This window comes from Rhizobium aureum (assembly GCF_030182495.1).
Classification (GTDB): domain Bacteria; phylum Pseudomonadota; class Alphaproteobacteria; order Rhizobiales; family Rhizobiaceae; genus Rhizobium; species Rhizobium tropici_C.
In genome coordinates, this window is the sequence record NZ_JAQJCI010000018.1 from 57672 (window position 1) to 113627 (window position 55956).

A 55956-nucleotide genomic window follows, 5' to 3' on the forward strand; every position below is an offset into this window, starting at 1 on the left:
CGAAAGCCGCCTGAAGCGAGACACCGCGTCCTCGTCCGGGCGGGAGCTTCTCGCCCCAGCCCGCCTTTTCCGCAGCAAGATTCAGCACCGCCAGCGCACGCGAGTTTCTGGTCAGCATCCTGCGTCTGAATTCGACTGGATCCTGCTTTGTGGTCGCCGCCATTTCATCCACAAAGCTCTCTACGACGAAGACATTGTGTGTCGGACCAACCCCACGCCACCAACTCGTATTGACGCCATCAGGCTCGCTGCGGACGTAATCCGCGAAAACAGCGTCCTCGTCGTAGGGTGTCTCCGAGGCGCAGTCGATGGCGTCGGGATCGACGCCGTTTATGAAGCCTGCAGGTGCGTATCGTGCAAAGATCGATGACCCGGTCACACGGTGCGTCCGACCGACCAGGCGGCCATCCTTGTCCAGTCCCGCCGCGACCCGGTCGTAATAATAGGGACGATAGTAATCGTGCGTCATGTCCTGTTCGCGGGTCCACACGAGCTTCACCGGATACCGGATGTCTTTGAGAAGTCGGGCTGCGAGTTCGATGGAGTCCACCTCGAGACGGCGTCCGAACGCGCCACCGATCAGCTGGTTGTTCACGAAAACCTTTTCTTGCGGCAACCCGGTTGCGTCGGCTACGGCCTTCTGTGCTCGGACAGGAACCTGCGTGCCTACCCATATCTCCGCTCTGTCGTCCTGGATGTGGAGAGTGCAGTTGAGGGGCTCTAGCGGCGAATGAGAGAGGAATGGCGACTCGTACACCGCTGAAAGTTTCACGGCCGAATTTGATATCACCGACGTGGCATCCTTCTCATTGCGGATGATCACGCCCTGCTGCTGTGACGCCTGCTCCAGCTTCTTGACGATCGAATCGAGGCTCATCGATCCATTGGGTCCGGCCTCCCACTCGATCTCGAGCGCATCGATACCTGACTTGGTGGCCCACATATGGTCGCCGATCACAGCAACGGCATCGGGCAGCTTCACGATATCGTGGACGCCTTTCACTGCGCGGGCCGCGTCTTCATTCATCTTCGAAATATGCCCACCCACTACCGGACTGATGGCCAGGGTCGCAAACTTCATACCAGGAACGATGATGTCTATGCCGTAGATGGCGCTGCCGTTCACCTTATGCGGCGTGTCGAGGCGCTTGGCGCGGGTGCCAATGACTTTGAATGCCGATGGTTCCTTCAACACCACATTTTCCGGGACTGGCAGTAGAGCGGCCGTTGGCGCGGCCTCGATGTAACTCATGGAGCGCTGGGATGTATCGTGATGGATGACCCCGAATTGGACACGGCATTCGGATACCGGGACCGACCATTCGGAAGCCGCGGCCTGAACCAACATCGTCCGTGCGGCCGCCCCAGCTTGTCGCAAGCGTACCCAGTCGGCCCTCGTCGAGGTCGACCCCCCTGTCGACTGGTCGTAAAGAAGCGGATCAAGATATTTCGAGAGGTCCGGAGGCGCGGGTTGGAGCTTAACCTGATCAAGCCCGACCTCGAGTTCTTCGGCCATCAACATAGCGCTGGACGTGAATATCCCCTGACCGACCTCATGATGGGCCATGATCAGAGTGATACCGCTATCGTCGATTTTGATGAAGGCGTTCGGGAAGAACGATTTCTGGTTCTCCTGGCCAGCGGCGACGGCAGCCCTACCAAGCCTTGGCAATTGGACCGATAGCACCAATCCCCCCGTCGCCAAGACCGTGCCTTTCAAGAAATTTCGACGCGAATGCAGATTATTGATCATCGTTCTCTTCTCCGGTCCGGTACCAGGCATCTGACACAGAAGCTCGGAGCCCGGACGACAACATCTTCGAACTTCAATTCGAGAACTTGCGTCGGTGTCAGATTGGTTTCTTGGACGATCCGGCAGCGGCACGAACTCCAGGGTGTTGTCGGGTAGCCACGAGTGCGACGAATGCGGTGGGCGGCTGTTGGGCGTGGAGGCCAAGATGGGCGTACCTGGTATCGCTGCGAGCACGTCCAGCATTGCAGCAACTTGCTTCCGGCCTGCAATTCCTGCGGAGCGTCCCTACCCGAGTATCGCCGCCGTAGTGGCCGATGACATCGTCTACGAGGCTCTCAGGAATTTCGGTCACGGCAATAGGCTCTTCGGCCGCCGTTGCTGCGGGCTGCGCGGATATAACTCACCTCATAAGGGCTAGGATTTTGTAATTCCGTCAACGGAATATGTTCCTATTTTGTTCTCCTCACTTCACAGAGTCAAGGCCACATGCGAGATGTATTCCGGATCATTATCATTGATTTGGGGATGAAGCGTGAAGCCGGACGAAATCATCGCATCCTATCCTGCTGACTGGCGGTACAGCGAGATCCGACCTGATGGACAGGAATCGTCGGATTTCAGACCGTTTGATCCGCCTGATTTCTCCAGATTTCCGACGAGCAAGCTTTCGGATCGTACGTTCTTTCGGAGGCTCCTATTGTCCCTTCGTGATCTGAGTCATGCTGCGAGCGCCGCCACCTTCATCCACGAGGATATCGACTTCAGCAAGACGTATGGCCGAGCGGACTTACGACGCTTCATGTGCTACGAGACGACACTCGTCGTTTCCTATGCGCGTCCATTCTCAGAAGCTCGGCGTGGCCTGCCGCCGCTCAGCTACAAGCGCATGGGCATCAGCCTGCCAGGAAGTACCCAAAGGCTCCATGACGATCTCATGTCAAAGCGCAACAAGATCTTCGCGCATGCCGATCCTGATGGTGTCCCGCATAGCAGGCCGTCTGCCATGAAGGGGCGACGGTCAATCACGGGTGAAGAATTTTCCGTGTTGACGCCTCCACAGTTCCTTGAAGGAACCCTTCTGGACGCCCTCGAATTCGCCCAAGTCGACCTCCTGATAAGGTATCTGTCCGATGTCGTGTACAGACTGGCGAACGAGATGCATACCTATTTCCCGGGCGAGTACCAGGAGTTCGATTTGGAAGGAAGCGACTAACTATTTTGCTCAAAAAAGCTCTGGTTCCGGATTCGGATCGATCTCGTCTAGGATATCACTGGCCTCGTAGCGCGCATTGCTCATGCGCTTGTCGACGGGCCACATCTTCATCTCCTCGGAAGGATACGGCGCGAGCAGGTCGGCCGGGTCTGGTTCGTCGGAAAGCCATCGATCGTAGTCTTCCCGCCGGAGGATGACGGGCATGCGGTCATGGATCTTGCTCATCATGGAATTGGCATCGCAGGTCACGATAGCGAACGTCCGCATCTGTTCCTGCGTCTCCGGATCCCGCCAGAATTCCCAGATCCCTGCCAATGCGAAGGGTTTGTCATCGGCTAGACAGATAGCATGCGGCTGCTTGTTTTTGTTGTTCCCGAAGATGTCCTGCCACTCGAAATAGCCGTCCACGGGCACCAGACAGCGGCGCTGGCGATAGGCCGACCGGAACATAGGTTTGGTGGCGATGGTATCGGAACGGGCATTGATCTGCAGCTTGAGAGGCGGCTTCATCCAAGATGGAACGAAGCCCCACTTCGCGCTCTGGAAAACTGGGCCGACTTTCCCGCTCCTGTCCTCGTCCTTGATGATGATCGGGTAGTCGAGTGACGGAGCGCCATTCAGCTTCGGGAACTGATTGCTCAGGTTCAATGCGCCCGTCTGCTCTGCGAACGCGAAATTCTGCATCAGCGTCTGATAGTCGGATCGGATGAATACGCGTCCACACATGCACGCCTCCGTGGGTTTGGTCCCTATCTGTTCACGGTAGGCAGCAGAGTTAAGCGGCCCCTTCAGATACCATGGCGACGACGCGTTTGCCTTTGAGGATTAGGTCGGCGAGGTCCGCATCACCGCTGAGGACCGCAAGGAGTTGGTCTAGCTCCGGGCGATAGAGGTCATATGCGTAGACTTCAGACGTCGGAAGTTCGTATCCGTCTTCGAGCGCGATTTCGGCACGCACCTTATGCAGCTCCTTGGTGACGTCCTCGATGGAGTTGCCGAATCCGGTGACTGTGCTTGCGGTGGGATCGACCGCACACGCGTAGACTGTTATGCCCATGGGAACCTCCTGGTCGATGACGAACGCAAGGTATCCCGGACGTGAAGCGATCAGTCTACTGTAGAATCCTACAGGCCTTCGCGACCTTCTCCGGCGTGATGATGTTGGAACCGGCTTCGGTTATCCACAACTCCGTTGACGGCAGAACGAAAATAGAACTGAAAAACAGTTAGTTACCTCGCGTGATCTAATGGTGATCTAGCGGGGTGTTTGTGTTCCGGTTGCTGACAGAACAAATCAGCGCAACACTTTGATATCGTTGGATAAAAATGGTGGGTGATGTAGGGCTCGAACCTACGACCCGCTGATTAAGAGTCAGCTGCTCTACCAACTGAGCTAATCACCCGTACCGCTTGCTGGCGGCGTGACCGGGCATATAAATAGGATCGGTTTGATTGTCCAGCGGCCAGACGAATTTTCTTTGATTATTTGTCAAAAAAATTTCAGAAGCCGCGAAAAACCCCGTAAAATCAAAGCTCAAGGATTCCGGATGCAATGCGCACAGCCTGGCCGCCGATGCGGGCATTGGTGATCAGGCCGCCGTCGACATCGACATGGAGGTGAATCAGAGACGGCCGCCCCATCTCGATGCCCTGCTCGACGATGAAGGGATGATGCCCATCCGGCAGCGCATCGAACTGATTGATGGCGCCGGACATCGCCGCGACCGCCGAACCCGTTGCCGGGTCCTCCACGATCCCCATGCCGACCGGAAAGACGCGCGCGTGAAACTTCGCCGCATGGTTGACCCCGCCACGGCAATAGATGAAGGCCGAGGCCAGCGCGCCATCGACGAAGGGGACCGTCTTCTCCCAGAGCTGCGAATCGAATTCCATCCGCTCGGCCGCACCGACATCGTGCACCGGCACCAGAAGAAACGGCACTCCGGCGCTCCAGATGGAAGGAACATGGTTCTCGAAACCAATCTCGGTGATGTTCAGGCTGAGCGCGTTGGCGATGTCGGCCTTGTCGAGCGGCAACAGGATCTGCTGCGATTTCTTCGGCAGGTCGAACTCGGCAAAGCTCGCCTTGTTCTGCCGCAGCTTGATGGCGCAGCGCACCGGCCCAAGGCGTTCATCGAGAACGGAAACAAGATCGAGATCTCCGCCATGGCTGGCATGGGCTTTCTCCGCCAGAGCGATCGCCGTGCCGACGGTCGGGTGCCCGGCAAAAGGCAGCTCGCGGGCAGGCGTGAATATGCGCAAGCTTGCCGTATGGGCCGGATTTTGCGGCGGCAGCACGAATACCGTCTCGGAGAGGTTCAGCTCCCTGGCGATCGACTGCATCGCCTCGTCGCTCAGGCCCTCGGCTTCGAAGATGATTCCGAGCGGATTGCCCGCCAGCTTGCTGTCGGTGAACACATCATAGACACTATAGCTGCGCGTCAATCCGGCCTCCATCCGTATTTCCAGATTCGCTTATTCATACCGGCAAGCGACCCTAGCGCAAGCCCAAGCTATTTGTCGCTGCCGAAGAACCAGGCGAGAATAGGACGCATTGCAATATTATAGGGATGCGCCGTTGGGTCGGCCGATCGAATAGCAACCACGCCATCGACCTCGTCCTCTTCGGAAACGAGCATATGCGCCTCGATCCGCCGAAGTATCTCCTCGGCTGTCCACGGAAAACGGAAAACGCGGAGAAGCGTGATCGAACGCCTTATATGCATTGCGTAATATCCGGATACCGCAGCGGCATCACGTAGATCGAGGCCGGTCTCCTCCAACAGCTCACGCCGCATATTGCCTTCGACATCGGCGTGCCCGTCGACGATATCGTTCTCATCCATCGATCCGGAGGCGCAATAGACCTGACCGGGATTTGCGGTATGGGCGGCCATGCGTATCGCGATGATCGCTCCGTCCGACGATACGATAACGGGAAAGGCAAAAAGGTGAAAAGCTCCCGGCTGCCGCTGCTTTCGCCACAAGAGAAATGTCGAGAAGGACGTTACATAGGCCTCCCCCTTCACTGCACCGCCTTCAAGCGACAGCCTGTGCTGAAAGATCATGCGACCGTCATAAAGTGATGGGTTGGCGGCAATTTCCCTTGCCCAATTTTCCCGCGCCGCCTCCTGCTCGCGCAGGTGAAACGGATGTTCGCCGGGAAACACGGCAAGGTCGATGCTGGAGATGGGAAACACGGTGCTTTCCGGCGGCCAGCCGGCCATGTCGTTCTGTTCTGAGAAGGTCATATCAAATCCAATGTCATGACGATGGGGCAATGATCGGATGCTTTCGGCCTGTCCCAGCCGACGCGGGGATAGCGTTCCACCTCCTGCCCCGGTGGAAATATGGTGCGGAAAGGCTGGCCTGAACGAACGACATCCGGGACCCGAGTTGCATTGGCGCGCGCCAGAGCGGGCGACAGCCAGATGTAGTCGAGCTGGCACAGCCGCTGCTCCTGCGGCCCGCGCGCGTGATAGAGCGTCCAGCGATCGAGTTCGTCGCGCCGCTGCATGATATTTTCGGCAAAGCCGTCATGGCTGAAGACATCGAGCGCGCTGCCCTTCTCTTCGTTCCGCGCCTCGAAACGATAGCCCGTGCGGCGCGTGCCGATGACATCGATCCATTCCTGATAGTCGTTCATGTCGCCGCAGATGGCGAAATTCTTCGTTGCCGTATGACCGGCGCCGAACCGGTTCTCGATGATGCGGCGAACCGCCAAGGTCTCGGCGCGGCGGATCGGCATGGTCGCATGACGCCCATCCACGCCTTCACGCGCCGGCCCCATCGATTTGAGATGCACGACATAGAGCGAAAACGGCACCCCGCCGATATGGAGATGCAGCTCCAGGCAGTCACGCTTGAAGATCTTGTCTTCCGGATGAATCTCGAGTTCCGCCAGTTCGTCGTTGAAAAGACCGAAATCGCCATATGTCACCATGGCGTGACTCTTGATGTCGTTGAGCACGATCGGCTGGCCGTCGCGCGTTTCCTCACGCATCATGACGGCGACATCGATGCCGCGGCTGTCATTGCCTTCGATCAGGAATTTCTGGCGATAGCCGTTGCCGACCATGCGGTAGAGGTACCCGTATTCGAAGGCCTGCAGCGCGGCCATGTTGTCGACCTCCTGCAGGCAGATGATGTCGGCATCGGCGTCTGCGATCGCCAGCGCCGTCATCTGCCTGGTGTCGTCGGTCGCAGCGATCACACGCGCCGCTTCCAGCTGCTGATAGATCTCTTCATTGCGGACATCGAAGAGCTGCAGCACGCGATCCTGGCGCAACTGGTTGCGAAAACCGGTGTAATCAAAACGGGTCAGAAGGTTTTCGACATTGAATGTCGCAAGGCGCAGGGACATGAAGCATTCCAATTTATGAAGAAGCAGGCGAGCCGGTTCACTAAACCGATATCACCCGGCCTTCGCGGTCACGGTCGATTTGAATTTGCCCATCAGATACGGGCCGGAGAGAACAGACGCATATTTCGGCTCCTCGCCTTCCTTCAGGCACGACGGCAGGCAGGCGATCTCGGCAAACCAGTTCGGCTGATGGAAGAAGGCCAGGGATTGCCGCCGCTGCATGCCGCCCTCCTCCGGCGGCGGATTGACGACGCGATGCACGGTCGAGACCCAGCGATCGTTGGTCCAGAGCGCCATCAGGTCGCCGATGTTGATAACGAAAGCCCCCTCCACCGGGGGCACCGGCGTCCAGTTGCCATCAGGAGCGATGATCTCGAGCCCTTTCGAGCCGGATTGCGGCAGAAGGATCGTCAGGCTGCCGTAATCGGTATGCGCACCGGCGCGAAGCTGGCCCGGCTGCGGCGGTACATGCTGCTCGGGATAATTCAGCGCCCTCAGCGCACTGATCGGTGCATCGACGTGAGGATCGAAGAAGTGTTCGTCGAGGCCGAGCGCCGTTGCGAACACGCGCATGATGCGCGCCGCCAAATCTTCCATAGCTCCGTAGTAAGCCTTCCATGCCTCCACAAATCCATCAGGTTCTTCCGGCCAAATGGTGGCGGCATAGCAGAAGCCGAGCGCCTCCGGATCGCTCATATCAGCGGGAACGGAAAGCGGGCCGCCATTGAAGCTTTCCTTCAAATCCGGCGGCGTGTCGACATTGCGCGATTTTGCCAGCGCTTCGGTGCCCGGCCCGAGATAGCCGTAGGGATAACCGGGATAGAGCGTTTTCGCCCGCTGCTTCACCTCGGGTGGCAGATCGAAGAATGCTTGCGTTTTCTTCCAGACCTCGGCGATGACGGCGTCTGCAACGCCATGGTTGGAAATTGCCAGAAAGCCGGTCGAGCGGCATATCCGATCCACCTCCGCACCGAGCCGCTTTTTCTCCTCATGACCAGCCGCCTCGAAGGCGCCGAGATCGAAAATAGGAAAGCTATGATCGGACATGCGCGACTCCCATCCGTAACCTCGAGCAAATCAAGCATAGGAGAAGGCGGGGAACAACCATCTTGTCCCCTGCCCGATCAAAGCCGCCAGGCCGAGCGGACCGCGACCCGATAATCATCGCCCACGGCAACAGCCTCGCGGCTATAGGCGCGCAACACCTGTCCATCCGACATAGACAGCCTCAGCGCATAGCGCTCGCCCTCATAGAGAACGGAATCGACACGGCATGAAATGCCCTCGCCGTCGACAACCACGTCCTCCGGCCGCACGAGAACATCCGCGCCCGCCGAGCCGCCTGCCCGATTCTCCCATAAGCCCCGGAAGAACGGCCAATCGATACGGCGCGGACCGCCGTCGGGAAAAGCCATCGACAGGATGGCGCCCTGCCCGACCAGACTGCCGACCATTTTCCCTTCAGGGCGTGCATAGATCTCCGCCGGCTGCGCCACCTGCAGGAGCCGCCCTTTGGACATGACGGCAACATCGGTCGCAAGCGCCATCGCTTCGCTCTGGTCGTGCGTGACATAGACCATGGTGGCACCGGAGCGCTGATGAAACTCGCGAAAAGTCTCCTCCATCTCCTTCTTCAGGTGACGGTCGAGATTGGCGAGCGGTTCGTCGAGCAGCACGACATCGGGCGATGTCACCAAGCAGCGAGCAAGCGCCACGCGCTGGCGCTGGCCGCCGGAGAGTTCGGCTGGCCGGCGCTCGGCATAATCGTCAAGCCGCACCGTCGCCAAGGCCTCGCGCACCTTCTCGCGATAACGCTCGCCGGAGATGCCGCGCACCTTGAGTGGATAACCGACATTGTCTGATACGTTCATATGCGGCCAGAGCGCATAGGATTGAAACACCATCGCCATGTTGCGCCGCTCGGGCGGCAACATGTTTACGGCATCCGCCAGTAGCCGTTCGCCGAGATGGATGGAGCCATCCGTCGGCTGCTCGAAGCCGGCGATCATTCGAAGCACGGTCGTCTTGCCGCAACCGGAGGGGCCGAGCAGCGCCAGGAAACCGCCCTCGCGAACATCGAGCGACAAGGCATTGACGGCAGCCCGGCCACCGGTACCAAAATCCTTGCTGATATGGTTGAGGATCAGCTTCGCCAAGGCACCACTCCCTTCGGCAGGCGCTTGGCCATGATTTCCAGAAGCACCATCATGATGACGACCATGGCGATGACGATGACCGACATGGCCGAGGCAAGATCGGCGCTGCCGCCGTCGTCGAGATTGTAAATGACGACGCCGAGCGTCTGCGTGCCGGCCGACCAGAGCAGAGCCGAAACGGTCAGCTCGTTGCAGGCAATGAGGAAGACGAGGATCACCGAGGCACCCGCCGCCGGCGCGATCAGCGGCACGATGATATCGATCAACCGGCGGAAGAAGCCGGCTCCGGAAAGCCGCGCCGCCTCTTCCAGCGCCGGATCGAGCTGCAGGAAAGCGCTCATGACCGGCTTCAGGCTGACGGCGAAATAGGCGGAGAAATAGGCAAGCAGGATGATCCAGATCGTTCCGTAAAGCGTGACGTTGAGGATCGGCAAGGGTGCGGCAAACACCAGAATGAAGCAGACGGCAATGATGATGCCCGGAAGCGCATAGGGGATCTCGATCATGCCGCCAACGATGCGGCTGAGCGCGTCCTTGCGCCGCGTCAGCGCATAGGCCGTGAGCACTGTCACGAAGAGGAGACCCAATGCTGTCATTCCCGCCAGAAACAACGAATTGGAAAAGGCGGTCCGCGTTATGCTCTGCCGAAACAGGATTTCCGTGAAGGCATTGAGCGATGCCGTCTTGAAGGTGAGCGGCACGCCATAGGCCGGCACCAGCGCGCCTGCGACCAGCGCCAGGAAGGGTGCGACGAGCATGACGAACAAAATGGCGCAGAGCACGGGCAAGGCCAGATAGCGCCAGCGGCCAAGCGAAAAGGCAGCCGTCGCACCGGAAATACCGATGACACGGTAATCACGCCCCTTCAGAGCCCTGCCCTGCACGGCAAGACCGGCAACGGCGATGACGGCGATCATCGTCGAGAGTACGGCGATATCGCCGAATGTCCTCGGCCCGAAATTGGAGAACTTGGTGAAGATCAGGGTCGATAACGTGTAGATCGAGGCAGGAATGCCGAGGATCGCAGGAATACCGAAATTGCCGATCGAGGAGACGAAAGCAATCGCGGCTCCGGCAATGACACCGGGCAGAGACAAGGGCAGAATAGTATCGCGGAAGACGCGCAGGCCTGAGGCTCCGGAAAGCCTTGCCGCTTCCACACCATCGCGTGGCAGCGCCATCAGGCCGGCGCGCAAAGCGAGATAGACCAGCGGCGCATGCTGAACGCCATAGAGCAGCGCGATGCCGCTGACGGAATAGAGCGGCTGCGGCGAGCCGAGCGGCGGCGCGATATGCAGCGCTTTCAGCAAAGGGCTCGACGGCCCGGACATCTGCACCCAGGCAAGCGCCGTGACCTGCGGCGGGATCATCATCGGTAGCACGAAGAGGAAACCGATGAGCCCCCTGCCCGAAAGATCTGTCAATGTCAGCAGGAATGCGAAGAGGCTGCCAAGGACGACGGAAATGATGGTGCCGAGCACGGCCGTTTCGATCGTGTACCAGACCGAGCGCCAGAGCGCGGGATCGGTGACGAGCTCATAGGTCCCGCCCTTGAGAAGTGCCTCGATGCCGGTAAGCGCCAGCCGCGCCAGCGGCAGGACGCTGAGCAACAGCACGACGGCAACAACAAAAGGAAACAGCCAGGCCGGCTGGCTGTTTCCCCTACGCATATATGAGTACATTCCAGATCCGGGTCGGATTACTTCGACTTGAAGTAGGTGGAGAAGGTCTTCAGGTCCTGATCCGTGTTCTTGAGAGCATCGGCGGCATTCAACGGCAAAACCTTGATGCTGTCACGTGCCGGGAAGCCTTGCGGCAGCGGCGTACCATTGCGGGCCGGGATGTAGCCGAGCTTCAGGAAGCCTTCCTGGCCCTTTTCCGAGAGGACGTAATCGACGAACTTCTTGGCGGCATCGGCATGCTGCGTGCTCGCCAGAATGCCCACCGGTTCGGTGACGGCTGAAACACCTTCCTTCGGGAAGACGAATTCCAGCGGAGCGCCCTTGGCCTTCTCGCGGATCGGCATGTAATCGACGATCATGCCATAGGCCTTCTCGCCGGAAGCAACCGACTTGAGCACCGCGCCATTGCCGCCCGAGGCGATCGCGCCATTGTCGGCGAGGTTCTTGTAGTAATCCCAGCCGAGGCTACCGACGCCGGCGAGCGTCTGCGCGTGAATGAGAGCGGCGCCCGAGGCAAGCGGGCTCGGCATGGCGACGAGGCCCTTGGCTTCCGGCTTCACCAGATCCTGCCAGCTTGCCGGCTTCATCGCGGCCGCGGTGTTGTAGACGATGCCGGTCGTGATCAGCTTGGTGGAATAGTAATAGCCGTCGGTGTCATAGAGCGAGGCATCGTAGTTCTTGGCTTCTGGCGACTTGTAGGCAAGCAGCTTGCCGGCTTCCTTCAGGCGCTCCAGCGTCACCGTATCGGCGATCAACAGGACATCGGCGACCGGAGCGCCAGCCTGCATTTCGGCCTGCAGCTTGGCGATGATCTGCGGCGTGCCGTCACGAACCCAATCGACCTTGATGCCGGGATTGGCGGCCATGAAGCCATCGACAGTCGCCTGTGCATCGGCATTCGGCTGACTGGTATAGAGGACGAGATCGGCGGCATTGGCGCTGCCGGAGAAAAGGGCAATGGCCAACAGGCCGGCAAAGGCGGAAACAAAGGTCTTCATGAAAACGTCCTCGACTAGGTTGTAGGAGGTTGTCTAGACGCAGGGCTTAACATGATTGTGACAGTTGAATTTGAATAGATTGCCGTTCGTATGATGATTGAATCTTGACGATCGGCATCCGGCGCTATTTCTTGACGTACGTATTTCAGACGGGATCGAGGAGGACAGATCTATGGAATATCGCCTGCTTGGCCGCTCCGGCCTCAAAGTTTCCACCATCACAATGGGCACCATGACTTTCGGCGGCGTCGGCTGGGCAAAAACCGTCGGCGATCTCGGCATCAAGGATGCCAAGAAGCTTGTCGACATGTGTATCGACGCCGGCGTCAACCTGCTCGATACGGCCGACGTCTACTCGCAAGGCGCATCGGAGGAGATTCTCGGTGAGATCATCGGCGGCCCGCGCAAGAACGGCGTGCTCATCGCCACCAAGGCACGCTTCCCGATGGGGCCGGGCGTCAACGATGCCGGCTCGTCCCGCCAGCACCTCATTCAGGCCTGCGAGGCGAGCCTGAAGCGCATGAAGACCGATGTGATCGATCTCTACCAGCTGCATGAGTGGGACGGACAGACACCGCTGGAAGAGACGATGGAAGCGCTCGACACCTTGGTTCGCCAGGGCAAGGTCCGCTATATCGGCTGCTCGAACTTTTCCGGCTGGCACATCATGAAGGCGCTCGGCGTCAGCGAGCGCGACAAGCGCGAACGCTTCGTCAGCCAGCAGATCCATTACACGCTCGAAGCACGCGACGCGGAAAACGAGCTGGTGCCTGTTAGTATCGACCAGGGCCTCGGCATTCTCGTCTGGAGCCCGATCGCCGGCGGCCTGCTCTCGGGCAAGCATCGCCGCAATCAGGCGACACCGGAGGGTACGCGCCAGTTCGCCGGCTGGACGGAACCGCCGATCCGCAATGAGAACCGTCTGTGGAATATCGTCGACAGGTTGGTGGAGATCGCAGATGGTCGCGGCGTTTCCGCCGCTCAGGTGGCGCTTGCCTGGCTCATCGGCCGAAAGGGCGTGACCTCGGTCATCATCGGCGGCCGCACCGAGGCGCAGTTCAAGGACAATCTTGCCAGCGCCGAATTGAAGCTGACCGACGAAGAACGCAAGCGGCTGGACGACGTCAGCCTACCGCCGCTGATGTATCCCTATTGGCACCAGCGCAATACCGCCAGCGACAGGCTGAGCGAGGCCGATCTGGCGCTGATCGGCCCGCATCTGGCGAAGTAAAAAACGGTGGTGGCGGCTTAGGCCGCCATTGCTCCGATCTCGCCCGCGATCAGCTTGCCGAGCCGCGAAATGCCCTCTTCGATCATCTCGTCATTGGCGCAGGAGAAGCTGACGCGGAAGGTGTTCGCGCCCGAACCGTCGGCGAAGAAGGCCTGCCCGGGCACGAAGGCGACTTTCGCCGTTTCTAGCGACCGCGCGAGCAGCTTGGCGCCATCCATGCCCTTCGGCAGGGTGATCCAGACGAACATGCCGCCCTGCGGCCTCGTCCAGCTCGTACCGTCGGGCATGTATTTCGCAAGCGCCGCCAGCATGCAGTCGCGGCGGTGGCTGTAGGTCTTGCGGATCTTGGCAACCTGCGCATCGAAACCACGCTCTGCGACCTGATGAATGGCGATCTGGTTGATGGTCGAGGAATGCAGGTCGGCCGCCTGTTTCATCAGGACGAGTTTGCGGATGACAGGCGCATTGGCAACGACGAAGCCGACGCGAAGGCCAGGCGCCAGCGTCTTCGAAAAGCTGCCGCAATAGATCGTGCGCGTGTCGTTGATGCTGCCCTTGCGCGCGATTTCCAGCGCCAAGATCGGCGCGACCGGATCGCCGTCATAACGCAGCGACTGATAGGCGGCGTCTTCGATGACGGCGATATCGAGCTCTTCGGCAAGGTCGAGCACCTTCTTGCGGCCGGCCATATCGACGGTCTCGCCCGTCGGATTGGCAAAATCGGCCGAGAGATAGGCGAACTTCACCCTGCCGCCCGCCTGCGAAGCCGCGGCGCGATAGGAATCCGGCGTGCGGTTGCCGTTCGGCGTCAGCTGGTCATAGGCCGGCTCATAGGCGTTGAAAGCCTGCAACGCGCCAAGATAGGTCGGCGCTGTCACAAGCGCCGTATCCTTCGGCGACAGGAAAAGCTTGCCGAGATAATCGAGCCCCTGCTGCGAACCGGAAACGATGAAGACATTTTCGAGTTCGCAGGGAATGCCGAGCGCGCCCATCTGGCCGACAAGCCATTCGCGCAGCGGCTTGTAGCCCTCGCTGACCGAATATTGCAGCGCTGCATTCACCGTCGGACCGGAAAAGATATCGGCATAGGCCTGCTTGAATTCGGCATCGGGAAACAGAGCGGGATCGGGAATACCACCTGCAAAAGAGATGATATCCGGCCGCTCCAAGAGTTTCAGCAGCTCGCGGATTTCGGAGGCGCGCATGCGGCTTGAGCGCGTCGCAAAGATATTTTCCCAATTCAACATGGGGCTTCCTCGTAATTTTTGGTCTTTCCGTCACAAGATCACGCAATAAAAGATAAGTCAATAATGCTGACCTATTTTGTTTGTGACAGTGACAAACAACTCTCGAAACTCAACGATGCTTTGCCGATCACCGATGCTCGGACCGCTTCCGAATGACCTACACATTTCTCTCTTCGGGTGCTATTCTTACGTTCTATCCATCGATCGGAAAAAGTAAGAATGGCGACCGCAACTCTCTCCTCGAAATTTCAGATATCGATCCCGAAAGAAGTTCGTGACCAGCAGCATTGGAGCGCGGGCCAGGAATTTGTTTTCATTCCGAAGGGCAAGGGTGTGCTGCTTATCCCCGTACCCGAACTTGCTGACCTCAAGGGCATGGCGAAGGGCGCCAACCCTGGTAATTACCGTGACCGGAAAGACCGGTTCTAATGCGCGTCGTTGATAGCTCAGCCTGGATCGAGTGGCTGACCCAAGGTCCGGCTGCAGATCGGCTTCAAGGCGAGATGCCTGCGCGAACCGAATGTATCGTCCCCACTATCGTCCAGCTCGAACTTTCCAAATGGCTGGAGCGCGAGCGCGATGAGGACGCAGTCGATTCCTTCTTCGCCTACACCGCCACCTGCATCGTCGCTCCCCTCGATACCGCTCTCGCCCGCCGCGCCGCCGAAGTCTCTGCGAAATACAAACTCGCACTCGCCGATGCGATCATCTACGCCACCGCCGAACAGCACGACGCCGACGTTCTGACGCTGGATGCGCATTTCAAGGACCTGGAACGCGTGGTCTATTTTGGCAAAGCATAATAGATATTTGCCCTTTTCCGCTTAAACGCGATACATCTCGAAAAGGCGCCAACCAGCATGAGCACCGATCCGACATCGTCCTTCTATACCGACAACGCCGTCGTCTACGCGGCGCGTGAACGCAGGCTGCCGCGCCAAAGGCTGGATGCCTTTCTGACCGCCCTGCCCGCAGGCGCAGCCATCCTCGAACTCGGTTGCGGCGGCGGTCAGGATGCCGCCTACATGCTGTCCCGCGGCTTCGACGTTACGCCCACGGATGGCTCCGCCGAACTTGCGAGAGAAGCGGAAAAGCGTCTCGGCAGGCCCGTTCGAGTGATGCGCTTCGAAGCCTTGGATGCCACCGAAATCTTCGACGGCATATGGGCGGAAGCCAGCCTTCTGCATGTTCCGCGATCTGTTCTGCCGGATATCTTCGATCGCATTTTGCGCGCCCTAAAGACGGGCGGCATCTTCCACGCCAGCTTCAAGGCGGGTGAAGCAGAGGGGCACGACAAGTTCGGACGCTATTACAACTATCCGTCGGCCTCATGGCTTCGGGATATGCTAAGCATTCGCGGATGGAAGAACATCACCATGACCGAAGCCGACGGTGGCGGTTTCGATGGCGTGCCCACAAGATGGCTCTACGTCGCCGCTCATAAATAGAAAGGCCGGAGCTTTCGCCCCGGCCCTCCAATCCAGCTCTCGCCGAAAGCTTAGTTGACCGACTTGTCGACCAGCTTGTTCTTGCCGATCCAGGGCATCATGCCGCGCAGCTTGGCGCCGACTTCTTCGATCTGGTGGCTGTCGTTGTTGCGGCGGATACCCTTGAAGCGGGCAGCACCCGAACGGTATTCCTGCATCCACTCGGAGGTGAACTTGCCGGTCTGGATGTCCTTGAGGACACGCTTCATCTCAGCCTTGGTTTCTTCGGTGATGATGCGCGGACCGGTGACGTATTCGCCCCACTCGGCCGTGTTCGAGATCGAGTAGTTCATGTTGGCGATGCCGCCTTCATAGATCAGGTCGACGATCAGCTTCACTTCGTGCAGGCATTCGAAATAGGCCATTTCCGGAGCGTAGCCGGCTTCAACCAGCGTTTCGAAGCCGGCGCGGATGAGCTCGACGAGACCGCCGCAGAGAACGACCTGTTCGCCGAAGAGGTCGGTTTCGCACTCTTCGCGGAAGTTGGTTTCGATGATGCCCGAACGGCCGCCGCCGACGCCGCAGGCGTAGGAGAGAGCGAGTTCAAGGGCGTTGCCGGAAGCGTTCTGATGGACGGCAACGAGGCAGGGAACGCCGCCGCCCTTCTGGTATTCGCCGCGAACCGTGTGGCCCGGGCCCTTCGGCGCGATCATGACGACATCGACCGAAGCCTTCGGCTCGATGAGGCCGAAGTGAACGTTGAGGCCGTGTGCGAAAGCGATCGCAGCGCCGTCACGAATGTTCGGAGCAATATCGGCCTTATAGATATCGGCCTGCAGTTCGTCCGGGGTCGCCATCATCATCAGGTCGGCCCAGGCGGCAGCTTCGGCAACGGTCATGACCTTGAAGCCATCGGCCTCGGCCTTCTTGATCGTGGGCGAACCGGCCTTCAGCGCGATCACAAGGTTCTGTGCGCCGCTGTCCTTCAGGTTCAGCGCGTGAGCGCGGCCCTGGGAACCGTAGCCGATGACGGCGACCTTTTTCGACTTGATGAGGTTGAGATCGGCATCACGATCGTAATAGACGCGCATTGTTTGTCCTTCCCTTTGCTTGTCTGGTGTAAACTTGGATCTGCTCAGACGGTCGCTGCTGCTTCCGCCAATACCTTTTCCGTGCCGTAAAGCTTGAGGAAGGCGCTGACCGCCTTCTCAGCCTGACGGCTCGTATCCTTCAAACCGGGCTCACCGAGCAGCATGCGCACATGCAGGTCGGAGACGATGAGCCCATAAAGCGTGTGATATGCCTCGTCCGCATCGGCAAAGCGCAGCAACCCCACCCGCTTGCCGGCATCGATGAGACCGATGGCACGGCGGTCGATCTGCCGGCGCCCGCGCTCCAGAAGCAGCTTGCCGAGCTTCGAGCCATCGCGGTTCGACTGGCCGATCGCCAGGCGGTTCAAAGCGAGAGAAACGTCGCCCGCCAGAACCTCCAGCAGGTCGCGGGCGAATATGACGAGGTGGTCATGCAGGCTTGCCGGATTCAGCCGCTCGCCATTGCGCTCGAAGGTGCGAACCTTGCTGGCCTGATAGGTGATCATCGCCGACAAAAGACCGTCACGGTCGCCGAACCACTTGTAGAGACTTTCCTTCGAGCAATTGGCGGCGCGCGCGACGCCCGAGGTCGTCAGCGCCTTCTCGCCGCCGTCGACGAGCAGACGCAGCGCCTGCTCCAGAACGGCGTTCTGGCGCGGCGAAAACTCGCTCGACTGTCCTACTTCGCTCAGCACGATGGCCACTCCCAAATGCGTACCGTACGGTACGGTTCGTGGCGCTTTATGCAGGACGACAAGACAGCCGTCAAGCGGAATTCGTTGCTGCACTGCGTTAAAAAGAGAGTGCTTTTCATGCTACTAAACGGTAGCAGCTGCCGCGAGTCGGTCAGTTGATCGATAGGGCTTGACGCAAATGATTGGTCGGAAACATCGCCTACTCGGCCGCGACCACGCTATTGCGCATGGCCTCGACATCCTTCAGCGGCGGCAGGCCGTAAAGCCGACTATATTCGCGGCTGAACTGTGAAGGACTCTGATAGCCGACACGATGACCGGCCGATCCGACGTCGAGCTGCTCGACGATCATCAGCCGACGGGCCTCATGCAGCCGAAGCTGCTTTTGATACTGCATCGGCGATAGGGCCGTAACAGTCTTAAAATGATGATGCAGCGAGGAAACGCTCATGCCGACGCGCTCGGCGAGTTCTTCGATGCGCAGCGGCTGCGTATAGTTGCCGCGGAGCCAGGCGACGGCACGCGCCACCCGGTTGCTCTGGCTCTCCGCCATGGCGATCTGCAGCAGCCGAGGGCCGTTCGGACCAGTTAGCAGGCGGTAGAGGATTTCCTGCTCGATCAAAGGCGCCATGGCCGGAATATCTTGGGGCCGATCAAGCAATCGGAGCAGCCGCAGCGAGGCATCGAGCAGTTCCGGCGAGGCGGCATTGACCGCAATTCCGCGCACAGGCTCGGCAGTCAGTGCCTGACGCGGAACGCTGACGCGCGACAGCAGCTCCTTCAACCGTTCGCTGTCGAGCGCCATGCCGAAGCAAAGATAGGGCGCATCGCTGCCGACATTGGTGACCTGCGTCGACACCGGCAAGTCGAGCGCAGTCAAAATATACTCGCCGACCCCGTAATTGTAGGTCTCGGCGCCGATTGTCAGGTTCTTGCGTCCCTGGACCACGATGGCAAAACAGGGCCGGTAAGCCCCATGCTGCCACACGGTCGCGGCCGACTGCCGATAGAGATTAAGATTGTCTATCGGCGTGCGGTGTTCGCCGTCCCCCGGAGCGAAACGTGCAACGATCGATGCGAGTTCCTGATTGGGATTGAAAGGCAGTGTCATGCGCAACCAACTGTTTTCGTGCAGATATCGATGCTTATCTAGATAACACCATTCGATCGCGAAAGACCTGCCGCACATTTAGATTCGCAGGATCGTACATAAAGCTTGCAGGATCGCTCTAACGCTGTGACCCGGTCCTGATGCATGGTGGGCCATCCAAATTCTACTCCCAACCCATCCGAAAAAATAAGGAAATCTCCCATGCCTATCGCAAAGGGTTATGCAGCAACCGACGCGTCCAAGCCGCTCACGCCTTTCACTTTCGAGCGGCGCGAGCCGAACGCGGACGACGTTGTCATCTCCGTCAAATATTGCGGCGTCTGCCATTCCGACATTCACCAGGCCCGCAACGAATGGGGCGGCTCGAAATATCCGATGGTGCCCGGCCACGAAGTCGCCGGCATCGTGACCGCCGTCGGTTCCGAGGTCACGAAGTTCAAGGTCGGCGACCGCGTCGGCGTCGGCTGCTTCGTCAATTCCTGCACGACCTGTGCCACGCGCGATCTGGATTACGAGCACTACATGCCGGGCTTGGTTCAGACCTACAACGACGTGGAAGCCGATGGCGAGACGCCAACCTATGGCGGCTACTCCGACTCGATCGTCGTCAAGGAAGGCTATGTCCTCTCCTTCCCCGAAAACATTCCGCTCGATTCGGGCGCACCGCTGCTGTGCGCCGGCATCACGCTCTATTCGCCGCTGCGCCACTGGAAAGCCGGACCGGGCAAGAAGGTCGCGATTGTCGGCATGGGCGGCCTCGGCCACATGGGCGTGAAGCTGGCCCACGCCATGGGCGCCGACGTGACAGTTCTCAGCCAGACGCTGTCGAAGAAGGAAGACGGCTTCAAGCTCGGCGCGAAGGACTACTACGCCACCAGCGACGCCGAAACCTTCACGAAGCTCGCCGGCACCTTCGACCTGATCATCAACACGGTTGGTACGGCGATCGATTGGAACGCCTATCTGAACCTTCTGAAATATGATGGCAGCATGGTGCTGGTCGGCGTTCCCGAGCATGCGGTTCCGGTCCATGCCTTCTCGCTGATCCCCGGCCGCCGCAGCCTTTCCGGCTCCATGATCGGCTCGATCAAGGAAACCCAGGAAATGCTCGACTTCTGCGGCGAGCACAACATTGTCGCCGAGATCGAGAAGATCAACATCCAGGAAATCAACGAAGCCTATGAGCGCGTGCTGAAGAGCGACGTCCGCTACCGCTTCGTCATCGATATCGCTTCGCTGGCATAAGCACTGCCGCGCAGCAACCCATAGGAAAAGGGCAGCCGCTGCGGCTGCCCTTTTTTTCATTCCTCGCGCATGGTTTCCTTCTGCGTGATCAGCCGGGCGCTGTGCTGCCGGCTGATATAGATCCAAAGCCAGCTCCAGGCGACGGCGATGCGCCAGCGCACGCCGATCAGGAAATAAATGTGGGCCAGGCCCCACACCCACCAGGCTAGCCAGCCCTTAAGCTTAATCCAGCCGAAATCGATGATTGCAGCACTTTTACCGATCGTCGCCAGGCTGCCTTGATGGCGATAGTGAAATGGCCCCGGCGCCGGCTGGCCGGCCAGCTTCGCCTTGATCACCTTGGCAACGTAAGCACCCTGCTGCTTTGCAGCCGGAGCGATCCCCGGCACCGGGCTGCCGTCGTCACGCAGGACGGATGCCGTATCGCCGATGATGAAAATATCTTGCTTGCCCGGCGCCCGCAGCTCCTTATCCACCACCGCCCGGCCTGCGCGGTCCGCAGGAATATCCAGCCATTTGGCGGCCGGCGATGCCTGGACGCCCGCCGCCCAGACGATGGTGCGGCATGGTACGAAGGCGTCTCCGATCATCACGCCTTCGGCCGAGCACAAGGTGACCGGCTTGCCGAAGCGGATTTCGACACCCAGCTCCTCCAGCTCCTTCCGCGCATAATCGGACAGATCCTCAGCGAACGCCGGAAGCACGCGCGGCCCGGCCTCCACCAGAATGATCTTTGCCTTTCGGGTATCGATATTGCGGAACTCCCTGGGCAAGGTCGTCCTTGCCAGTTCCGAAATGATGCCGGCAAGCTCTACGCCAGTCGGCCCCGCGCCGACGATGACGAAGGTCAGGAGCGACTCACGAACGGTCGGATCCGTTTCCATCTCCGCCTGCTCGAAAGCCAGCAGCACGCGGCGGCGGATGGTCGTCGCATCCTCCAGAGTCTTCAGTCCCGGCGCCACCGGCTCCCACTCGTCATGACCGAAATAAGCATGAGTGGCCCCCGTTGCCAGCACCAGCGTATCGTAGCCAATCTTTTGACCATTCTTCAAGAAGACCTGCCGCGTTTCGCTGTCGACGCCGACGACCTCCGCCAGCAGCGTCGTCACCTCGGGACGGTCCCTGAAGAAATTGCGGATCGGCCAGGCAATCTCCGATGTCGCGAGCAAAGTGGTCGCGACCTGATAGAGAAGCGGCTGGAACAGATGATGATTGCGCCGATCAATCATCGTGACGCGGACGGGAGCGCCTTTCAGATCGTTGACGCACTGCACACCGCCGAAACCGCCCCCGACAACGACAACGTGATGATCCTGCATGGCAACACCTCATGGCTACGTTTCGCTGAAAACGTAGGGTTGAGAAGAGTAAGCAGCAACCGTCTTTTATGCATGGCACCCCTGCACCGCTCCCTTATGCTGAGAGCTAGGATGCTTTTGTGGACTGGGCACGCGCAATTAGATTGAACACTTCGCGCACGTCCGCGACTCCAATAAATCGCGGCACGTTCGAAAGTGCAGGCGTCCACATGCCCATACCGCCGCCACGGCGTGTGAAGCCGATTTCGGTATCGCTTCCGAAATTGATTGTACCGGTCCCGTCACCATTCTGATCGAGATCCACGGCAGGTAAGCGATCCAGTGACATGGTCAGAAGCTTGGCAAACCATCCTTCGCGCAAGATGATGATGCGTTGATTAGTGACCGCATATTGAGTTCTCGCGCGAACGAATGCATCGACCGCGAAACGACCGACGATAAGATAGAGTCCAATCGCCACGAAAGGCACGCCCCATAACCTGAAAAAGATTGGCGCATTGCCTTGCCTGATGACCGCGCTTTCCCAAAAGACCGCAAAGCCGCCCCACAACAACGAAAAGGGTACAAGCAGCAGATCTTTTTTGCCGACCATGAAACCTTGCTTTGGTCGACCCTGCCATAACAGTTTTTCACCAGGCTGGAGGTAAGTCTGAATATCTGTGTTGCGCATAGCGGATTGCCCTTGGAGCGATAATCACAAGATAGATTCTACAACTTAAAAGCCTACCGTCGCCATGTGAGCTTTGTCGATGTGATATGCGGAATTTACGCGCGACGCTGTCGATTTAATATGCATACCCGACAGGAACGGAGGCGCCGCTTTTCAACTCCTCCATCGAGATCGATGCAGAGACATCGAAGAGCTCGATCTTGCGCACGAGCTGCTTGTAGATGACATCGTAATGCTCGACACGCGGCAAGACGATCTTGAGAATATAATCATAATTCCCGGTAAGCCGATGCGCCTCGACGATCTCGGGGATGTCGCCGATGACCTTACGGAAAGATTCGATCCACTCGTCGGCATGATGCGCCGTCTTGATCATCGCATAGACCGTGGTCGGCACCCCCATCTTCTCACGGTCGAGCACGACGATGCGCCGGGCAATATGCCCGCTGTCCTCAAGCCGCTGTATACGCCGCGAGCACGCCGACACCGACAAGGCGACGCGATCGGCGAGCTCCGTCACGGATATGCCCGCATCCGCCTGCAGAAATTCGAGGATCTTTCGGTCGCGTTCGTCCAGCATCTGCGGTAATTCCCTGTATGTACGCCGCTATTTTGCACATAAATCGAAAAATGCGCAAACATTTGCAGAGAAATCCTGATAAGCTTCAAAAAACGCAAACATACGGCGGATGAATCACCGCACTATTCCTCCATTCAAAATCCAGGAGCGGAGAACAGCATTATGCGCACCATTGGCCTGATCGGCGGTATGAGTTTCGAGAGTTCTGCAGTCTATTACCGCCTGATCAACGAAATGGTCCGCGATCGGCTCGGCGGCCTCTCCTCGGCCGAACTGGTGATGTACTCCGTCAATTTCGAAGAAATCGTCACGCTGCAGAAGGCGGGGCGCTGGAACGATGCCGCCGACCGGCTCGCCGATGCTGCGCAACGCCTGGAGGCCGCCGGCGCCGAATGTGTTCTCATCTGTACCAACACCATGCACCTGATCGCGCCTCAGGTTGCCGAGCGCATTTCCGCGCCTCTCATCCACATCATCGATGAGACCGCCGCAGCCTTGAGGGCAGCAGGCCGGGTCAAGCCTCTGCTACTCGCAACCCGCTACACGATGGAACATGGCTTTTATGCCGAACGCATGGCTGACAACGGCGTCTCCATCATGGTCCCCGGCCCCGAAGATCGCACCGTCACGCACGATATCATCTTTAACGAGCTCTGCGCCGGTATCATCAAGGACGAATCGCGCCGGAAGCTGAACGCCATTATCGAGCGCGCCAAGGCCGCAGGCGCCGACAGCGTCATTCTCGGCTGCACCGAGATCTGCCTCATCCTCGATCCAAAGGCGCTGATCCTGCCCGGCTTCGATACCACGACGATCCACGCCGAAGCGGCTGTGGACTTTGCTCTTGCGGATGAAAAGAACAACAAGAGCTGCGCTGCCTGACTTCGATCAATTTACTTGACTGAGTCCAATAAATAACCAACATCGTCTCCTGTATCTGAGGAGACGATGCCATGAGTCCTGCTGCCGAATTCGCGACCATCGATGCCGTTCGCGACTTCAACCGCTTCTACACGAATTTTCTCGGCGTCCTGAACAAGGCCTATCTGGATAGCCCCTATACGCTCACGGATGTGCGCGTGCTGTTCGAAGTCGGCTTCCGCGGCGGCGTTGCCGCTTCCGCGCTGACACGCGAGCTTCATCTCGACCCCGCCTATCTCAGCCGTATCGTCAAGCGCTTCCGCGAGGATGGGCTGATCGAAACGACGCCGGACCCGACCGATGCGCGCAGCCAGATCATAAAAGTCACCGATAAGGGACAGGTGCAATTCGAGGAATTCGTCCGCCGCTCGCGCGCGCAGATCGCCGGATATTTCGAAAAGCTCGCGATCGGAGAACCCGAACGCGTCGTTGCGGCAATGCAGACGATACAGGACACGCTCGGCAGGGACCGAACCACGGCATCTCCCGCAATCATCCGCAACCACCGGCCCGGAGACATCGGCTGGATCGTACAAAGCCAGGCACGTTTCTACACGGAGGAATTCGGCTGGGACGACCGCTTCGAAGGTCTGGTGGCGGAAGTCGCCGGAAAATTCCTCTCCAATTTCAACCCGCAGAAGGATCGATGCTGGATCGCTGAACGAAGCGGCCTGAATATCGGCTCCTCTATGATCGCAGATGGCGGTGACGGCGTCGCGAAACTCCGGCTGCTCTATGTCGACAAGACAGCGCGCGGCCTTGGCCTGGGCAAGCTGCTGGTCGACGAATGCATCCGTTTCTCGCGCGATGCCGGCTACGGCAAGCTTTCGCTCTGGACCAACGATATCCTCGACACGGCACGGGCGATCTACGTCAAGGCCGGCTTCAAGCTCGTGGGGGAGGAAAGGCATTGCATGTTCGGCCCGGAATTGAACGGCCAGACCTGGGAGCTCGATCTCTGAACATAGCTGGCTGGATGCCCGCATGGACACGCTTTAGCTTCGACCCTATCTTCGATGCATCTCAAATTTGTATCGAGATATTAGCCATGACCGTGTGCAGCGAAATCCGGATAGAGCCTATCACTGCCGAACACATCGAAGACTTTCACAAGGCGCTCGATATGGTGGCCCGCGAACGGGAATATCTATCGCTGCTCGAAGCTTTTCCATTGGAGGAGACCCGCGCCTTCGTGCTTGGCATGATCGAAAACGGCAATCCGCAGCTTGTCGCCTTGGCCGATGGGACGGTGGTCGGCTGGTGCGATATCAGCCGCCATACATTTCCCTCTAACGCCCACGCGGGCAAACTCGGCATGGGCCTCATCCCCGCTTATCGCGGCCAAGGCCTGGGTCGTCGATTGATCGAAGCGACGCTGCGAGCTGCGCGTGATGTGGGAATAGAGCGCGTCGAACTCAGCGTCTATGCCGACAATAACAGAGCCATAGCGCTCTATGAGAAGGTCGGCTTTGTCCGCGAAGGACTGGCGCGCAAGTCCTTTCGCATAGACGGTCGCTACAAGGACACGATCCACATGGCGTTTTTCCACGAATAGCGCGTCCAACCGCCTCATTCTCGGCAATATCTTGCTGCGTTGCAAAAATTCGCTTGTTTTGGAAACGATCATTTCCTAAAAGGATGACATGACCACAGACACAATCGACATCACACCGAAGCTTCGCGGCCGCCCACGGGAATTCGATATGGATTCCGCGCTCGACGAGGCATTGCGCGTCTTTTCCGAGCGCGGCTATTATGCCGCCTCCATCAACGAATTGACCGAGGCCATGGGCCTCACGGCAGGCAGCGTCTACAAGGCATTCGGCGACAAGCGCGGCGTATTCCTTGCTGCTTTCAGCCGGTATCGCCAAGTCCGCCAGCAACTCATCGATGAGACGCTTGCCGAGGCGCCGAATGCTCATGAAAAGCTGCGCGCCTTGGTGACATTCTTCGCCGAAGCATCATGTGGCGAGATCGGTCGCCGCGGCTGCCTCGTGGTCGGCAGCGCGACGGAGCTTGCGCTTTTCGACGAGGAGGTCGCAAGCCGCGTCGGCGTGGCCTTCGATTTCGATGAGCGCCGCATTCTGGATCTCATTCGCCTCGGTCATTCGGACGGTTCTGTACCGAAGCATGTCGATCCTGAAAGCACCGCCTGCACCCTACTGGCCCTGACCAAGGGCATGCGCGTGATCGGCAAGACCGGCCGCAAGATCGAACACATGCTCGCCGCCGCCGAGACGGCCATGAAACTGCTGAACTGATTCTATCGAAATTTCGGGGGCAAATTCCCCCTACCCGCATCGAGGACAAGATATGCCCGCTATTGCCGCCACTAGACGGGAGAGCACACCGCTCCCGGAAAAGACCCTTTCACCGCTGCTGACATTCATGTTCGCCGCCGCCTGCGGACTGGTGGCTGCCAATCTCTATTACGGCCAGCCGCTCGCCGGTCCCATCAGTCAGTCGCTCGGCTTCACCCCTGCGGCCACCGGCCTCATCGTCACGCTGACGCAGATCGGCTACGGCCTCGGTCTCCTGCTGATCGTGCCGCTCGGCGATCTTCTTGAGAACCGCAAGCTGGTGCTGACCCTGGTGGCGCTATCCGCCATCGCGCTCATAGGCGCCGCTTTTGCCTCCTCGCCATCGCTGTTCCTGCTTGCCTCGCTCTGCATCGGCCTGGCTTCCGTCGCGGTGCAGGTTCTTGTCCCTTTCGCCGCCCATATGGCACCTGACGCCAGCCGCGGCGCTGTCGTCGGCAATGTCATGAGCGGCCTGCTCGTCGGCATCATGCTCGCCCGCCCGGCTGCGAGCTTCCTGTCCGAGCTTTTATCCTGGCACGCGGTCTACATCATCTCGGCCGGCGTCATGATCGGGCTGATCGTTATCCTGCGCCTCGTTCTGCCGACCCGCGTGCCCCATACGAAACTGCATTATGGGCAGCTGCTGTCCTCTATGGGCCACCTCGCGCTTCGCACGCCTGTGCTGCAGCGGCGTGCGCTCTATCAGGCCTGCATGTTCGGCGCCTTCAGCCTCTTCTGGACGACGACGCCGTTGCTGCTGGCAAGCCCTGCCTTCGGCCTGACGCAAAACGGCATCGCGCTTTTCGCACTTGCCGGAGCCGCGGGCGCCGTCGCCTCGCCGATTGCCGGACGCGTTGCCGATCGCGGCTGGACGAAGCTTGCCACAGCCTTCGCCCTGGTGCTCGCCATTATCGCCTTCCTGATCGGCCATTTTTCCGGCAGCGGTTCATTGCTGGCGCTGATCACGCTGACGCTGTCGGGCATCATGCTCGACTTCGGCGTCCAGACGAACCTCGTGCTCGGTCAGCGCGCCATCTTCGCGCTCAGCGCCGAGCATCGCAGCCGTCTCAACGGCCTCTATATGGCGACCTTCTTCGCCGGCGGCGCCCTCGGCTCGGCGCTTGGCGGCTGGGCCTATGCCATCGGCGGCTGGAACATGGCCTCCTGGATCGGCGTCGCCTTCCCGGTCATCGCGCTGCTTGCCTTCCTGACCGAGCGCAAGAACTGATCAAGACGGATGCGGTACAGCCAGCCGCAGCCAGTCACATTCCCGCAAGCCGGCGCCACGGAACGGGTCGATCAGCGTGCCGGAGACGATGCCGGCCAGGATCTGCGGCGCGGGCGGCACTTGGGCAATGGTCGCGACCAGCCGGTCGCGGATCCAGGCCAATGCTGCCGAATCCGATTGGTAGAAGGGCGTAAAGGCGGCAGACAGCAGCTGGAATAACCGCACATGTATCCGCCGTGCCTTGGCATAGGCAGCAAGAGCAGCCTCGATCGTTTCATGTCCTGCCAGAGCATGCGCCAGCGCCGCGACATCGAGTAGAGCCATATTGGCGCCCTGCCCGAGCTGCGGGCTGGTGGAATGCGCTGCATCGCCGACGAAGACAGTCCGCCCGCTATAGGGTCTCATCACTGTACGATGGGCATAACGCGCCAGCGTCAACTGATCCCAGTCAGTGATCTGCTCCAGCAAGGGCTCGCATTCCGGCCAGTAGCCGCGGATCGTCTGCTTCCAACGCTCGAGCCCGTGCCTACGCACCTCATCCGCATCCGCGACCTTCAGGCTCCAGAATAGAGCCGCCTGCTTCGGTAAATCCGACCTTCTGCTGCCGATCGGCAAGATGCCGATCATCACGCTGGCCTTGTCATAGCGCTGCGTCAGCGCCGCCTGATCCACCAGCCCGTCCGGACAGTCGAGCGTCGCCCAGAAAGCGCCGTAAACGAGGTTGCGGGCACGCGGCGCGACAGGCGAGGCTGCGACCAGTTCCGAGCGTGCACCACTGGCGTCGATGACGAGATCATATGGCCCGAGGCGCTCGCCCCCTTCGACGGAGAGATAGCTTTCACCATCCTCCTTTGCAACGCCGATGACGTGCTGTCCGGTATGGATCGGATGCCGCCGCGCGGAGACTTCATCGTAAAGCGTATCGAACAGTGCCGCACGATGAACGCCAAGCCCATAGCGCCCGCCCGGCAATGCATTGTAGCGCACATCGAGGACGATGCGGCCACGGGTGGTTTCCGTACCGAACAATCGATTGATCCGATTCCCGGCCGCATGGATCGCGGGGCCGAGCCCGAGCGATTCCAGCACGGTCAACCCGGTGGGCTGCAGCATCAGCGCCGAACCGACGGGAGCCGGGCTATCGAACCGTTCGATGATATCGGTCGTGTGGCCAGCGCGAGTGAGAAAGAGAGAGGCGGCAAGACCGGCAGGTCCGGCGCCGACGATGGCGATCTTCAAGGGCTTCACTGTGACGGCTCAGTCCGGCGATTGATCGAAACGGGCTCTAGCAGCCTTGACGGCCTCATGATTGGCCTCGGCCCAGTTCAAAAGCAGCGCCAGCGGCTCGTAAAGCGAGTAGCCGAGATCCGTCATGCGATATTCGACGCTCGGCGGCTTTGTCGGGAAAACCTCGCGATCGACATACCCGTCGCGCTGGAGATCGCGCAGCGTTTGCGTCAGCATTCTTTGGGAGATATCGGGCACCAGGCGGCGCAACTCGCCGAAACGATAAGGCCGTTTAGCCAGCGTTTCCAGCAACAGCACCGACCATTTTCCGCCGATCTGCGATATCAGGTCCCGCACGGGACAATTGCTGAAATCAAGTTTGCTGAGATCGAAGTCGCGCAGCGGCGGATCCTCGCTGCGCAGATTGACGACGGCGCTGGCTGCCATGCCGGTTCCCTTTTGGTAACTTGGAGCCCAAAAACTGCCTCCTTTACACCGTGAAGTCAATTCCTATTCTAGTGCTAGTCTCTTTTTGAGAGCAGCAAGGCCCCTGCGAATGTGCGGCGGTCCAACAAGGGAAAACATATGAGCAGCACTCTTCTCGTCACCGGCGCCGCCGGCAAGCTTGGCCAGCGCGTCATCCATCACCTGCTGGAGACATATAAGGTCGCGCCCGGTCGCATCATCGCCGCCACGCGCAGCCCGGAGACGCTTGCCGATCTCGCGGCCAAGGGCGTCGTCACCCGCAAGGCCGACTTCGATGATGCCGCCGGTCTGCCCGCCGCCTTCGCGGGCGTCGATCGCCTGCTGATCATCAGTACCGATGCGCTCGCCGTCCCCGGCCAGCGCCTCAAGCAGCATACGGCTGCCGTCGAAGCCGCGAAGAAGGCTGGCGTCAAGCATATTCTCTACACCTCAATGCCGGCTCCGGAAGGTTCGCTCGTCACCTTCGCGCCTGACCACCTCGGCACGGAAAACGCCATCAAGGCAAGCGGCATCGGCTATACGATCCTGCGCGACGCCTGGTACTTCGACAATTATCTGATGGGCCTGCCGCACAGCCTTGAAACCGGCAAATGGTATACGGCAACCGGCGGCGGCCGCGTCAGCAACATCAGCCGCGAAGATTGCGCGCTCGCGATTGCCGCAGCTCTGGCTTCCGATGCAACGGACAATGCCACCTACACGCTGACGGGCTCGACCGCCGTCACCATCGAGGAGGTCGCAAGCGTCGTCAGCCGGATCACCGGCCGTCCGCTTGAAGTCGTGCAGGTCACGGACGAACAGTTTGCCGCAGGCCTCACCGGTGCCGGCCTGCCGAAGTTCGTGGTGGATATGCTCGTCTCCGCCGACGCCAACACCCGCGCCGGCAAATTCGACATCCTTACCAATGACTTCAACAAACTGACCGGCAAGGAGCCGCAGACGCTGCGCAGCTTTATCGAGGAACATAAGGCAGCATTGGCTGGCTGAGTTTTGGAACTTTAGGGTGAGTCTCTCTTTGCTGAGACTTCAAGCATAGCCCCTCACCCAGCCCTCTCCCCGCAAGCGGGGCGAGGGAGTTTTGGTGCTCCGCACGCAAGCTCTAATCGAGTGATGTCGCCGCCATTTTGAGCTGTCGTCCCTTCTCCCCGTAAGCGGGGAGAAGGCTAGGATGAGGGGTCAGGCCAGAAGGCGCGGCAACAACAAACTTGCCTGACTAGCGCTGGAACCTTTTCCCTCAAACCACCTGACCACAAGCCCTGCGGAAGCGACGAACCGTTTCGGCCATGCCATATTCCAGCGCATCGGCGGTCAGCCCGTGACCGATCGACGTCTCCGCGAGCTTCGGGATACGCTTGAGTAGCGCCGGCAGGTTGGCGACCGTCAGGTCGTGACCCGCATTGACGTCGAGGCCGTTGGCGAAGGCGGCGTCGGCGGTTTTGCCGAGCGCTTCGAGGATGATGGCAGCCTTCTGCGGATCATCATAGCATCCGCCGTAAGGGCCGGTGTAAAGTTCGATGCGGTCGGTGCCCACTTCCCTGGCGATCTTTACCGCCCCGGCATCGCCGTCGCCATCGGCAAACAACGACACCCGGCAGCCGATCGTCTTGTATTTGGCGACGACCTCGGCCAGCAGTTCACGGTTCTTGCGGAAGTCCCAGCCGTGATCCGAGGTCGCCTGAGAAGGATCATCGGGCACGAGCGTCACTTGTTCAGGTTCCGCCGAAGCACAGAGATCGAAGAACTCGTCGCTTGGATAGCCCTCGATATTGAATTCCGCTTCCGGAAACTCATCATCGATCAACGCACGGATATCGGGCAGATCGGAAAAGCGGACATGCCGCTGATCGGGACGCGGATGAACGGTCAGCCCGCTTGCTCCCGCGGCCAGCGCGATGCGCCCCAAGCCCGTGACGCTCGGCCAGGGAAGATCACGCCGGTTGCGCAGCATCGCGATGGCATTGAGGTTCACGGAGAGCTTGGCGGGCATGATCGAAATCCCTGATTTTCAAAGCGGATGATAGCAGCCGTTTTAGGCCATTATGCGCAGCAAAACCAACGAGATTCCGACATCAACCCATGCAAAACTTTGATGGAGAGGATCGAACCAAGTCACCGCATCGCGACATCCCTCACGCAAGGCTCAGGACGTCTTGTCAACGGACAATCGTCAGCGTCTCGGCGGCGCGGGTAATGGCTGTATAAAGCCAGCGCTCGCGCGTATCGCGGAACGCCCAGCTCTCGTCGAACAGCACGACATTGTTCCACTGCGAACCCTGGGCTTTATGCACCGTCAGCGCATAGCCGTAGTCGAATTCGTCATAGCGCTTTCGGGTCGACCACGGGATCTCGCCCTCGACATCCTCGAAGGCCTGCTTCAGGAGCTTGATCTTCGCTGCCCCACGATCCATGTCGTCATCTTCCGGCCGCACCAGAAGATTGATGCCCGGCTTCGTCGTTTCCCGGGAAGAGGTCATCACCTGCCAGAGCGAGCCGTTGAGCAACCCTTTGGCGGGATCATTGCGCAGACAGACGAGCTTGTCGCCGGATTGCGGATAATCGGCCGTAAAACCCTTGAGCTCACGCAGACGCTGATTGTAGCGGCGCCGCGTCCTATTGGTACCGACGAGCACCTGATCGGCCTCCAGCACCAGCGGCTGCGTGACCTCGTTCTTCGAGATCACCTGCGCGGTGCCATAGTCGCCATGCATGATTTCCTTGCCCTCGCGCACCTGCATGGCGAGCTGAATGATCGGATTGTCGCGCGCCTGACGATGAATATCCGTCAGCAGATAATCCGGTTCCTCGTTCGTGAAGAAACCGCCGCCCGAAACCGGCGGAAGCTGCCCGGGATCGCCGAGCACCAGAATAGGCGTGCCAAAACTCATCAGATCCTTGCCGAGCGCCTCGTCCACCATCGAGCATTCATCGACGATGATCAGCGCGGCCTTGGCGACCGGGCTTTGGCGATTGATGGTGAACATCGGGGCAATCGATGTCTTGCCCGTCTCTTCGTCCTCGACGGCCTCTTCGCCGCGCGGCCGGTAGATCAGCGAATGGATGGTCTTGGCATTCGAGGCGCCGCGCGAGCGCAGTACCTGCGCCGCCTTGCCGGTAAAGGCAGCAAACAGCACATCGCCATCCACATGCTCGGCAAAATGCCGAGCAAGCGTCGTCTTGCCCGTGCCGGCATAGCCGAACAGACGAAACAACGGCGAGCGCCCCTCCTTCAGCCATTTGGCGACGGCCTTGAGCGCTTCATCTTGTTGCGGCGCGAATTGCATGGGCCGAATTGGCAGGATTCGGCCGCTGGAAGCAAGCAGTAAAAAATACCCGGCGAACCGGGAATAAAATCGCAAGCCCCGGTGTCTCATGTCCGGCAACGCAAAAAAGCAAAGCCTGGACGATCTCGTCCACCCACCCGAGGAGAAACATCATGAAGACCATGAGATTCCTGACCGCGCTCGCTGCGGCATCTGCCTTTGCCACGGCCGCACTCGCCGCGGCTCCAGTCAAGACGGTCGAAAGCGCCAAGGGCAAGGTGCTCGCCGGCGAGAACGGCATGACGCTCTATACGTTCAAGAACGACAAGTCGGGCGAATCCAATTGCAACGGCGATTGCGCGAAAGCCTGGCCGCCGCTGATCGCCGATAGCAAAGCCAAGGCGGAAGGTGCATATTCGATCATTACCCGCAAGGACGGGAAGAAACAGTGGGCAAAGGACGGCATGCCGCTCTATTTCTTCGTCAAGGACACAAAATCCGGTGATGTCGCCGGCGACGGCTTCAAGGGCGTATGGGATGTCGCGAAGCCCTGATGGGAACGAAAAGGGCGCGGCGGGAACATCCCCCGCGCCCGACAGCTTCGAGGCGGAAGTGCTGGCGCTCCTCCCCTCGTTGAGGCGCTATTCGCGCAGCCTCACCCGCTCGGACGCCGATGGCGAGGACCTGCTTCAGGATTGCGTCGAAAGGGCCCTGACCCGGCGCGGCCAGTGGCGCGGGCTGAACCTGCGCGGCTGGGTCCTCACCATCATGACCAATCTCTATCGCAACGGGCGGCGCCAGGAGGTGGGCCGCAGCTTTGTCGATATCGATGACAACAGCCACTTGGCCGCAGCCGAGGCGGACAGTGATCCGCTGCAGCGATCGCGCCTGGAAACGGCACTGAACAGCCTTAGTGAAGACTATCGCGCAGTGCTGATGCTCGTCGTCGTCGAAGGCTGCAGCTATCAGGATGTCGCCGATATGCTCGATATCCCGATCGGCACCGTGATGTCGCGCCTGTCGCGCGCGCGGCAGAAGATGACCAGCCTGTTGGATGCAGACAATGTTGTCACGCTTCGGAGACCAAGATGAACGAACGCAAACCGACCGTGACCGAAGCGGACCTTCACGCCTTTGCCGATGGCCTTCTGCCACCGGAAAAACAGGCGGAATTGCAGGCGTGGCTGACCGAAAACCCCGAAGATGCCGCCGCCGTTGCGGCATGGCAGGTCCAGAACGATGACATCCGGGCCATGTTCTCGCCCTATGCCATATCGAAGGACGGCGACACTGATCTCATTTCCACAAGCAGAAGCACGCTCTCCGCGCAAGCGATCCCGCCACAGCGCAGCCGCAGGCTGATGATGCTCGCCGCCTCACTGGCACTGTTCGTCGCCGGTGCGGCAGCCGGTCATTTCGGCCCGGATCTCCTGGTACCGCGCGAATTACAGCTGACCTCGATCGAAGCCCTGCCGCAACAGGCGCATTCGGCTTTCGTCGTTTATGCCAGCGATGTCCGCCATCCCGTCGAAGTCGGCGCGGATCAGGAAGCCCATCTCGCCACCTGGCTCGGCAAACGCATGAATGTCGCTGGCCTCAAGGTGCCGAGCCTGCAGACGCTAGGCTTCCAGTTGGTCGGTGGCCGGCTGCTGCCGGTCAACGGCACGCCCGGCGCCCTGTTCATGTATGAAAATGCCAGCGGTCAACGCCTGACCGTGCTGGTTGGGCGCAATAGCGGCAACACAACAACCAGCTTCCGCTTTGCCAGCGACAAGGCCGTCGAGACCTTCTATTGGATCGACGGCGATCTCGGCTATGCCGTGACGGGCGAAATCTCGCGGGACATGCTGCAGCAGGTGGCGGACGAGTGCTACAGGCAGTTCTCGTCGTAGCTTGCCTCAAGGTGAAGCGTTTTGTCGCCCCAGGCTGTTGAGTTAGCCCCTGCCCCGAAACGGTCTCAGATGGAAGCTGTTGGAACGAGGCTAATCTTTATGTGTTTGGCGATGACGAAACCGCTCACTCCGTAGCTGGCATCCCATTCTATGCGGAAGTTCTCTTCCATCTTCGCAATTTCCAGATCAAAGATGATACCCGGTACCATTTCGAAATCGGTACAACTGATGGCGCTCACCTCCCCAAGGACAAGGGTAACGATCGCGTGTTTATCCAGGAGGAAGTAGCCTTTGGCGTCCACCTGATCAGTCATGTTCCATGCGTGGATACGCATCAGCCCTGCTGCCCTGCCCGGGAAGCTGATCTCAAGCAATTTGGCATCGTGGAAGCGGGGTATCCGCCCGAACCATTCAAGCAGAGATTTGCCGCCGGGAATATCGCTTAGCACAGAAGTAGAGGACATTACGGTTCACGAATGGGATAAGCGGTTAGGAAACGCTTGTTCAGAAGGTCAACAGAAGCTCTTCAGGAAACTGCGATGTACAATTCAACAACCGGACAGCAACATAGCAAAACAGGGCTGTATTATGCCAGTGACACAAAGAACAAACCATTCGTCAGCCGATTTCTGACTGATTCTTAGCGCTGAGGATCGTTTTCAAGCGCGATCGGCTTGCCATGCGGCGTTGCCTCGGCCGCACGTTGCCAGCTTTGCTGCAAAGCCACAATCGCGTCGGCATCGGCAATGCCCTTCGCGACCAGCAGCCCTGACAAAGCAGCCACCCAGCAGTCGAAATAATCGCTGCCGTCAGGCGCGCGGCCCGGCTTGTGAAGTTCCACCGACAACTGCTCAGCCCATTCGCTCCAGGCGAACAGGCCCTTCTCGTGCAGGTGAACGGTCATCGCAAAAGCGCCCGCCGCCCAGGGTTCCGGAAAGACTGGCTCGCCATCGGCAGACTTCGGCAGTCCGGGCGATTGCGCCAGAGGCGATGGGACCTCACACGCGCTCAAGATAGCTCTCCCAGGCATCGATCGAGACCGTCAAAGAGGGATCAGCGCCCTCGCCCCAGATCTCGGCACCGTCGAAGACGACCGTATAGACCCATTGCGGATTTTCGCCGCGGCCATGGGCATTGTCATCGGGGAAGACGAAGGAGCCCTGCACCGCTTCGATGACACCCGTCTTTGCGCGGGCATAGCGCGGCAATCTGGTGTGGCCGATCGGGTTGAAGTTCTTGGTGCGGACATGATCGCCGACGGCAAAGAGCGGGGCGGTCTCGACCGGCCGGTCGCAAGGACCGCCCTTCGCCAATGCGCCATCGACCATTTCAGCCTTCAGAACCCGCTTCGGCACTCTGCCCTGTTCGAGCGAATGGCCGATCCGGGACTCTTCGGCGGTGGCGAAGCCGTGCCGCTCCAGCAGCGCTTCGACAGCACGAATCCAGATCTCATAGTAGCTGGCGCCAAGATAGCTGGCCGGCGGAATGTTTTCGCGTGCATGCCGGCTTTCATCAATGGTCCAGGCACCGAAGGCACCACAGGAGAGCGTGATGCCGAGCGCGCGCTTTTCCCATTCGGCATGGAAATAGGGCTCGTTCGGTTCCGGCGCGACTGGGCCGAAACCCATCTGGCCGCCAAGATCGTGTGGACCGTTCATCACGCGGCCTCCGGAGTCTTGGCGAGCGCGGTACCGATCATGGCGTCGCGGCTGACGAGATCCGCCAGCGCCGCCTCATCCATATCTTCGGAGCCGGCAGGCCGCTCAGGGATTACCAGATAGCGAAGTTCCGCCGTCGAATCCCACACACGGATTTTCGTCTCCTGCGGCAATGTCAGGCCGAATTCGGCGAGCACGCCACGCGGATCGATCACCGCGCGGGAGCGATAGGCCGGCGCCTTGTACCAGACCGGCGGCAGCCCGAGCACGGCCCACGGATAGCAGGAGCAGAGCGTGCAGACGATCAGGTTATGCGTTTCCGACGTATTGAACACCGCGCGCATATGCTCGCCCTGGCGGCCGGTAAAGCCGAGACTGGCAATCGCCGCCGTCGCGTCGCGCCGCAGCCAGTCGGCAAAGTCGGGATCGCTCCAGGCTTTCGCCACCACCTGCGCCCCATTGCGCGGCCCCACCTTCGTCTCATAGGTCTCGACGATACGGTCGATCGCCGCCGGATCGATCAAGCCCTTTTCCGTCAGCAGCGTCTCCAGCGCCTTCACCCGCGCCTGCATGTCCGAATAGTGGTTGTCGTGGTGATGATGGTCGTCATCATCGTGCGAATGTCCGTGGGACATGGCTTACTCCTGTCTCTGGCCGTTACTTTAGCATCGGCCAGAGACTGAGCACCAGCAGGATGGCCATGGTTATGTTGAACCATTTAAGCCTGATGGGATCGGACAGCCAGTCGCGCAGCACGGAGCCGAAGCCCGCCCAGGTCGATACGCTCGGCACATTCACGGCGGCAAATGCCAGTCCGACGAGCAGAACGGTGAAGAGATAGAGCTGCTCGTTAGTGTAAGTGGCCATGGCGGTGACAGCCATCACCCACGCCTTGGGATTGACCCATTGGAACGCAGCAGCGCTGATAAAACTCATCGGCTTTGCATCGCTTTCCGCCTCGCTCAGGCTGCGCGAAGTGCCGATCTTCCAGGCAATCCAGACGAGATAGGCCCCGCCGGCGAATTTAAGCGCGGTATAAAGCACGGGCACCGTGTGCAGAAGTGCCCCCAACCCCAATCCCACCGCAATCAGCAGCACAAAAAAGCCGACACCGATGCCGAGCATATGTGGAATGGTGCGCCGGAAACCGAAGTTCACACCGGAGGTAAACAACATCATGTTGTTCGGTCCGGGCGTGATCGAGGTCGTGAATGCAAAAAGTAGAAGAGCCAGAAATGTATCCAGCGCCATGATGCCTCCCAGGACACCGTATCGTGACAAGGCGGCATCCAAAATTCTTCTTCACGCGCGCAAAAATGCGGCGGCGCATGACGGTGCGACATTAGTTCGCCGGCCATACGAAAGCCATAGGATGATTGTCACCGTGACATGACGGATGCCGATTGAAATCCGGTTGAATGCCCCTATCCTTCGGTTTTCTCCAGCGAGGAATGACCATGCGCGAGCCCATCCCAACCGTCACCCTTCCTTCTGGCATCCAGGTTCCGGCACTTGGCCAGGGCACCTGGAATATGGGCGAGAATGCAGCAAGCGCCAGGGATGAGATCGCCAGCCTGAAAACCGGCCTCGATCTCGGCATGACGCTGATCGACACGGCTGAGATGTATGCAGACGGCGGCTCGGAGGAGATTGTCGGCAAGGCGATCGAAGGCCGCCGCGACGAGGTTTTCCTCGTCAGCAAGGTCTATCCCGCCAATGCGAGCCGCAAGGGCGCAGTTGCAGCCTGCGAACGCAGCCTGAAGCGCCTGAATACCGATCGCATCGATCTCTATCTGCTGCATTGGCGCGGTAACTATCCGCTCGAAGAAACGGTGGAAGCCTTCGAAAGCCTAAAGGCGGCCGGGAAGATCGAAGCCTGGGGCGTGTCGAACTTCGACGTTGCGGATATGGACGAGCTGCTCTCCGTGCCGAACGGCGGCAATGTCGCCGCCAACCAAGTGCTCTACAATCTCTCCCGGCGCGGCATCGAATATGACCTCTTGCCATGGTGCCAGGAGCGAAGCATTCCAATCATGGCCTATTCGCCGATCGAGCAAGGCCGCCTGCTCCACCATCCCGAGCTGATCCGGATTGCCAAGACCTATCAGGCGACGCCGGCCCAGATCGCGCTTGCCTTTCTGCTGGAGCGCGACGGCGTGATCTCGATCCCGAAGTCCTCGAACCCTCAGCGCATCGAGGAAAACCGTGAGTCGATCGATATCGATATCACCGACGAGGATTGGGCTGTGCTCGATGCCGCCTTCCCGCCGCCGTCGCGAAAGAAGTCATTGGAGATGCTATAGGTTTACGCAGCAGCCTTCTGCTGCGCAACGATCAGCTCGATTGCCCGGAAAGCATCGATCTCCTGCCAGTCGGCCGGATCGCGATAGGTCGGGTAAAGTGAAAAGGCGGCAGCGGCGATCTGATCGACCGTCCTCCGCTTGGTCCGGCGCCTGGCAAGTATTGCCTTGGTGTAAACGCCGAAATGATCCTCAGTCACCCCCCAGCCTGCATAAAAGGGCGCGGCATAGCAGCGGACCGGAATGCCGCGCAGCAGCGCATCGAAGCCGAACTGGCTCGAAACCGTCCAGACCTCGTCGACGACTTCGAGGATGGAGGCTACCGACACGGCATCGTCGATCATGACCACATCGCCCTTGGAAGCCGGCCCCGTAAGATATCCCTTACGAAGCCCGGCCATGACATCCGGATGGGTGCGGATGAGGCATTGCGAATCGCTCGCCAGCCCATCGGCAAGCATCTTCTCGAAGGAGGCTTTTGAGCCGAGCGCCCTGTCGACGGAAACGTCGCCAACGACCTGATCCACCAGCAGAATGCGGCGCTTTGCAGTCCGCTCGATATTGGGCTGCCGATGGGGGAGATGATTGTATTTCGAGAGCTTGTTGAGAACGATCTGCTCGCGGATAGCGCGGCCGAGCTCTCCTGCCTCTCCCGCCCCCTCTATCAGCTGCTCAAGCCGCGACGGCCTGTTTGCATCGACGGGCAGGCCAAGATCGTCGATAACGATGGACAGCGGAATGGCGCCGGACTTGCCAAGCCCTATCGACCGCAGGAAACCGTCCTCGAGATGCCAGTGGCGCAATCCGCGAAACCGTGCAAACCTGGCTGCCACCTTGGCCGGCGCGCGGCCACCCCAGGACACGATGCCGCCAATTTTAGGAGAAAGGATCGAGGCCAGTTTCTGCGAACGGAAATAATGTCCGAGCCAGGGAAAATCACTTCGTACGAAAGGCGCCGCGCCGAGGCGCATGCCAGCCGGCGGATGCCACGGCTTTTCACCTATCTCAGGCAAAGTCTCGCCGGCAAGGACTGCCACAATGTTCCCTCGCTAGAAGTGATATCGCCGGCCTAGGTCGGTCATCGCAAAAGATAGAGCGGTTTGGTGCTTCACGAAAGCACCAAACCGCTCTGATTTCTCACGCAATTCCGGTCGGCAAGCCGATCAACGCCGCAGGCTCTTACATCCCCTGTGAGCCGCGGTTCATCGCAGCAATGCCGGTGCGGCAGACTTCGATAAGGCCGAGCGGCTTGACGATGGCGATGAACTGATCGATTTTCGAGGACTTGCCGGTGATCTCGAAAATGAAGTGCTCGACGGTCGCATCCACGACCTTCGCGTGGAAGGCGTCGGCGAGCCGCAGCGTCTCGGCGCGCGTCTCGCCGTTTCCGGTGACCTTCAGCAGTGCCACTTCGCGCTCGATCGGCCGCTCCTGGCCGAGTTCGCGGGCGCGCACCGTCAGATCGACGACGCGGTGAACGGGAACGATGCGCTCAAGCTGCGCCTTGATCTGCTCCAGCACCTGCGGCGTGCCGCGCGTGACGATGGTAATGCGCGACAGATGCGCCTGATGCTCCGTCTCCGAAACGGTGAGGCTTTCGATATTGTAGCCACGGCCGGAGAAGAGGCCGATGACGCGGGCGAGAACGCCGGGCTCGTTGTCGACCAGCACCGAAAGCGTATGGCTCTCGGCCGCCGCGGTTTCGGGCGAAATGAAGTAGGCGGAGCCCGTGGGTTGAAGGTGTGCGTTCATGATCCTTGTTCCGTTTCCTCGGTTCTTGTTCGGCATGCCGGCGGGATCGGCTGAGGCGCGGCTCCTGCAGCACCCCAGCTATCGATCAAACCAGCTGGCGCCCCTTGGCGTCGATGGCATTGGCGACGGCCTCGTCGGTTGCTTCGTCCGGCAGCAGCATTTCGTTGTGCGCCTTGCCCGAGGGGATCATCGGGAAGCAGTTGGCGAGATTGGCGACGCGGCAATCGAAGATGACCGGCTTGTTGACGTCGATCATTTCCTGGATGGCGCCATCGAGCTCACCCGGCTTCTCGCAACGCAGGCCGACGGCACCATAGGCTTCCGCAAGCTTGACGAAATCAGGCATCGCTTCCGTGTAGGAATTGGACAGACGATTGCCATGCAGCAGCTGCTGCCACTGACGAACCATGCCCATGTACTGGTTGTTGAGGATGAAGATCTTGATCGGCGCATTGTGCTGGATCGCAGCCGACATTTCCTGAATGCACATCTGAATAGAAGCATCGCCGGCAATGTCGATGACCAGGCTCTCCGGATGGGCGATCTGCACGCCGAGCGCTGCCGGCAGGCCGTAGCCCATGGTTCCGAGACCACCCGAGGTCATCCAGCGGTTCGGCTGTTCGAAGCCGTAGAACTGCGCCGCCCACATCTGGTGCTGGCCGACTTCGGTGGTGATGTAGGTATCGCGATGCTTCGTCAGCTCATAGAGGCGCTGGATCGCATATTGCGGCATGATGACGTCGTCGCTCGCCTTGTAAGCAAAGGAATTGCGCGCGCGCCAGCGGGTGATGTCGGCCCACCAGTCGCCCAAACGCTCGGCAGCCGGCTTCTGCGGCAAGGCGCGCCACAGGCGAACCATGTCTTCCAGAACATTGCCGACATCGCCGAGGATGCCGACATCGACGCGGACATTCTTGTTGATCGAAGACGGATCGATGTCGATATGGATCTTCTTCGAATTCGGCGAGAAGGCATTCAGGCGGCCGGTAATGCGGTCGTCGAAGCGTGCACCGATGCAGACCATGACGTCGCAATCATGCATCGCCATGTTGGCCTCGTAGGAACCATGCATGCCGAGCATGCCGAGCCAGTTCTTGCCGGAAGCCGGATAGGCGCCGAGGCCCATCAGCGTCGACGTAATCGGGAAATCGGTCAGCTCGACCAATTCGCGCAGCAGCTTGGAGGCTTCCGGACCGGAATTGACGACGCCGCCGCCGGAATAGATGACCGGGCGACGGGCATTCTTCATCAGCTCGATCGCCTGCGTGATCTTGTTGAGATCGCCCTGGATCTTCGGCTGATAGCTCTTCTGGACATGATGGGCTTCCGGCGGCGTATAGGTGCCGGTCGCGAACTGAATGTCCTTCGGAATGTCGACGACGACGGGGCCTGGACGACCCGACTGGGCGATGCGGAAGGCTTCATGAATGACAGCAGCCAGCTCGTTGACGTCCTTGACCAGCCAGTTGTGCTTGGTGCAGGGCCGCGTGATGCCGACGGTATCGCATTCCTGGAAGGCGTCGGAGCCGATCAGAGTTGTCGGGACCTGGCCGCTGAGGCAGACAAGCGGGACGGAATCCATCAAGGCGTCCTGCAGCGGCGTGACCGCATTGGTCGCGCCCGGGCCGGAGGTAACCAGCATGACGCCGACCTTGCCGGTGGAGCGGGCATAGCCCTCGGCCGCATGGCCGGCGCCCTGCTCGTGGCGAACGAGGATGTGCTTGATGTCGTCCTGCTGGAAGATCTCGTCATAGATCGGAAGCACGGCACCGCCCGGATAACCGAAGATGTGTTCGACGCCGTTGTCCTTGAGCGCCTGCAACACGATCTCCGCGCCTGTCATTCGATTGCCGCTCGCCTGATTATCTGTGCCGGTCATACGTTTGTTCCGCTGTCTGCTGGAGGTTTGGAAGAATGAAATCTCGATTTCGGGCATAAAAAAAGGCCCCTTGGGGAGCCTGTCATCTAGCGCATGGGTGGCTGTCGCCGGATGGTTACACCATCCTGCCCATGCGCTTTCCCACCACGATAAGACCGATCGAGTTTTTCATGGGGCGAAGTGATAGACAGAAAATTTCGAAGCGTCAACGCGTGAAGCAATAAAAAATCGCGGTGTCGCCGAAACCCTTTAAATGCATGGATGACCGACAGGATTTTGTTAAGCCGCCATCTCTATGCTCCGGCATGGACTAGTTGGGGTAGCTGTTTGCTGAACAATGATCTGCAGACGTCCGGCAAAGCTGGAGATTTTGATCGTCGCGACAAGCTGAAGCCGGGAAATCGCTTCCTCGGCCGTGTAGTTGCGTGCAACGGCTCGAGAGCAACGATCGCCGCCGTCGCCGAGGCCGGTGGCACGGACCTTACCGAACTATGGTCGGTCGGTCGGCTGATTTCCATCAGTGTCGGAAAGAACCGCGTGGCCGCCCTCGTCTATTCGATGAACACGCAAAGCGTCGGCTGGGGCGAAGGACAGGACAATCTGTTCCGCATCGAGGTCGAACTTTTGGGCGAGGTCCATGTCGGGCCGGATGGCCGCGAGGAATTTTCGAGCGGCATCACCGCCTATCCTTATCTCGGCGCGATTGCGCATCGCATCCGTGCCGCCGATCTCATGCGCATCTTCGATGCCGGCAAGGGCAATAGCTGCGTCATCGGCAAGCTGACGCAGGATGAAAGCATCGACGCCGCCATCCATATTCCCTCCATGCTGTCGAAGCATTTCGCCGTCGTCGGCTCGACCGGCGTCGGCAAATCCACCGCCGTCTCGCTGTTGCTGCACAAGGCGATCAGCACCGATCCGAAACTGCGCGTACTGATCCTCGATCCGCATAATGAATTTGCCGCCGCCTTTCCGAAGCACGCCGTCGTCATCGACACCGATACGCTCGACCTGCCCTTCTGGCTGATGCGGCTGGAAGAATTCAGCGAAGTCGTCTTCCGCGGCCGACCGGCGATACCGGAGGAGCTCGATGCGCTGCGCGATCTTATTCCGGAAGCAAGACGCGCCTTCCGCGGCAGCGATTCAAGCCTGATGCGCCGCCAGACGGAAAAGTCTTCCGTGACGGCGGATACGCCGGTTCCCTACCGCATGGCCGATCTGCTGGCGCTGATCGACGAGCGCATCGGCCGGCTGGAGGGCCGGCAGGAAAAGCCGCATCTGCGCTCCCTGAAAATGCGCATCATCTCGGCGATCAACGATCCCCGCTATCACTTCATGTTCTCCAACAATACGATCACCGATACGATCATGGAGACCATCGCCAAGATCTTCCGCATTCCGGGCGACGGCAAGCCGATCTGCACGTTCCAGCTCGCCGGCATCCCCTCGGAAGTCATCAACTCCGTGGCGTCCGTCCTCTGCCGTATGGCGTTCGAGCTGGCGCTCTGGAGCGACGGTGCGATCCATATGCTGGTCGTCTGCGAGGAAGCGCATCGCTACATTCCCGCCGATCCGACGCTCGGCTTCTTCCCGACGCGCCAGGCCATCGCCCGCATCGCCAAGGAGGGCCGCAAATACGGCGTATCGCTCGGCATCATCACGCAGCGGCCGGGCGAACTCGATCAAACGATCCTGTCGCAGTGTTCGACGCTCTTCGCCATGCGTCTCGCCAATGATCGCGACCAGGAAATCATTCGCTCGGCCATCCCGAACTCCTCGATCTCGACAACGAGCTTTCTGTCATCGATCGGCAACGGTGAAGCTATCGCCTTCGGCGAGGCCATCGCAGTTCCGATGCGCATGCGCTTTTCCCAGGTCGAGCGGCATTTGCTGCCGAAAGCCAGCGGCAGCACGGCGAAGGTCAGCGAGGATTCGCCTGATACGGTCGATCTGCGCACGATCATCAGCCGCATGCGTTCGATTACAGGTCCAGATATCAGCGCCTTGCAACAGAACTACGGTGCCGCAGCGGATGCGGTAACCGAGAGCAGGAATGATTTCGACGATCTACCTATAGAGCAGACATCGCAACGTGTGGCGGAAGCCGATGCGCCATCGATCGAACCCTATCGCCCCGACATGCTGCCTCGCGCGGCCACCCCGCAGACAGCGCAGCCGCCGCAGACATCGATCGACAGCAGGCTTGCGGACCTGCGCCGCGAATTTCGCAGCGACGATACGGCCGCACGACCAGTGCCGCCGAGAGAACCCTTACCGTCGCTCAAGCGGGAACCCGGCCTTTCGCTGCGGGACAGCATACTGAAAAAGCCGCTGAGCAGCCTCTACGACAAGGATTGAGGCAGCAGGCTCACGGGCTCAGACGCTCCCAGCTCTCGTCCATCTGATTGCGAAACCAGGTCATCTGCCGCTTGGCATATTGCCGCGTTGCCGCTGCTCCGGTTTCGATGACCTCTTCCCGCGTCATCTCACCCTTCAGCATCGCGGCGATCTGCGATACCCCGATCGCCTTCATGACCGGCATCTCCGGCGACAGATCCAATGCCAGCAAAGCCCGCACCTCCTCCTCCGCCCCCATTGCCAGCATCGTCTCGAAGCGGCTGTTGATGCGCTGGTGCAGCAGCGCGCGCTCGGGCAGGACAACGATTTTCCGAGCACGATCTGGATCGATGACCATCGGCCCGGTCTTGCCCTGAAAGGCGGCAATCGAACGGCCCGTCGCCTCCCTCACCTCCAGGGCGCGGACAATGCGCTGGCCATCCTGCGGGTTGAGGGTTTCAGCAATAGCGCTATCACGTTCTGCAAGCTCGCCATACAGCGCCTCCGCCCCTTCCGCCAACAGCCGACTGCGAAGCCGGCTACGGATGTCAGGTGGAATCTCGGGCATGTCGGAGAGCCCGCCAGCCAGCGCTTTGAAATAGAGCCCGGTACCACCGACGAAGACAGGCAATCGCCCCTCGTCGCGCAGGCGCTCGACCAAGACGCCTGCCTCACGCAGCCAGGCGCCGGTCGAATAGGCCTGTCCCGCCGGCACATGACCGTAGAGATGATGCGGAATGCCTTCCATCTCGGCCTCCGAGGGTCGCGCAGTCAGCACGCGCAGGGTATCGTAGACCTGCATGCTGTCGGCATTGATGACGACGCCGCCATGCAAACGGGCCAATTCTACCGCCAGCGCGGACTTGCCGCTGGCGGTCGGCCCGGTTATCAGGATCGCGTCGATATCGCTCACAAGGTTTCTGCTCATGGCCCTCGTTGCCACGCTTATTGCCAATCCGTCAAACCCCGTTCTTGTTCCGGCCATCGCTGAACAGGCGGCTGATGCTGTCAAAGCGTCCGGGCTCTATTGGCTAGCCGATGGCATTGCCTGCGATATCGCGCTTCGCGACGGGACTGATATCGGGGCCGCAGAGGCCAATATATTGGCCGTGATCGGCAGCGAGCCGATCGATCTCGTGATTCAGGATGCCGACACCCGCCGCAAGAAGTTGCTGATTGCCGATATGGACTCCACCATGATCGGCCAGGAATGCATCGACGAGCTTGCCGCCGAAGTCGGCCTCAAGGAGAAAGTCGCAGACATTACGGCTCGCGCCATGAATGGCGAAATCGCCTTCGAGCCGGCGCTGCGCGAGCGCGTGGCGCTGCTGAAGGGATTGCCCATTTCCGTCGTCGACGATGTCATTGCCAAGCGCATCACGCTGACGCCTGGCGGCCCCGAACTCATCGCGACGATGAAGGCGAAGGGCTACTACACCGCCCTCGTCTCCGGCGGCTTCACCGTCTTTACCAGCCGCATCGGCACCACCCTCGGCTTCGACGAGAACCGCGCCAATATCCTGCTGGAAGAAAACGGCATCCTGACCGGGCTCGTCGAGGAACCGATCCTCGGCAAGCAAGCCAAGGTGGATGCGCTGAACGATATCGCCGGCAAGCTCGGCATTTCCACCGATGACGCGCTCGCCGTCGGCGACGGCGCAAATGACCTCGGCATGCTGCAGCTTGCCGGCTCCGGCGTCGCACTTCACGCCAAGCCGACGGTCTCGGCACAGGCCGGAATGCGCATCGACCATGGCGATCTCACCGCCCTCCTCTACATCCAGGGCTATCGCAAGACGGACTTCATCAAACCATAGAACGGCGCAATCGCCGGGATCGGGGCTTTGGATGATCATCACCGAAACCGACCGCCTCATCATCCGCAACTGGCGCGAGACGGATCGTGATCTGGCCTACGAGATCAATTCCGACGAAGCCGTCATGGAATTCTTTCCGTTCCGCCGCAATCGTGCGGAAGCCGACGCTTTCTTCGATCGCGTTCATGCGATGATTTCAGAAACCGGGTTTGGCCTCTATGCCCTTGAGCTCAAAGAAAGCGGAGAAGCGATCGGTTATTGCGGATTGATGCGGACAGATCATCTGGAACCCTTCGTGCCGGCGGGGACGATCGAGATCGGCTGGCGCCTAGTGGCACGGCAATGGGGCAAGGGATTCGTCAGCGAAGCGGCGCGAGCCCTGCTTGCCCACGGTTTTGACAGGCTCGGCCTGGACCAGATCGTCTCCTTTGCGGTGCACAACAATGTCAGGTCGACCGCTGTCATGGAACGCATCGGCATGCGTCGTGTCGAAGGCGGTGATTTCGATCATCCCAACGTGCCCGACACCCATCCCCGTCTGAAGCGGCATGTGCTCTACCGCCTGACGGCAGCCGAATGGCAGGCCCGGCAGGCAAAGCAAGCCGGGCGCTGACCCTCTACTCCAACGCAACGGCGATGAAGCGCAAGTCACCGTTCGGAGACGCAACCATCATCTGCGCATTGCGACGTCCCTCACGCTTCAGAGACGCCACCTTCTCCGAGGCGGCACTCGGCGTCTGGACGAATTCCTGCGCCACTTCCACGACGACGTCGCCGGGTTTCAGACCCTTGTCCGCCGCTGCCGAACCGGGCGCCACTTCAGTGATGACGACGCCATCGACGCTATCGGCGATGCCGAAGCTTTTGCGGTTCTCCGATGTCAGCGTCGCGAGCTTCATGCCCAGTATGTTCGAGGTCGCTTGTACCGGTGGCTGAGCCTGCGGCGATTGCTGCGGATCGGCGCCCTGGTCCTGCCCATCCATGCCGTCATCGCCACCCTCATCGCCCTCGTCGGGGTTGATGACGCCGCCATTATTGCCATTATCGTCGGGCGCAAGCTGCGGCTTCTTGGTCTTGTCGGTGCTGGCGGCTGCCGCCTGATCGCTGTCTTCCAGCCGGCCGAGGGTCACCTTGACAGTCTGTTCCTTGCCGTCACGGAAAATGACGACATCGACTTCCTTGCCGACGGGGCTTTCGGCGACGACGCGCGGCAAGTCGCGCATCTCTTCCACATCCTTGCCGTCAAATTTGAGGATGACATCGCCCGCCTTTATCGAGCCGTTATCGACAGGGCCACCCTTGATGATACCGGCCACGAGCGCGCCCTTGGCTCCGGCCAGCCCAAGACTGTTGGCGACATCATCCGTTACCGGCTGAATGCGTACGCCGAGCCAGCCGCGGCGCGTCTCGCCGAAATCCCGGAGCTGATTGACGACGCCCTCCGCCAGTTCCGACGGGACGGCAAAACCGATACCGATCGAGCCGCCGCTCGGGGAGATGATGGCGGTGTTGATGCCGATCACCTCGCCCTTCATGTTGAAGAGCGGGCCGCCGGAATTGCCCTTGTTGATCGCCGCATCCGTCTGGATGAAGTTGTCATAGGGACCGGCATTGATGTTGCGCCCGCGGGCCGAAACGATACCGACGGTCACGGATCCGCCGAGGCCGAAGGGATTGCCGATCGCCATCACCCAGTCGCCAATCCGCATCTTGGAGGAATCGCCGAACTTCACCGCCGTCAGCGGATGCTTCGGCTCGACCTTAAGCACGGAAAGATCGGTCTTCGTATCCGTGCCGATCAATTTTGCCTTCAGCTTGGTGCCGTTCGGGAAGATCGCCTCGATATCGTCGGCGCCTTCGATGACGTGATTGTTCGTGACGATGTAGCCGGAGGGATCGATGACGAAGCCGGAGCCAAGCGAGCTCACCTTGCGATTGCTGTTGTCGTCTTTCTTGTTGTTGAAGAAATCGTTGAAGTAATCCTGATACGGCGAGTTATCCGGCACCTTCGGCGTCGCCGGCCCATCGCCCTCGTCCTTCACCTTCTGCGATGTGGAAATATTGACGACGGCATCCAGCAATCCCGAAGCAAGATCGGCAACCGAAGCCGGTCCGGCATTCACTGCCGGGTTTATCGCGCCAGGGTTCAACGTAGCCGTCGGCGATGCGGCCGGAGGCGTCTGGTTGTTGGTGGCCGGCGCCTGGGCACCCGCCGTCGCACCGCTATTCTGCGTCTGCGCATAAGCCTGTTCGGTAACGCCCGCAACGGGGCCGGCAATCAGTGCGATGCTGGCCAGCAAGGCAAACGAACGGCTGAAAGGCAGGCGATTGGTCGAAGCCATCAGGCATCCTCATCAGGAAAGGGGAAATCTTGTATAAGCATCAACATAAGGCGGAATGATGAAGCGTGAAATCACCTTTTTGCGAAATCCCCGCACTCCGCGCCGACGATACGGCATGGTAAAGGCGATGCGATCCGCAATTAGGAAAAGGGCCGCCGTGAGGCAGCCCTTCCATTCCTTGATTTGACACCTTAATTCGCGGGCGACGTCGGATTGGCAAGCGCCGGCGCCCCGGAATTGGGCGTTGAACCCACGGGACTGTCGAAGTACTTGAAGAAGTCCGACTGGTTCGGCGGCAGGACAAGCGTCTTGCCGCCCGAAGCGAGCGCCTTGGTATAGGCGGCCATCGAGCGATAGAACTCGTAGAAGTTCGGATCGCGCTTCGAGGCATCGGCGAAGATGCCGTTTCGCTCGGCTTCGCCCTCACCGCGCAGCACTTCGGAATCCTTCTGCGCGTCCGCAACGATCTCGACGACCTGACGGTCCGCGATTGCACGGCGCTTCTGGCCTTCCTCGTTACCGCGAGCGCGGATCAGTTCGGCTTCAGCCAGACGCTCGGCCTTCATGCGGTCGTAGGTCTGCTGCGACACTTCCTGGGTCAGGTCGGTGCGGCGGATGCGGACGTCCTCGATGTTGAGACCGAGCGATTCGGCATCGCGATGCAGATCGTTGCGCACTTCCGTCATCATCGAGGCACGCTCGTCGGAAAGCGCCGCTTCAAAGCCGCGCAGACCGTAGACACGGCGCAGGGCAGCGTCGAGGCGGGTTCTGAGGCGCGATTCAGCCGCGTCGCGGTCGCCTGAAACGGTCTCGCGGAACTTGCGTGCATCCATGATCTTGTAGACGACGAAGGCATCGACTTCATAGAACTTGCCGCCAGAGACCTGGACGCGAATATTGTCCAGATCGAAGCGAAGCTCCTGCAGCTGCACATACTGGACCCGATCGGCATCCATGAAGGCGAAAGGCAGCTTGAAGTAGAGACCCGGTTCCGTCTTGACCTCGCGGATCTGCCCGAAGCGCAGGACGATCGCCTGTTCACGGGCATTGACCACGAACACCGACGAATAGATGAGCAGCAGCACTACCGCGAGGGCGATGAGAATGGCTGGCAAACGGCTGGACGTCATTATTTGGCCTCCGGCTGAGTTGCAGCGGCGGGCTTGCCCGCCGGCGTCGTAGACTGCTTGCCGATGTCATTCAGCGGCAGGTAAGGCACGACACCCTGCTTGTCGTCGATGATGATGCTGTTGGAATTGCCGATGACGGACTCCATGGTTTCGAGGAACAGACGCTTGCGGGTGACGTCCGGCGCCTTGACGTATTCGTCGTAGATCGAGATGAAGCGCTGCGCCTCACCCTGAGCTTCCTTCACGACACGGTCCTTATAGGCGGCTGCTTCTTCGCGGATTTGAGCCGCACGACCGCGCGCCTGACCGAGCCTCTGGTTGGCGTATTGGTTGGCCTCTTCCACCTGCTGGTCTTCATTCTGTTCGGCACGCTGCACTTCGTCGAAGGCGTCTGCCACTTCGCGCGGCGGCGAAACATCCTCGATCGGAATTGCGTTGATGGAGATGCCCGAACCATAGCGATCCATCGTATCCTGGATGATGCTCCTCACCTCGGTTGCGATTTCCTGACGCTTGTCACGATAGATGTCCTGGGCGGGACGGCGACCGACGACCTCGCGCATGGCGCTTTCGGCAACCTGCTGCAGCGTCTCGTCGGGGGTTTCGAGATGGAACAGATAGGATTGTGGATTGGTCACGGTATACAGAACCGAGAACTGCACGTTGACGATATTCTGATCGCCCGTCAGCATCAGGCCGGCTGTCGAGCCGGCGGTCGAGCGGCCGCCGATGTTGCGCTGCTGCTCGGTCACCTTTACGAATTCGATGCGGTCCATCGGCCAGATGTGGAAGTGCAGGCCGGGCATCGAGACTTCTTCGCGCGGCTTGCCGAACCGAAGTTCCACACCGCGCTCGTCCGGCTGCACGGTATAGATGCACTGGATCAGCCAGAAAACGGCGATCACCGCGATGATAATGAGGACGACCCCTGCATTGAAGCCACCTGGCACGAAACCTTTCAATCGGTCCTGACCGCGGCGAATGATATCCTCAAGGTCCGGAGGCCCTCCGTTGCCGCTTCCCCGCGGCCGGTTTGGTCCTTGCCCCCAAGGTCCCTGATTATTTCCGCCGCCACCGCCGCCCCATGGGCCGCCGCCGCCGCCATTCTGATTGCTCCAAGGCATCAAAACCTCTTTGTTTGTTGACTCCCGATATCACGCCGATCCCGCGGAATTCTTGGCTCGATATCCGCGGGTGGCAGCGATTGTTTCCCGTTATAGGTATCGAAGCACCTGCTTTCAACGAGACTTGAGGAAGTTCGTCGGATTCATTGGAAATATTTGCTTTCCGGGGGCAGCTTTTATGCTTTTCGCCTGAAATAGCGAACGAAACGTGTCGGATAAGTGTCCTTCTCGCCGGCCGGCACCGCAAGCTCACTTTCGGCTTGCCATATGGCGGGATCGATCGCTGGAAAGGACGTGTCGCCCTCTACATCCGCCTCGACATGGGTGATCAGCAGCCGATCTGCCAGACCGATTGCCTGCCGGTAGATTTCGCCGCCGCCGAGGATGCAGATTTCGTCGACATTGCTCTCGTTCGCCAGACGCGATGCAACAGAGATCGCTTCATCGAGCGAATGCGCCATCGTTATTCCCTCAGCTGAAAAGCCGGCGTCACGGCTGATGACGACATTCGGCCGGCCGGGCAAGGGCCTGCCGATCGACTGGAACGTCTTGCGGCCCATGATGACAGGCTTGCCGAGCGTCACTGCCTTGAAGCGCTTGAGATCGGATGACAAACGCCAGGGCATATCGCCTTCGCGCCCGATGATGCCGTTGCGCGATACGGCAACGACGATGGTCTTGATCGGCTTGGTCATGCGTCTTCCTCAGTCCTTGTCACCGACACCAATCGAGTCGGCGCAGCGATTTTACATCAGGATGGCGGCCATGGGAGATGGAAGACGCCTCGCAGCTCCGCATCGCCCCAATTGCATCACCCCTCATTATTGAGCTTGTCGAGCTGGCCGGCCAGCAGACCGCCTTCTTCCCGATCTCTAGCCATCTTTCGATAGAGCCCGGCCATGCCCCTGAATATCAGGGCTGCGGGATCGTCCTCGCCGAGAAAATCGGAAATCTCCTCCATCTCGGCAACCCAGCGATAGGCTTTGGGATACATGTCCGGAATGCCGTGGACGAACTTCGCATCGAGATCCGGCAGGCTTTCCTGAAGCTCGCGTTTCAGGGCCGCATCGGCGTCGGAACGTATTGCGGCAAGCAACATGGCCGTGCCGAGGCCCGTCACGCCCTTGTTGATGCCGGCATAACACATCTTCAATGCCGAGGCCGCACCGAGGGGTCCGTCGATGCGACGCACCTGAAGTCCATGCTCAACAAGCACGCCGCTGTCGTTGGCGGCGTCGCCGCTGACATAAAGCTTCGGCCCCTTCTGGCCCGGCTTCGGCGGACCGCCAATGATAGAGCCGTCGAGAACCGCGCCGCAGTCGCTGCCAAAGATCGATGCGACCTCGGCCATGGTCTTCGGCGAGATCGCGTTGCAGTCCATGAATGTGGTCTTGCTTCCGCTCCGCCGAAGCTCGCCGGCAATTTGCCAGGCGACGGCCACTGCCTCAGCAGGCGGAACGATAGAAAGAATGAGAGAGGAAGCAGCGGCTGCGGCCAGATCGACCGGCTCCATGCCGGCTGCTTTCGCCCGCTCGATGGTCGAAGCCGAACGACCCTCGAGATAGGTGACCACCCTCGCCCCATTCTCGACCAAACGCCGGCCAATGGCACTCCCCATCGCCCCGGCTCCGATGACTGCGATCTGCAAGGTCGATCTCCTTCTCCGCATAGGAAGGCGGCAGCATATCGCCTATCGCTCGACCGGACGAGCGCAATGCCGCGCGGTAACGCCAAGTTTAACGCCACGTGTCATGCGTTGCGCAGCACGAGGACGGCATAGGTGCAAGGCTCTCCGCTTTCGTTCTTGAAGACGCAATCCGTCGGCGGGCCGAGCTCGAGGCAATCGCCTGCGGACATCGAGTGCCTCGCATCTCCTTCGATAAACGTCAGCCGCCCCTCCAATACCCAGATGAGCTGCCGCATGAAGGCGTAGGCCGATGCCGGCATCGGAACTTCCGCTCCCGCAGGCAATTCGATGCGCACGAGATCCAGCGGCAGGTCCGATTTCGGCGAGACGTGCCGCCGCTCGTAACCCGTCTGCGGATCGACCCAGACGGGCTGTTCTTCCTTCCGGAGAAAGCGGCCCTGCTGCATCTCGGCGCGCGCCATCAAGGTCGACATGCTCAAGCTGAAGGCGCCGGAGAGCTTGCCGAGCAGCGCCGCCGTCGGGCTGCTCTCGCCACGCTCGATCTTGTGGATCATGGCCCGGGAAACGGCCGAGCGCTCCGCCAGCTCCGTCAACGACCAGCCGCGGCTTTCTCGTTCAATGCGAATCCGCGCGCCTATGCGCCTGTCCATATCATCAAGTTGAGGCATGCGTTTTACTATAGTGGACTTTCATGAGAGTGACAATCGACACATGTCGTCGGAAAACTTGGATTTATGGATATCTTAGTCTGTTCTCCGATGCAGTTGTGTACCAACATAGTAGACAGTTGCCGAAATCAGTGTATGACAGCATGAAAACAAACGAAGCGGCCATTCAATTTGATGGATGGTGTCTACGGAGCCGCCGATGCAAATTCGCGACGCGAAAGATGAAGATCTCGCCGGGATCACCGCAATCTACAATGACGCCGTCGCCAACACGGCGGCGATCTGGAACGAGACGCTTGTCGATATCGCCAACCGCAGGCAATGGCTGCAGGATCGGCACAAGCTCGGCTATCCGGTCATCGTTGCGACCGACGATCACGGCGACGTCATCGGCTATGCCTCGTTCGGCGACTGGCGCGCCTTCGACGGCTATCGGCATACGGTCGAACACTCCGTCTATGTCCGCAACGATCAATATCGCGGCGGCATCGGCAAGGCGCTGATGATCGAGCTGATCGAGCGCGCCCGGGTGATCGGCAAGCATGCAATGATCGCAGGCATCGAGGCCGGCAACGAAGCTTCGATCCGATTGCATGAAAAGCTCGGCTTCCGGCAAGTCGGCCTTCTTCCGCAGGTCGGCACGAAGTTCGGGCGGTGGCTGGATCTTGCCTTCCTGCAACTGCTCCTCGATCAGCGCAGCGATCCGGACGCCAAGCCGACAGCCTAAACCGCCACTTCGGCCGCGATCGCCGCGTGCGGCTCATATCCGAGAACCTCGAAATCCTCGATGCGATAATCATCGATGCTGTCCGGATGGCGCAGCAGGCGCAAGGTTGGAAACGGTTTGGGCTCCCGGCTGAGCTGCTCCCTGATGGCATCCAGATGGTTGAGATAGAGGTGGACGTCACCACCAGACCAGACCAGCTCGCCCATATCCATATCGACCTGCTGCGCGACCATGGCGAGCAAAACCGCCTGTTGGCAAATATTGAATGGATTGCCGAGGAACAGATCGCATGAGCGCTGAAAGACCATCAGGCTGAGGCGCGGGCGCTTGCCCCCTTCGGCCGAGATATTCGATACGTGAAATTGATAAACCATATGGCAGGGAGGCAGCGCCATATCGGCCAGCTCGCCGACATTCCAGGCATGAAAAATCATACGCCGGCTGCCGGGATTGGTTTTCAGATCGCGGATGACCGATGCGAGTTGGTCATGCATCCGGCCCTCCGCATCACGCCATTGCCGCCACTGCTTGCCGTAAACCGGGCCAAGGTCGCCCCATTGGAGTGCGAAAGCTTCGTCCTCGAGAATCCGCTTCTCGAAAGCGAGCTGATCGATATCCTCGCCCGTTGCCTTGCGATATTTCGCCAGCGGCCAGTCGGTCCAGATCCGCACGTTCTCTTTCAGGAGATTGCGGATATTGGTGTCGCCGGTCAGAAACCAGAGCATCTCCTTGACGGCCAGTTTCCAATAGACGCGCTTCGTCGTGAAGATCGGGATCTGCCCCTTCGAAAGGTCGAAGCGCATCATCGCACCGAGGCCGCTCAAGGTGCCGACGCCCGTGCGGTCGATCCGGCGATCACCATGCTCGAGCAGGTGCTCCATCAGGTCGAGATATTGATACTCCGGGTGACGAGCCATCTTCCGCTCCGAAATCGCTTGAATTTCCGGCCGTAACAGCGGTCGAACGGCCGCCTGCCGATTCCTTTTTCGCGATTTTAATGACAAGCCGCTGAGAAACCAACCGCGGCCAAGCGTAATTCAGGCAAATCTCTGAGCCTCGCGGACAAACCGATGTTTCCGCGACGTAATTATGACAATTGCCCTTCCCTTCGGCTGCGGAAAACACTATATCAGCCTTGCCGGTCTTCGGGCCGGCTATGGCGATAAATGAGCGGTGTAATAAACCTATTGGACCCGGGGGCGGTACCCGGCGCCTCCACCAAAAACCGGCCGGCAGGACTGGCGTCAGACCGGCTTTTGATGGGGGCGAAACAGGATCGACAAGGGTGTAAAGATCGACTTTTCGCTCGGCATTGTACCGCCGTTATCGGGCTAAAATTGTAGTTGCAAACGACAACTATGCGGAAGCTCGTCTCGCTGCTTAATCGCGGTGTGACACTTCAAATAAAGTCCTAAGGGGTCGCACTCTTAGGCGGGGTTCGAAGGCACCTGGCAACAGAAGCCTTCACCTTCTTCTCCAGTGCTATATTATAGGTCGACAGGCGGTGACTCGCGCATAGGGCTTTTCCGGCGGCGTTCAGCGTGGCATAAGCCTATAAAAAACATGGCCAACGAAAGACAGGAAAGCATGGGGCAGGATCATATCCGCTACGACATTTTGGCACAGGACGCCTTGCGTGGAGTCATCCGCAAGGTGTTGACCGAGGTCGGCGCCACGGGTCGCCTGCCCGGTGACCATCATTTCTTCATCACCTTTCTGACGGGCGCTCCGGGCGTACGCATCTCGCAGCACCTGAAAGCGAAGTATCCCGAGCAGATGACCATCGTCATCCAACATCAGTTCTGGGATCTGAAGATCACGGAAAGCCAGTTCGAGATCGGCCTTTCCTTCTCCGACGTTCCGGAAAAGCTGGTCATCCCTTTCAACGCCATCCGCGGCTTCTACGACCCCTCGGTAAATTTCGAGCTGGAGTTCGACGTGCCGCTGGCCGACGAGGAAGAGGATACCTCCTCCAGCGAGATTACGGCCTATCCGGTGCCGGTCGAGGGAGAGGAAGTTCCGGTGGCTGCGGCCAAGGAAGGTGAGGAAAAGAAACCGGGATCGGTCGTCTCTCTCGACGCGTTCCGCAAGAAGCAGTAGGCCCAACCGGGGAGGCATTCGCCTCCCCTTCGCATATCACGGGGGGATCGATGAGCGCCGAAATCGTCAATCTGCGTCAGTTTCGCAAGAAGCAAGCCCGTTCGGTCAAGGAAAAGCAGGCGGAGCAGAACCGCGTCACCTTCGGGCGGACCAAGGCAGAAAAGAGCCTGACGAAAGCACTCAACGAGAAGAACGTAAAGACGCACGAAGCGGGCCGAATCGAGACGACGGAGAGTGAAGACTAGTTTTGGTCTCGAGATAAAAAACTTCAGAAATCAGTTGCTTACTTCCGCATTTTGAATCACTTTCAGACATTATCCCGCCATTTCCGATTTTTGATCGATCCGCCGATGATCCGTAAACATTCCGCGACGCTGCA

General features: G+C 59.8%; 60 protein-coding genes, 1 tRNA gene and 1 other RNA gene (2 of these 62 running past the window's edge). 24 read left to right on the forward strand and 38 right to left on the reverse strand.

The features are described 5' to 3' along the window. Positions 1-1753: the 5' portion of a molybdopterin cofactor-binding domain-containing protein gene (locus PH552_RS27730; RefSeq protein WP_113249317.1), read on the reverse strand. 398 nt of this gene lie to the left of the window's left edge; only the first 1753 of its 2151 coding nucleotides appear in the window; the start codon lies at positions 1751-1753; the stop codon falls past the left edge of the window. Between the two features lie 532 nt (positions 1754-2285). On the opposite strand from PH552_RS27730, the gene PH552_RS27735 reads away from it, so the two are divergent. Further along, positions 2286-2966 (forward strand): hypothetical protein, encoded by a 681-nt coding sequence (locus PH552_RS27735; protein WP_162736942.1) that lies wholly within the window; start codon positions 2286-2288, stop codon positions 2964-2966. Positions 2967-2975: 9 nt separating this feature from the next. Here the strand turns inward: PH552_RS27735 and PH552_RS27740 are convergent, their stop codons facing one another. The 10 genes from PH552_RS27740 to PH552_RS27785 all read right to left on the reverse strand — a co-directional run bounded on the left by PH552_RS27740 (position 2976) and on the right by PH552_RS27785 (position 12165). Continuing rightward, on the reverse strand, positions 2976-3692 hold the full coding sequence (locus PH552_RS27740) for an SOS response-associated peptidase (RefSeq protein ID WP_113249319.1): 717 nt from the start codon (positions 3690-3692) through the stop codon (positions 2976-2978). A 49-nt stretch (positions 3693-3741) separates the two neighbouring features. Continuing rightward, positions 3742-4023, reverse strand: coding sequence for a hypothetical protein (locus tag PH552_RS27745; RefSeq protein WP_113249320.1), 282 nt, complete (start codon positions 4021-4023; stop codon positions 3742-3744). A gap of 270 nt (positions 4024-4293) precedes the next feature. Continuing rightward, positions 4294-4369 (reverse strand) — tRNA-Lys (locus tag PH552_RS27750). Between the two features lie 124 nt (positions 4370-4493). Beyond that, entirely contained in the window at positions 4494-5411 is a 918-nt protein-coding gene (locus tag PH552_RS27755) for a PhzF family phenazine biosynthesis protein (RefSeq protein WP_169645003.1), read from the reverse strand. Positions 5412-5479: 68 nt separating this feature from the next. Beyond that, a complete protein-coding gene (locus PH552_RS27760; RefSeq protein WP_112343940.1) occupies positions 5480-6217 on the reverse strand; it encodes an NUDIX hydrolase in 738 nt (245 codons plus the stop codon). Next, positions 6214-7329, reverse strand: a complete 1116-nt coding sequence (locus tag PH552_RS27765; protein ID WP_112343939.1) for an endonuclease/exonuclease/phosphatase family protein — start codon at positions 7327-7329, stop codon at positions 6214-6216. Before PH552_RS27765 ends, PH552_RS27760 begins: the two co-directional genes overlap by 4 nt. Positions 7330-7380: 51 nt before the next feature. Further along, positions 7381-8376: an isopenicillin N synthase family dioxygenase gene (locus PH552_RS27770; protein WP_112343938.1), complete on the reverse strand. Its 996-nt coding sequence runs from the start codon at positions 8374-8376 to the stop codon at positions 7381-7383. A 77-nt stretch (positions 8377-8453) separates the two neighbouring features. After that, positions 8454-9485: an ABC transporter ATP-binding protein gene (locus tag PH552_RS27775; protein WP_113249321.1), complete on the reverse strand. Its 1032-nt coding sequence runs from the start codon at positions 9483-9485 to the stop codon at positions 8454-8456. Next, positions 9473-11167: an ABC transporter permease gene (locus tag PH552_RS27780; RefSeq protein ID WP_113249322.1), complete on the reverse strand. Its 1695-nt coding sequence runs from the start codon at positions 11165-11167 to the stop codon at positions 9473-9475. The genes PH552_RS27775 and PH552_RS27780 overlap by 13 nt, the downstream gene beginning before the upstream one ends. Positions 11168-11184: 17 nt before the next feature. Further along, positions 11185-12165 (reverse strand): ABC transporter substrate-binding protein, encoded by a 981-nt coding sequence (locus tag PH552_RS27785; RefSeq protein ID WP_112343935.1) that lies wholly within the window; start codon positions 12163-12165, stop codon positions 11185-11187. Between the two features lie 172 nt (positions 12166-12337). Here PH552_RS27785 and PH552_RS27790 point away from each other — a divergent pair, with 172 nt between their 5' ends. Continuing rightward, positions 12338-13396, forward strand: coding sequence for an aldo/keto reductase (locus tag PH552_RS27790; protein ID WP_112343934.1), 1059 nt, complete (start codon positions 12338-12340; stop codon positions 13394-13396). Positions 13397-13413: 17 nt separating this feature from the next. On the opposite strand, the gene PH552_RS27795 is transcribed toward PH552_RS27790, so the two are convergent. Continuing rightward, entirely contained in the window at positions 13414-14643 is a 1230-nt protein-coding gene (locus PH552_RS27795) for an aminotransferase-like domain-containing protein (protein WP_113249323.1), read from the reverse strand. 219 nt (positions 14644-14862) lie between these two features. Here PH552_RS27795 and PH552_RS27800 point away from each other — a divergent pair, with 219 nt between their 5' ends. The 3 genes from PH552_RS27800 to PH552_RS27810 are packed head-to-tail and all read left to right on the forward strand — an operon-like array spanning position 14863 to position 16091. Then, the gene (locus tag PH552_RS27800; protein ID WP_112343932.1) at positions 14863-15072 is read left to right on the forward strand and encodes an AbrB/MazE/SpoVT family DNA-binding domain-containing protein; all 210 of its coding nucleotides are present in this window, start codon (positions 14863-14865) and stop codon (positions 15070-15072) included. Continuing rightward, positions 15072-15446, forward strand: coding sequence for a type II toxin-antitoxin system VapC family toxin (locus tag PH552_RS27805; protein ID WP_112343931.1), 375 nt, complete (start codon positions 15072-15074; stop codon positions 15444-15446). Before PH552_RS27800 ends, PH552_RS27805 begins: the two co-directional genes overlap by 1 nt. 57 nt (positions 15447-15503) lie before the next feature. Next, the gene (locus tag PH552_RS27810; protein WP_112343930.1) at positions 15504-16091 is read left to right on the forward strand and encodes a class I SAM-dependent methyltransferase; all 588 of its coding nucleotides are present in this window, start codon (positions 15504-15506) and stop codon (positions 16089-16091) included. A gap of 50 nt (positions 16092-16141) precedes the next feature. On the opposite strand, the gene ilvC is transcribed toward PH552_RS27810, so the two are convergent. The 3 genes from ilvC to PH552_RS27825 form a co-directional block, all read right to left on the reverse strand. Beyond that, complete coding sequence (gene ilvC / locus PH552_RS27815; protein WP_037202641.1) at positions 16142-17161, reverse strand: ketol-acid reductoisomerase; 1020 nt, start codon at positions 17159-17161, stop codon at positions 16142-16144. Between the two features lie 44 nt (positions 17162-17205). Further along, positions 17206-17856, reverse strand: coding sequence for a TetR/AcrR family transcriptional regulator (locus PH552_RS27820; protein WP_112344062.1), 651 nt, complete (start codon positions 17854-17856; stop codon positions 17206-17208). Positions 17857-18055: 199 nt separating this feature from the next. Continuing rightward, a complete protein-coding gene (locus PH552_RS27825) occupies positions 18056-18967 on the reverse strand; it encodes an AraC family transcriptional regulator (protein ID WP_112343929.1) in 912 nt (303 codons plus the stop codon). A gap of 201 nt (positions 18968-19168) precedes the next feature. Between PH552_RS27825 and PH552_RS27830 the strand changes: the two genes are divergently transcribed. Further along, on the forward strand, positions 19169-20212 hold the full coding sequence (locus PH552_RS27830) for an NAD(P)-dependent alcohol dehydrogenase (RefSeq protein ID WP_112343928.1): 1044 nt from the start codon (positions 19169-19171) through the stop codon (positions 20210-20212). A gap of 56 nt (positions 20213-20268) precedes the next feature. Here the strand turns inward: PH552_RS27830 and PH552_RS27835 are convergent, their stop codons facing one another. The 3 genes from PH552_RS27835 to PH552_RS27845 form a co-directional block, all read right to left on the reverse strand. Beyond that, positions 20269-21531 carry an NAD(P)/FAD-dependent oxidoreductase gene (locus PH552_RS27835; protein ID WP_112343927.1) on the reverse strand — a complete coding sequence of 421 codons (1263 nt, stop codon included), beginning with the start codon at positions 21529-21531 and terminating at the stop codon, positions 20269-20271. 106 nt (positions 21532-21637) lie between these two features. Beyond that, complete coding sequence (locus tag PH552_RS27840) at positions 21638-22201, reverse strand: PH domain-containing protein (RefSeq protein WP_112343926.1); 564 nt, start codon at positions 22199-22201, stop codon at positions 21638-21640. Positions 22202-22316: 115 nt separating this feature from the next. Further along, positions 22317-22781 (reverse strand): Lrp/AsnC family transcriptional regulator, encoded by a 465-nt coding sequence (locus tag PH552_RS27845; protein WP_112343925.1) that lies wholly within the window; start codon positions 22779-22781, stop codon positions 22317-22319. Between the two features lie 162 nt (positions 22782-22943). Here PH552_RS27845 and PH552_RS27850 point away from each other — a divergent pair, with 162 nt between their 5' ends. From PH552_RS27850 to PH552_RS27870, 5 genes are all read left to right on the forward strand, one after another. Further along, a complete protein-coding gene (locus PH552_RS27850; protein WP_285166444.1) occupies positions 22944-23663 on the forward strand; it encodes an aspartate/glutamate racemase family protein in 720 nt (239 codons plus the stop codon). Positions 23664-23734: 71 nt separating this feature from the next. Beyond that, positions 23735-24664, forward strand: a complete 930-nt coding sequence (locus PH552_RS27855) for a bifunctional helix-turn-helix transcriptional regulator/GNAT family N-acetyltransferase (RefSeq protein WP_112343923.1) — start codon at positions 23735-23737, stop codon at positions 24662-24664. Positions 24665-24750: 86 nt separating this feature from the next. Continuing rightward, a complete protein-coding gene (locus tag PH552_RS27860) occupies positions 24751-25257 on the forward strand; it encodes a GNAT family N-acetyltransferase (RefSeq protein ID WP_112343922.1) in 507 nt (168 codons plus the stop codon). Between the two features lie 88 nt (positions 25258-25345). Then, entirely contained in the window at positions 25346-25963 is a 618-nt protein-coding gene (locus tag PH552_RS27865) for a TetR/AcrR family transcriptional regulator (RefSeq protein WP_112343921.1), read from the forward strand. Between the two features lie 52 nt (positions 25964-26015). Continuing rightward, positions 26016-27230: an MFS transporter gene (locus PH552_RS27870; RefSeq protein WP_112343920.1), complete on the forward strand. Its 1215-nt coding sequence runs from the start codon at positions 26016-26018 to the stop codon at positions 27228-27230. On the opposite strand, the gene PH552_RS27875 is transcribed toward PH552_RS27870, so the two are convergent. Together PH552_RS27875 and PH552_RS27880 are read right to left on the reverse strand one after the other, a co-directional pair. Further along, positions 27231-28478: an FAD-dependent oxidoreductase gene (locus tag PH552_RS27875; protein WP_112343919.1), complete on the reverse strand. Its 1248-nt coding sequence runs from the start codon at positions 28476-28478 to the stop codon at positions 27231-27233. It lies immediately after the preceding gene. 9 nt (positions 28479-28487) lie between these two features. Further along, the gene (locus PH552_RS27880; protein ID WP_112343918.1) at positions 28488-28904 is read right to left on the reverse strand and encodes a winged helix-turn-helix transcriptional regulator; all 417 of its coding nucleotides are present in this window, start codon (positions 28902-28904) and stop codon (positions 28488-28490) included. 138 nt (positions 28905-29042) lie between these two features. Here PH552_RS27880 and PH552_RS27885 point away from each other — a divergent pair, with 138 nt between their 5' ends. Next, positions 29043-29930 carry an SDR family oxidoreductase gene (locus PH552_RS27885; protein WP_113249325.1) on the forward strand — a complete coding sequence of 296 codons (888 nt, stop codon included), beginning with the start codon at positions 29043-29045 and terminating at the stop codon, positions 29928-29930. A gap of 247 nt (positions 29931-30177) precedes the next feature. On the opposite strand, the gene PH552_RS27890 is transcribed toward PH552_RS27885, so the two are convergent. Both PH552_RS27890 and PH552_RS27895 read right to left on the reverse strand, forming a co-directional pair. Beyond that, positions 30178-30930 carry a pyridoxine 5'-phosphate synthase gene (locus tag PH552_RS27890; protein ID WP_113249326.1) on the reverse strand — a complete coding sequence of 251 codons (753 nt, stop codon included), beginning with the start codon at positions 30928-30930 and terminating at the stop codon, positions 30178-30180. Between the two features lie 166 nt (positions 30931-31096). Next, positions 31097-32224 (reverse strand): ATP-dependent DNA helicase, encoded by a 1128-nt coding sequence (locus PH552_RS27895; RefSeq protein WP_112344061.1) that lies wholly within the window; start codon positions 32222-32224, stop codon positions 31097-31099. A 152-nt stretch (positions 32225-32376) separates the two neighbouring features. On the opposite strand from PH552_RS27895, the gene PH552_RS27900 reads away from it, so the two are divergent. The 3 genes from PH552_RS27900 to PH552_RS27910 are packed head-to-tail and all read left to right on the forward strand — an operon-like array spanning position 32377 to position 34095. Continuing rightward, complete coding sequence (locus PH552_RS27900) at positions 32377-32757, forward strand: COG4315 family predicted lipoprotein (protein ID WP_112343915.1); 381 nt, start codon at positions 32377-32379, stop codon at positions 32755-32757. Continuing rightward, positions 32741-33295: an RNA polymerase sigma factor gene (locus PH552_RS27905; RefSeq protein ID WP_113249327.1), complete on the forward strand. Its 555-nt coding sequence runs from the start codon at positions 32741-32743 to the stop codon at positions 33293-33295. The genes PH552_RS27900 and PH552_RS27905 overlap by 17 nt, the downstream gene beginning before the upstream one ends. Beyond that, a complete protein-coding gene (locus PH552_RS27910) occupies positions 33292-34095 on the forward strand; it encodes an anti-sigma factor family protein (protein WP_113249328.1) in 804 nt (267 codons plus the stop codon). Before PH552_RS27905 ends, PH552_RS27910 begins: the two co-directional genes overlap by 4 nt. 65 nt (positions 34096-34160) lie before the next feature. Here the strand turns inward: PH552_RS27910 and PH552_RS27915 are convergent, their stop codons facing one another. From PH552_RS27915 to PH552_RS27935, 5 genes are all read right to left on the reverse strand, one after another. After that, positions 34161-34559, reverse strand: coding sequence for an Imm50 family immunity protein (locus PH552_RS27915; RefSeq protein WP_113249329.1), 399 nt, complete (start codon positions 34557-34559; stop codon positions 34161-34163). Positions 34560-34735: 176 nt separating this feature from the next. Beyond that, positions 34736-35107 carry a nitrile hydratase accessory protein gene (locus PH552_RS27920; protein WP_113249330.1) on the reverse strand — a complete coding sequence of 124 codons (372 nt, stop codon included), beginning with the start codon at positions 35105-35107 and terminating at the stop codon, positions 34736-34738. Next, entirely contained in the window at positions 35094-35753 is a 660-nt protein-coding gene (gene nthB, locus PH552_RS27925; protein ID WP_112343911.1) for a nitrile hydratase subunit beta, read from the reverse strand. The genes PH552_RS27920 and nthB overlap by 14 nt, the downstream gene beginning before the upstream one ends. Beyond that, complete coding sequence (nthA, locus tag PH552_RS27930) at positions 35753-36388, reverse strand: nitrile hydratase subunit alpha (protein WP_112343910.1); 636 nt, start codon at positions 36386-36388, stop codon at positions 35753-35755. Before nthA ends, nthB begins: the two co-directional genes overlap by 1 nt. Before the next feature lie 22 nt (positions 36389-36410). Beyond that, on the reverse strand, positions 36411-37004 hold the full coding sequence (locus PH552_RS27935; RefSeq protein WP_113249331.1) for a LysE family translocator: 594 nt from the start codon (positions 37002-37004) through the stop codon (positions 36411-36413). Positions 37005-37210: 206 nt separating this feature from the next. On the opposite strand from PH552_RS27935, the gene PH552_RS27940 reads away from it, so the two are divergent. Next, complete coding sequence (locus PH552_RS27940) at positions 37211-38056, forward strand: aldo/keto reductase (RefSeq protein ID WP_113249332.1); 846 nt, start codon at positions 37211-37213, stop codon at positions 38054-38056. A 2-nt stretch (positions 38057-38058) separates the two neighbouring features. Here the strand turns inward: PH552_RS27940 and PH552_RS27945 are convergent, their stop codons facing one another. The 3 genes from PH552_RS27945 to PH552_RS27955 form a co-directional block, all read right to left on the reverse strand. Beyond that, positions 38059-39090, reverse strand: a complete 1032-nt coding sequence (locus PH552_RS27945; protein WP_113249333.1) for a capsular polysaccharide export protein, LipB/KpsS family — start codon at positions 39088-39090, stop codon at positions 38059-38061. A 142-nt stretch (positions 39091-39232) separates the two neighbouring features. After that, positions 39233-39805, reverse strand: coding sequence for an acetolactate synthase small subunit (gene ilvN, locus PH552_RS27950; RefSeq protein ID WP_113249334.1), 573 nt, complete (start codon positions 39803-39805; stop codon positions 39233-39235). Positions 39806-39890: 85 nt separating this feature from the next. Further along, entirely contained in the window at positions 39891-41684 is a 1794-nt protein-coding gene (locus PH552_RS27955; RefSeq protein WP_183761346.1) for an acetolactate synthase 3 large subunit, read from the reverse strand. A 327-nt stretch (positions 41685-42011) separates the two neighbouring features. Here PH552_RS27955 and PH552_RS27960 point away from each other — a divergent pair, with 327 nt between their 5' ends. After that, a complete protein-coding gene (locus PH552_RS27960; RefSeq protein WP_113249336.1) occupies positions 42012-44042 on the forward strand; it encodes a helicase HerA domain-containing protein in 2031 nt (676 codons plus the stop codon). Positions 44043-44052: 10 nt separating this feature from the next. On the opposite strand, the gene miaA is transcribed toward PH552_RS27960, so the two are convergent. Beyond that, positions 44053-44949 (reverse strand): tRNA (adenosine(37)-N6)-dimethylallyltransferase MiaA, encoded by an 897-nt coding sequence (gene miaA / locus PH552_RS27965; RefSeq protein WP_113249337.1) that lies wholly within the window; start codon positions 44947-44949, stop codon positions 44053-44055. On the opposite strand from miaA, the gene serB reads away from it, so the two are divergent. Both serB and PH552_RS27975 read left to right on the forward strand, forming a co-directional pair. After that, the gene (serB, locus tag PH552_RS27970) at positions 44948-45838 is read left to right on the forward strand and encodes a phosphoserine phosphatase SerB (protein ID WP_113249338.1); all 891 of its coding nucleotides are present in this window, start codon (positions 44948-44950) and stop codon (positions 45836-45838) included. The genes miaA and serB overlap by 2 nt on opposite strands. A 31-nt stretch (positions 45839-45869) precedes the next feature. Next, positions 45870-46451 carry a GNAT family N-acetyltransferase gene (locus PH552_RS27975; protein WP_113249339.1) on the forward strand — a complete coding sequence of 194 codons (582 nt, stop codon included), beginning with the start codon at positions 45870-45872 and terminating at the stop codon, positions 46449-46451. A gap of 4 nt (positions 46452-46455) precedes the next feature. Here the strand turns inward: PH552_RS27975 and PH552_RS27980 are convergent, their stop codons facing one another. From PH552_RS27980 to PH552_RS28005, 6 genes are all read right to left on the reverse strand, one after another. Beyond that, a complete protein-coding gene (locus PH552_RS27980; protein WP_113249340.1) occupies positions 46456-48180 on the reverse strand; it encodes a DegQ family serine endoprotease in 1725 nt (574 codons plus the stop codon). 191 nt (positions 48181-48371) lie between these two features. Continuing rightward, positions 48372-49310 (reverse strand): protease modulator HflC, encoded by a 939-nt coding sequence (gene hflC / locus PH552_RS27985; RefSeq protein WP_113249341.1) that lies wholly within the window; start codon positions 49308-49310, stop codon positions 48372-48374. Continuing rightward, the gene (hflK, locus tag PH552_RS27990) at positions 49310-50434 is read right to left on the reverse strand and encodes an FtsH protease activity modulator HflK (protein ID WP_113249342.1); all 1125 of its coding nucleotides are present in this window, start codon (positions 50432-50434) and stop codon (positions 49310-49312) included. The genes hflC and hflK overlap by 1 nt, the downstream gene beginning before the upstream one ends. Before the next feature lie 176 nt (positions 50435-50610). Next, on the reverse strand, positions 50611-51129 hold the full coding sequence (locus tag PH552_RS27995; protein WP_113249343.1) for a dihydrofolate reductase: 519 nt from the start codon (positions 51127-51129) through the stop codon (positions 50611-50613). 116 nt (positions 51130-51245) lie between these two features. Beyond that, positions 51246-52082, reverse strand: a complete 837-nt coding sequence (locus PH552_RS28000; RefSeq protein WP_113249344.1) for an NAD(P)-dependent oxidoreductase — start codon at positions 52080-52082, stop codon at positions 51246-51248. A gap of 101 nt (positions 52083-52183) precedes the next feature. Further along, complete coding sequence (locus PH552_RS28005) at positions 52184-52750, reverse strand: helix-turn-helix domain-containing protein (RefSeq protein ID WP_113249345.1); 567 nt, start codon at positions 52748-52750, stop codon at positions 52184-52186. Between the two features lie 199 nt (positions 52751-52949). Here PH552_RS28005 and PH552_RS28010 point away from each other — a divergent pair, with 199 nt between their 5' ends. After that, positions 52950-53477, forward strand: coding sequence for a GNAT family N-acetyltransferase (locus PH552_RS28010; protein WP_113249346.1), 528 nt, complete (start codon positions 52950-52952; stop codon positions 53475-53477). Here PH552_RS28010 and thyA read toward each other — a convergent pair. After that, entirely contained in the window at positions 53474-54394 is a 921-nt protein-coding gene (gene thyA, locus PH552_RS28015) for a thymidylate synthase (RefSeq protein ID WP_113249347.1), read from the reverse strand. The genes PH552_RS28010 and thyA overlap by 4 nt on opposite strands. Before the next feature lie 181 nt (positions 54395-54575). On the opposite strand from thyA, the gene ssrA reads away from it, so the two are divergent. The 4 genes from ssrA to PH552_RS28035 form a co-directional block, all read left to right on the forward strand. Continuing rightward, positions 54576-54946, forward strand: a transfer-messenger RNA (tmRNA) gene (gene ssrA / locus PH552_RS28020). Between the two features lie 118 nt (positions 54947-55064). Then, the gene (locus PH552_RS28025) at positions 55065-55577 is read left to right on the forward strand and encodes an SspB family protein (RefSeq protein WP_113249348.1); all 513 of its coding nucleotides are present in this window, start codon (positions 55065-55067) and stop codon (positions 55575-55577) included. 50 nt (positions 55578-55627) lie between these two features. Continuing rightward, positions 55628-55822, forward strand: a complete 195-nt coding sequence (locus PH552_RS28030; RefSeq protein WP_113249349.1) for a DUF4169 family protein — start codon at positions 55628-55630, stop codon at positions 55820-55822. A gap of 105 nt (positions 55823-55927) precedes the next feature. Then, positions 55928-55956 carry the 5' portion of a ribbon-helix-helix domain-containing protein gene (locus PH552_RS28035; RefSeq protein WP_112344058.1) on the forward strand. Its footprint extends 184 nt past the window's final position, so only the first 29 of its 213 coding nucleotides appear in the window; the start codon lies at positions 55928-55930; its stop codon lies beyond the right edge, outside the window.

Excerpts from the sequence above, each read along its gene's own strand:
- PH552_RS27740 (WP_113249319.1), bottom strand. The coding sequence starts at position 3,692 with ATGTGTGGACGCGTATTCATCCGATCCGACTATCAGACGCTGATGCAG.
- PH552_RS27745 (WP_113249320.1), bottom strand. The coding sequence starts at position 4,023 with ATGGGCATAACAGTCTACGCGTGTGCGGTCGATCCCACCGCAAGCACA.
- PH552_RS27760 (WP_112343940.1), bottom strand. The coding sequence starts at position 6,217 with ATGACCTTCTCAGAACAGAACGACATGGCCGGCTGGCCGCCGGAAAGC.
- PH552_RS27765 (WP_112343939.1), bottom strand. The coding sequence starts at position 7,329 with ATGTCCCTGCGCCTTGCGACATTCAATGTCGAAAACCTTCTGACCCGT.
- PH552_RS27770 (WP_112343938.1), bottom strand. The coding sequence starts at position 8,376 with ATGTCCGATCATAGCTTTCCTATTTTCGATCTCGGCGCCTTCGAGGCG.
- PH552_RS27780 (WP_113249322.1), bottom strand. The coding sequence starts at position 11,167 with ATGTACTCATATATGCGTAGGGGAAACAGCCAGCCGGCCTGGCTGTTT.
- PH552_RS27785 (WP_112343935.1), bottom strand. The coding sequence starts at position 12,165 with ATGAAGACCTTTGTTTCCGCCTTTGCCGGCCTGTTGGCCATTGCCCTT.
- PH552_RS27790 (WP_112343934.1), top strand. The coding sequence starts at position 12,338 with ATGGAATATCGCCTGCTTGGCCGCTCCGGCCTCAAAGTTTCCACCATC.
- PH552_RS27795 (WP_113249323.1), bottom strand. The coding sequence starts at position 14,643 with ATGTTGAATTGGGAAAATATCTTTGCGACGCGCTCAAGCCGCATGCGC.
- PH552_RS27800 (WP_112343932.1), top strand. The coding sequence starts at position 14,863 with ATGGCGACCGCAACTCTCTCCTCGAAATTTCAGATATCGATCCCGAAA.
- PH552_RS27805 (WP_112343931.1), top strand. The coding sequence starts at position 15,072 with ATGCGCGTCGTTGATAGCTCAGCCTGGATCGAGTGGCTGACCCAAGGT.
- PH552_RS27810 (WP_112343930.1), top strand. The coding sequence starts at position 15,504 with ATGAGCACCGATCCGACATCGTCCTTCTATACCGACAACGCCGTCGTC.
- ilvC (WP_037202641.1), bottom strand. The coding sequence starts at position 17,161 with ATGCGCGTCTATTACGATCGTGATGCCGATCTCAACCTCATCAAGTCG.
- PH552_RS27825 (WP_112343929.1), bottom strand. The coding sequence starts at position 18,967 with ATGACACTGCCTTTCAATCCCAATCAGGAACTCGCATCGATCGTTGCA.
- PH552_RS27830 (WP_112343928.1), top strand. The coding sequence starts at position 19,169 with ATGCCTATCGCAAAGGGTTATGCAGCAACCGACGCGTCCAAGCCGCTC.
- PH552_RS27835 (WP_112343927.1), bottom strand. The coding sequence starts at position 21,531 with ATGCAGGATCATCACGTTGTCGTTGTCGGGGGCGGTTTCGGCGGTGTG.
- PH552_RS27840 (WP_112343926.1), bottom strand. The coding sequence starts at position 22,201 with ATGCGCAACACAGATATTCAGACTTACCTCCAGCCTGGTGAAAAACTG.
- PH552_RS27845 (WP_112343925.1), bottom strand. The coding sequence starts at position 22,781 with ATGCTGGACGAACGCGACCGAAAGATCCTCGAATTTCTGCAGGCGGAT.
- PH552_RS27850 (WP_285166444.1), top strand. The coding sequence starts at position 22,944 with ATGCGCACCATTGGCCTGATCGGCGGTATGAGTTTCGAGAGTTCTGCA.
- PH552_RS27855 (WP_112343923.1), top strand. The coding sequence starts at position 23,735 with ATGAGTCCTGCTGCCGAATTCGCGACCATCGATGCCGTTCGCGACTTC.
- PH552_RS27860 (WP_112343922.1), top strand. The coding sequence starts at position 24,751 with ATGACCGTGTGCAGCGAAATCCGGATAGAGCCTATCACTGCCGAACAC.
- PH552_RS27865 (WP_112343921.1), top strand. The coding sequence starts at position 25,346 with ATGACCACAGACACAATCGACATCACACCGAAGCTTCGCGGCCGCCCA.
- PH552_RS27870 (WP_112343920.1), top strand. The coding sequence starts at position 26,016 with ATGCCCGCTATTGCCGCCACTAGACGGGAGAGCACACCGCTCCCGGAA.
- PH552_RS27880 (WP_112343918.1), bottom strand. The coding sequence starts at position 28,904 with ATGGCAGCCAGCGCCGTCGTCAATCTGCGCAGCGAGGATCCGCCGCTG.
- PH552_RS27885 (WP_113249325.1), top strand. The coding sequence starts at position 29,043 with ATGAGCAGCACTCTTCTCGTCACCGGCGCCGCCGGCAAGCTTGGCCAG.
- PH552_RS27890 (WP_113249326.1), bottom strand. The coding sequence starts at position 30,930 with ATGCCCGCCAAGCTCTCCGTGAACCTCAATGCCATCGCGATGCTGCGC.
- PH552_RS27895 (WP_112344061.1), bottom strand. The coding sequence starts at position 32,224 with ATGCAATTCGCGCCGCAACAAGATGAAGCGCTCAAGGCCGTCGCCAAA.
- PH552_RS27900 (WP_112343915.1), top strand. The coding sequence starts at position 32,377 with ATGAAGACCATGAGATTCCTGACCGCGCTCGCTGCGGCATCTGCCTTT.
- PH552_RS27905 (WP_113249327.1), top strand. The coding sequence starts at position 32,741 with ATGTCGCGAAGCCCTGATGGGAACGAAAAGGGCGCGGCGGGAACATCC.
- PH552_RS27910 (WP_113249328.1), top strand. The coding sequence starts at position 33,292 with ATGAACGAACGCAAACCGACCGTGACCGAAGCGGACCTTCACGCCTTT.
- PH552_RS27915 (WP_113249329.1), bottom strand. The coding sequence starts at position 34,559 with ATGTCCTCTACTTCTGTGCTAAGCGATATTCCCGGCGGCAAATCTCTG.
- nthB (WP_112343911.1), bottom strand. The coding sequence starts at position 35,753 with ATGAACGGTCCACACGATCTTGGCGGCCAGATGGGTTTCGGCCCAGTC.
- nthA (WP_112343910.1), bottom strand. The coding sequence starts at position 36,388 with ATGTCCCACGGACATTCGCACGATGATGACGACCATCATCACCACGAC.
- PH552_RS27935 (WP_113249331.1), bottom strand. The coding sequence starts at position 37,004 with ATGGCGCTGGATACATTTCTGGCTCTTCTACTTTTTGCATTCACGACC.
- PH552_RS27940 (WP_113249332.1), top strand. The coding sequence starts at position 37,211 with ATGCGCGAGCCCATCCCAACCGTCACCCTTCCTTCTGGCATCCAGGTT.
- ilvN (WP_113249334.1), bottom strand. The coding sequence starts at position 39,805 with ATGAACGCACACCTTCAACCCACGGGCTCCGCCTACTTCATTTCGCCC.
- PH552_RS27955 (WP_183761346.1), bottom strand. The coding sequence starts at position 41,684 with ATGACCGGCACAGATAATCAGGCGAGCGGCAATCGAATGACAGGCGCG.
- serB (WP_113249338.1), top strand. The coding sequence starts at position 44,948 with ATGGCCCTCGTTGCCACGCTTATTGCCAATCCGTCAAACCCCGTTCTT.
- miaA (WP_113249337.1), bottom strand. The coding sequence starts at position 44,949 with ATGAGCAGAAACCTTGTGAGCGATATCGACGCGATCCTGATAACCGGG.
- PH552_RS27975 (WP_113249339.1), top strand. The coding sequence starts at position 45,870 with ATGATCATCACCGAAACCGACCGCCTCATCATCCGCAACTGGCGCGAG.
- PH552_RS27980 (WP_113249340.1), bottom strand. The coding sequence starts at position 48,180 with ATGGCTTCGACCAATCGCCTGCCTTTCAGCCGTTCGTTTGCCTTGCTG.
- hflC (WP_113249341.1), bottom strand. The coding sequence starts at position 49,310 with ATGACGTCCAGCCGTTTGCCAGCCATTCTCATCGCCCTCGCGGTAGTG.
- hflK (WP_113249342.1), bottom strand. The coding sequence starts at position 50,434 with ATGCCTTGGAGCAATCAGAATGGCGGCGGCGGCGGCCCATGGGGCGGC.
- PH552_RS27995 (WP_113249343.1), bottom strand. The coding sequence starts at position 51,129 with ATGACCAAGCCGATCAAGACCATCGTCGTTGCCGTATCGCGCAACGGC.
- PH552_RS28005 (WP_113249345.1), bottom strand. The coding sequence starts at position 52,750 with ATGCCTCAACTTGATGATATGGACAGGCGCATAGGCGCGCGGATTCGC.
- PH552_RS28010 (WP_113249346.1), top strand. The coding sequence starts at position 52,950 with ATGCAAATTCGCGACGCGAAAGATGAAGATCTCGCCGGGATCACCGCA.
- thyA (WP_113249347.1), bottom strand. The coding sequence starts at position 54,394 with ATGGCTCGTCACCCGGAGTATCAATATCTCGACCTGATGGAGCACCTG.
- PH552_RS28025 (WP_113249348.1), top strand. The coding sequence starts at position 55,065 with ATGGGGCAGGATCATATCCGCTACGACATTTTGGCACAGGACGCCTTG.
- PH552_RS28030 (WP_113249349.1), top strand. The coding sequence starts at position 55,628 with ATGAGCGCCGAAATCGTCAATCTGCGTCAGTTTCGCAAGAAGCAAGCC.